The following is a 57,671-nucleotide window of genomic DNA, read 5'->3' as shown; positions in this document are numbered from 1 at the left end:
CTCCCGGTCGTCACCCACCAGGATCAGCAGGTCGGCGCCCGTCTCCTCCTGGCACACGGCGAGCGCGTCCGCGATCTCCGCCGCGTTGTGCTCCCAGGTGTTCTCCACCCGGAGCTGGAAGTGGCGCTCCGACCAGTCCGCGCTGCTGGTGCGGTGCACCGGCCACTGCCGCCCGGTCACGCCGCCCGCGTCGGAGCTGCCCAGCGCGCTGCGCAGCTCGAAGTCGGCGCCCTTGCGGTCGATGTACGCCACCACGCACACCGGGTCCTCGCCGGCCAGGTCGAGCAGCGGCGTGACGTGCGGCAGCGGGGCCCAGTCGGCGGTGGTCCCGCCGTACGGGGGCCGGGCGAGCGGCGGATCGAGGACCACCTGCCCGGCACACGCGAACAGGGCCCGCCCGTGCGGATCGGTGGCGTGCCGCAGCTCGTCCACCGCCTCCCGCACCGCCCGGCAGGTGGCGTCGTCCGCGCCCTGCTCCGCCAGCTCCCGGGCCACCGCGGCGGCCGTCAGCTCACGCTCGTGGGCGGTGTCCTCCGCGTTCCGGGACAGGTCGACGTAGACGGAGGCCCAGGGTCCCTGGTGTTCGTAGAGGGGGTGCAGAAACGCGAGATCCATGTGGCTGCCCTCCCGGGTGCCGCTCGGGGGTGGTAGTGCTCGGGGGCGGGTACCCGGGACGCATGAACGAACACGACACGCGGGACGACACGATGACCGGAGTGGACCCGGGCCGCCTGGACGACCAGCAGCTGATGAGAGAACTGGAGACCATCCACCGCACGCGCCACGACACCCTGCTCTACGGGTCGAACGACGCGCTGCGGGCCCACAACGACCGCATGGCCCGGCTGGAGGGCGAGTGGCTGCGCCGCAACCCCCGGCGCCCGGTGGCCCCGGGCCGCACCCGCGCGGGCGCCCGGGAGCGCGGCTGCGGCCAGGCCGCCGCCCCCGGTGGCTGAGCGTGGCGGCGGGCCACCCGCGATCCCTCGCCGGTGGCCCGTCCGCCCGTTGCTTGCCCCAGTCGGCCGTCTTGGCCCGTTGCCTCAGCCGGCCGCCTTGGCGAACTCCGCCAGGTAGGTCTCGCAGAACGCCTTGAGGTCGTCCGGCTTGCGGCTGGTGATCAGCACGTTGTCGCCCGCGTCGCAGACCTTGACCTGCTCGTCGACCCAGGTGGCGCCCGCGTTGCGCAGGTCGGTCCGCAGACTGGGCCACGAGGTCAGGGTGCGGCCGCGCACGACGTCCGCCTCGACGAGGGTCCACGGCGCGTGACAGATGGCGGCCACCGGCCGGCCCTGCGTGAAGAAGTCCTTGACGAAGGCCACGGCCTTCTCGTCCGTGCGCAGGAAGTCCGGGTTGGCCACCCCGCCGGGCAGCACCAGGCCGCCGAAGGAGTCGGCGGACGTGTCGCCCACCACCTCGTCCACCGGGAACGTGTCCGCCTTGTCGAGGTGGTTGAAGCCCTGGATTTCCCCGGACTGCGTGGAGACGAGCACGGGCTCGTGGCCCGCGTCCTTCGCCGCCCGCCACGGCTCGGTCAGTTCCACCTGCTCCACGCCCTCGGGCGCGGTGAGAAATGCGATGCGCATGAAGTTCGGTCTCCCTTCCGGCGCCTACGCGCCCTGCGAACCGGACCGGCCGCTCTCGGTGAGGGCCACCGCCAGTTCCTGGACGTTGTCGTAGCGCGCCTTGTGCGGCAGTCGGTCCAGCCCCTCGACGAGGGCGTCCGGCGCGTTGCCGCGGCGTAGTGCGCGGGTCAGTTCGCGCGGTCCCGCGGGGAAGCTGCCCCGGGTCAGATTGCGGGCCAGCTCGAGCCGCAGGGCCTCCAGGTACGTCGGTCCGCGGCCCGGTGTCACCGGCCCGTACATGACGTCCGGATCGTCCTCGGCGGCCGGTTCCGGGTCGTTCCACTCCTCGCTGCGGGTGGGGTGCCCGGACCTGAGCAGACCCTGCAGTTCGTGCTTCATCTCGTCGTCGCGGTGGACGCTCATCCGGTCGCTGCCTCGCTGCATGTCTCCCTCCAGCTCCTCAGGGGGTGCCGACCGCGTACCCGGACACCGCGGGCCGACACGGATTCGACCGGACGGGTCCGCTCCGATTTCCGCGGCCCGCAAGCGGATCAGTAATCGAGAAGCGCGGGTGGCGGTGCGCGCTCTAGCGTGTGACCACCGAGGCACCGAGGGCGTCACCTTCACCGAGCCCGCGACAGATGGAGACACGATGAGCAGCGCCAAGAGGCCGGGCACGCAGGGACCCGGGTCGCACGTCGCCGACAGCCACGACCTGATCCGTGTGCTCGGCGCCCGCGAGAACAACCTCAAGGACGTCAGCGTCGACCTTCCCAAGCGCCGGCTGACGGTGTTCACCGGCGTCTCCGGCTCGGGCAAGAGCTCGCTGGTGTTCAACACGATCGCCGCCGAGTCGCAGCGGCTGATCAACGAGACCTACAGCGCCTTCGTCCAGGGCTTCATGCCCAGCCTCGCCCGCCCCGAGGTGGACGTCCTGGACGGCCTCACCACCGCGATCATCGTGGACCAGCAGCGGATGGGCGCCGACCCCCGTTCCACCGTCGGCACCGCCACCGACGTCAACGCCATGCTGCGCATCCTCTTCAGTCGCCTCGGCGAGCCGCACATCGGCCCGCCCAGCGCGTACTCCTTCAACACCGCCTCGGTGCGGGCCAGTGGCGCGATCACCGTCGAGCGGGGCGACAAGAAGGCGGTGAAGGCGACCTTCCAGCGCACCGGCGGCATGTGCACGAACTGCGAGGGCCGCGGCACCGTCTCCGACATCGACCTCACCCAGCTCTACGACGACACCAAGTCGCTGGCCGAGGGCGCCTTCACCATCCCCGGCTGGAAGTCGGACAGCCAGTGGACCGTGCAGGTGTACGCCCAGTCCGGCTTCGTGGACCCGGACAAGCCGATCCGCGAGTACACCGAGAAGGAACTGCGGGACTTCCTGTACGGCGAGCCGGTCAAGGTGAAGGTCAACGGCGTCAACCTCACCTACGAGGGCCTGATCCCCAAGATCCAGAAGTCCTTCCTGTCCAAGGACAAGGAGGCGATGCAGCCGCACATCAGGGCCTTCGTGGAGCGGGCGGTCACCTTCACCACCTGCCCCGAGTGCGAGGGCACCCGGCTCAGCGAGGGCGCCCGCTCGTCGCGGATCGGCAAGATCAGCATCGCCGACGCCTGCGCGATGGAGATCCGGGACCTGGCCGAGTGGGTCCGCGAACTGGACGAACCGTCGGTGGCTCCGCTGCTCACCGCGCTGCGCGGCACCCTCGACTCCTTCGTCGAGATCGGCCTCGGCTACCTCTCCCTCGACCGGCCGGCGGGCACCCTGTCGGGCGGCGAGGCACAGCGCGTCAAGATGATCCGCCACCTCGGCTCCTCGCTCACCGACACCACGTACGTCTTCGACGAGCCCACCGTCGGACTGCACCCGCACGACATCCAGCGGATGAACGACCTGCTGCTGCGGCTGCGGGACAAGGGCAACACGGTCCTCGTCGTCGAGCACAAGCCGGAGACCATCGCGATCGCCGACCACGTGGTCGACCTCGGCCCCGGCGCCGGCACCGCGGGCGGCACCGTCTGCTTCGAGGGCACCGTGGCGGAACTGCGGGGCGCAGACACCGTCACCGGCCGCCACCTCGACGACCGGGCCACCCTCAAGGAGTCGGTCCGCAAGCCCACCGGAGCCCTGGAGATCCGCGACGCGCGGACGCACAACCTCCAGGGCGTCGACGTCGACGTCCCGCTCGGCGTGCTCTGCGTGGTCACCGGCGTGGCGGGCTCCGGCAAGAGCTCCCTGATCCACGGCTCCGTCCCGGCCGGCGCGGACGTCGTCTCGGTCGACCAGAGCCCCATCAAGGGCTCGCGGCGCAGCAACCCGGCGACGTACACCGGACTGCTCGAACCGATCCGCAAGGCCTTCGCCAAGGCCAACGGCGTGAAGCCCGCCCTGTTCAGCGCCAACTCCGAGGGCGCCTGCCCCACCTGCAACGGCGCCGGTGTGATCTACACCGACCTGGCGATGATGGCCGGTGTCGCCACCCCCTGCGAGGACTGCGAGGGCAAGCGGTTCCAGCCCGCCGTGCTGGAGTACCGATTCGGCGGCCGGGACATCAGCGAGGTGCTCGCGATGTCGGTGGACCAGGCCGAGGAGTTCTTCGGCGCCGGTCAGGCCCGCACCCCGGCCGCGCACAAGATCCTCCAGCGGCTCTCCGACGTCGGGCTCGGCTACCTCACCCTCGGCCAGCCGCTGACCACCCTCTCCGGCGGCGAGCGGCAGCGGCTCAAGCTGGCCACCCACATGGGCGAGAAGGGCGGCGTGTACGTCCTCGACGAGCCGACCACCGGACTGCACCTCGCCGACGTCGAGCAACTGCTCGGCCTGCTCGACCGCCTCGTCGACGCCGGCAAGTCGGTCATCGTCATCGAGCACCACCAGGCCGTCATGGCGCACGCCGACTGGATCATCGACCTCGGCCCCGGTGCCGGGCACGACGGCGGCCGGATCGTCTTCGAGGGCACCCCCGCCGACCTCGTCGCCGACCGCTCCACCCTCACCGGCGAGCACCTCGCCGCCTACGTCGGCGCCTGACCGTGCCGACCGCCCACGGCGCCGGTACGGCTACCGGCGCCGTCCGGCGCTGTGGGATCGTGGTCGGGTGACGACGCTGGAGGACCTGGCCCGGCTGCGCCGGGCCCGCGACCTGATGGACCGCGAGTACGCCGAGCCGCTCGACGTGCCGGCGCTGGCCCGCGTCGCCCTCATGTCGGCGGGCCACTTCTCCCGCAGCTTCCGCGCCGCCTACGGGGAGACGCCCTACAGCTACCTGATGACGCGCCGCATCGAGCGCGCCATGGCGCTGCTGCGGCGCGGCGACCTGAGCGTCACCGAGGTCTGCTTCGCGGTCGGCTGTACCTCGCTGGGGTCGTTCAGCTCGCGCTTCACCGAGCTGGTCGGCGAGAGCCCGAGCGCCTACCGCGAGCGCGACCACGCCGACGGCGCCGCCGTCCCCGCCTGCGTCGCCAAGGTCTACACCCGGCCGGTCAGAAACAGCGAGCCGGCCAGGAACGGCGAGCCCGTCCGGAACGGCAAGCCGGTCAGGAACGGAGAAGCGACGCCCGCGTCACCGCCCGTAGCGTGACGCGCATGGACATCAACCTCGCGCAGTGCTTCATAGCCGTCGACGACCACGACAAGGCGCTCGGCTTCTACCGGGACGTGCTCGGCCTGGAGGTCCGCAACGACGTCGGGTCCGGAGGAATGCGCTGGGTCACCGTCGGCTCCCCGGCGCAGCCCGGCGTGGACATCGTCCTCGAACCCCCGCTCGCCGACCCCAACGCGTCGGCCGCCGACCGGGAGGCGATGGCCGAACTCCTGGCCAAGGGGCACCTGCGCGGCGTCGTCCTCACCACCGACGACGTCGACGCCACCTTCGAGCACCTCCGCGCGGCGGGCGCCGAGGTCCTCCAGGAACCGGTCGACCAGCCCTACGGCGTCCGCGACTGCGCCTTCCGCGACCCGGCCGGCAACATGGTGCGCGTCAAGCAGCCGCGCAACGCCTGACCATCCGGGTGTTTGGGCCGGGGAACCGGGGGCAGGTGCAAGGTCAGTGCTTCGGACAGGAGGCACGTCCGTGGGAGCGGCGCGAGACCGCCACGGACGCGTCCGTGAGGGGCCCGGACGTCCTCCCACGGTGACCGCCCGACCTCAAGGGCCGTGTCGTCGTACGGCTCCGCCCGCCCCTTCCTTCGAGCCGGAGGTTCCCCCGCCTCCGGCCGCCCGGGGCGGGCCGTGCCGACCGGACAGCCGTCCGGCGCGACGACGGGACCCCGCACTCCGAGGGAGTTGCGACGCACCATGCCGATCCACGCCAGTGTGAAGCACCCGCACGACGACGCCCCCGACACGGCCGAGGACTTCCGCCGGCTCGCCACCCTCCCCGACGGCCCCGAGCGCGACGCGCTCCGCGACCGGATCGTCGAGGCGTGGCTGCCCATGGCCGAACGGCTGGCCGGACGGTTCCGCAGCCGCGGCGAGAGCTACGAGGACCTGCGCCAGGTCGCCGCCCTCGGTCTCGTCAAGGCCGTCGACCGCTACGACCCCGCACTCGGCAACGCCTTCGAGAGCTACGCCGTGCCGACCATCACCGGCGAGATCAAGCGCCACTTCCGCGACCACATGTGGACCCTGCACGTGCCGCGCCGGGTCCAGGAACTGCGCAACCGCGTCCGCTTCGCGGGCCAGGACCTGTCCCAGACCATCTCCGGCCGCAGGCCCACCGTCGCCGAGATCGCCGAGCGCGCCGAGCTGAGTGAGGAGGACGTCCGGATCGGGCTGGAGGCCCTGGAGAGCTTCACGGCCCTGTCCCTGGACGCCGAACTCCCCGGCAGCGAGGACGGCTACTCACTGAGCGACGTGCTCGGCGGCCCCGACCCGGCGCTCGACACGGTCGTCGACCGGGAGGCCGTCAAGGACCGGCTGGCCGCCCTGCCCCCGCGTGAGCGCGCCATCCTCTACATGCGCTTCTTCGACGACATGACCCAGAGCCGCATCGCCGAACAGCTCGGCATCTCCCAGATGCACGTCTCCCGCCTGATCACCCGCTGCTGCGACCGGGTGCGGGAGCAGGTGCTGCGGGACCCGGACCAGGGAGCGTGAAACCTCGGGCTCACCCGCCCGGGCGCTGCGTTCGCGCGAACGGAGCACGATGACGGGCGGCCCGGTGCCGGGCGGGCTCTGATGGCCGAGGGGCGCGAGTGCAGTGCCCCGCAAGCCGTCGCTCGAAGGAGCCCGTCCCATGCGCCGCACCGCCCGCGCCCTGTCCGTCGCCGTGCTGGCCAGTGCCGCCCTCGGTCTCTCCGCGGGGCTCGGCGCGGCCGACCCGGGCGTCCCGCCGCCCCCCACCGACCTGGGGGAACCCGTCGCCCCACCGTCCACCGACGACCCGGGAGCCGTACCCCCGCCGTCCGCGCAGGAGGCCGCCCCGCCGCCCGCCGGGCAGGCCGCCGCTCGGGTCAGCCCGGCAGACGCCGCCCCCGGCGACACCGTCACCGTCTCCGTCTCCTGCGGCCCGACCGGCGGGGACGCGCCCGCGAGTCTCGACGCCACCTCGGCGGCCTTCGAGAAGGGCACCGTCGAGCTGCGCAAGGTGGCGGACGACGCGGGCACGGCGTCCGGACCGGCCTACCGGGGCACCGCGCGGATAGCAGCCGCCGAGGACTTCGCGGCCGAGCGGAGCGCGGAGGGCACGGAGGACTCGACGGGCACGGAGGACTCGACAGGCACCGAGGACTCGACGGGCACCGGGGGCTTGGCGGAGACCGAGGACTGGGCGGAGACGGAGGACGCCGCCGGGGCCGAGGAGGACTGGACCGTCGACGGCGCCTGCCCGGACGCCTCGGGCGGCGAGGGCGGCGACCCCTGGAGCGCGACCATGAGCGTGCCGGAGGAGAGCGGCGCCGGCGCCGGCACCGGCCAGCAGGCGTGCCGGGAGAGCGCCGCCCCGCACGCGGGCACCCCCACCCACGGCACGCCCTGCGCGCCCACCAAGCCCGCGTGTCCCGTCCCCACCGCGCAGGGCACCTCCTGCGGCGGCGGGACGGCGGAGCACGGGGTGCGGGCCGGTACCGGCGGGACCTTCGGCGACTCGGTGCCCGCGCTGGTCGCCGGCGGTGTCCTGATCGCGGGCGCGTGCGGCGCGGCCGCGCACCGGCTGCGGTTGCGCCTGCGCGGGGAGGACGGCGAGCGCTGACCCCGCGCGGACGCCGGTCCGGCTGTGACACGCGCAACCGGAGCCGGAGCCATGGCGGGGCGGCACGATGGGTACGGGGATCAACGAACGGTGAGCGAACCCGGGCGGACGTCGACGGGGCCCGGCCCGGCAGGAAACCAGGCCCGGCCCAGACAGGGCCCGGCCCGGACAGGCGGCACGGACAGGGCACGGACAGGCGGCACGGACCGCGCGGAGGTACGCATGCGGCGCACGGACCCCGAGGGCCCGGCCACCGGACCCGCAGGCCCCGACCCCGTCGGCCGCACCCGCGCGGGCCACGACGCCGTGGGCCACGGCCCCGTCCGGTACGGCCCGCACTTCCCCGACGACGGGCTGCCCGTGCTGCCCGAGCTGTCCGCCGTACTGGCCGCCGCCGCGGGCCGCTCACGCGAGGAACCGGCCGGCGGCGCCCCCGCCCTCCTGGCCGCCGCCAGCGGTTACTGGGACCGGCGCGGCCTGGCCACCGAACCCGCTCACCTGGCCGCCGCCCCCGGCGCGGGCGCCCTCCTGCTCGCGCTGACCGCCGCGCTGGACGGCGACGTGCTGGTGCCCCGCCCCTGCGCGGCCTGGTGGGCACCGTACGCCCGGCTGCTGGGCAGACCCGTCTTCCACGTCCCGACACCGGCCGAGTCCGGCGGCGTGCCCGACCCGTACGCCCTGCTGGAAACCGTCCGCCGGGTCCGCGCCGAGGGCGGCGACCCCCGCCTGCTCGTGCTGTCCGTCGCCGACGACCCGACCGGCACCGTCGCGCCGCCCGAGCTGCTGCACGAGACCGTCGAGGCCGCCGCGGGCGAGGGGCTGCACCTGGTCAGCGACGAGACCTGGCGCGACACCCTGCACGACCCGCACGCCACCGTGCTCCTCAGCCCCGCCGAGATGCTGCCCGAGCGGGTCACCGTCCTCACCGACCTGGCGGGCGCGCTGCTCCCGTCGGCCTGGCCGGCCGCCGTCGCCCGCTTCCCCGCCTCCGCCGCCGGGAACGGCCTGCACGCGCGCGTGCTCGACGTGCTCACCGCGCTCGGCGCCCGCGTCGCGGCCCCCGTCGCCGCCGCGGCCGGGTACGCGCTCGACGAACCCGAACCGGTCACCGACCGCCGGGCCGCCGCCGTACGCCTGCACGCGCGCGTGGCCGCCGCCGTGCACGCCGCCGTCGTCGCCGCGGGCGCCACCGCCCGCCCCCCGCAGGCGGGCCGCCACCTGTACGCCGACCTGGGCCCGCTGCGCGACGCGCTCGGCGCCGAGGGCGTCGGCGACGCCCAGGAGCTGGAGGACTTCCTCAGCGCCCGGCTCGGCATGCCCGCCCCCGGCGGGCACCGCTTCGGGGACGACCTGCCCGCCCTGCGCGTCCGCCTCGCCACCGGGCCCCTGCTCGACGCGGGCCCCGACGAGTGGCGGACGGACCGCCTCACCTCGTCGGACCCGTTGGAACTGCCAGACGTGCAACGCGCGTTGACCGGTCTGAAGTCGGTCTTCGACGGTCTCCGCGACGCTCAGCGATGGGAGCGCCCTCGATGACGCAGCAGCCCCGGTCGACCACCAGCGGTCCCGCGTCCGCCGAGGACACCGGCGCGGCCGCCGCCCAGCCGCCGCTCGCCGAGCCCCGGCCGCCGGCCGAGCGCCGGGTGTGGCCGCGGACCTTCCACGACCGGCTGACCGCGCCGCTGCCCGGCCTGAAGGCCCTCGCCCGGTTCGCCCGCGAGGGCGCGGTCCGGCCCGGCCCCGCCGGACTCGCCGACATCCCCCGGCTGCCCTACGCCCCCGGCCCGCTGCCCCCCGTGGACGCCCGCACCGTCGCCGTCACCTGGGCCGGACACGCCAGCTGGGTGGTGCGGATCGGCGGTCTCACCGTGCTCACCGACCCGGTCTGGTCCCGCCGGATCCTCGGCACCCCGGCCCGGATCACCCCCGTCGGCGTCGCCTGGAGCGCGCTGCCCCGCGTCGACGCCGTCGTCATCAGCCACAACCACTACGACCACCTGGACGCGCCCACCCTGCGCAGGCTCCCGCGCGACACCCCGGTCCTGGTGCCCGCCGGTCTCGGCCGCTGGTTCCACCGCCGCCGCTTCACCCGGGTCACCGAGCTGGACTGGTGGGAGGCGACCGAGCTGAACGGGGTCCGGTTCGACTTCGTCCCGGCCCACCACTGGTCCAAGCGCTCCCTCACCGACACGTGCCGCACGCTGTGGGGCGGCTGGGTCCTCACCGACCCCGACGGGCGGCGCGTCTACTTCGCCGGCGACACGGGGTACGGCCACTGGTTCGCCCGTATCGGCCGCCGCTACCCCGGCATCGACCTCGCGCTGCTCCCCATCGGCGCCTACGACCCCCGCTGGTGGCTCAGTGACGTGCACTGCGACCCGGAGGAGGCGGTACGGGCCGCCCAGGACGTGGGCGCCCGCCACATGGCGCCGATGCACTGGGGCACGTTCGTCCTGTCCGCGGAACCGGTCCTGGAACCCCTGACCCGCGTACGCGCCGCCTGGCACCGGGCGGGCCTGCCCCGGGAGCGCCTGTGGGACCTGCCGGTCGGCGGCTCCCGCGTACTGGAGTGACGCGCCCCGCCCCCGCGCCGCGACCCGGGGGGCAATCGCCGCGGGCCTACGCCTTCGCCGGCCCCCGCAGGCGTCGCCATACGCCCGGGGCGGTGCTGACCAGTACGGTGAGGGCGATCGCCGCGGCGACGCCCTCCCACGGCTTGCTGAACAGGGCGCCGCTGAGGACCCCGATCAGCTGGTACGTCAGTGCCCAGGCCAGACAGGCCGGCAGGTTGCCGCGCGCGAAGCGGCGCAGCGGCCACTCGGCCAGCAGACAGGCCAGCATCACCGGTATCCGGCCGGCCGGCACCAGCCGGGAGAGGACCAGCACCGCGACGTCGTGCTCGGCGAGCTTCTCCTGCGCCTGCTCCAGCCGGTCCTCCGGCGCCCGGGACCGGATCGCCTCCAGCCAGCGGGAGCCGTTCTTCGAGCCCACCCCGCGCCGGCCCAGCCAGTACAGCGCCATGTCACCGCAGAACGCGGCCAGCGACGCCGTCGCGAACACCATCAGCATGGCGAACGGCAGCGTCTGGTGCATCGCCACCACCGCCGCCGAACTCACCAGCGCTCCCGTCGGCAGCACCGGCACCAGCGCCCCGATCAGCACCAGCAGGAACAGCGACGGATAGCCGAGCGCCTGCTGCGCCGGCTCCGTCGGTATGTTCAGCGTCGCGGCCCCCAGCCAGCTCACCGCGCGACCTCCACCCGCACACTCTCGCCGTGCCCCAGCCGGTGCACCGACACGCCCGGCGCGCGCAGCGCGGACAGGCGCACGAACTCCTCACCCGGCGTGTGGAACTCGTGGGGGCGCACGGCGTCCATCCCGATCGGCCAGTACGTGCCGTAGTGCACCGGCACCGCCGTGCGCGGCGCCAGCCGGGCCAGTGCCTCGGCCGCCCGCCCCGCGTCCAGGTGCTCCGCCCCCAGGTAGGGGCCCCAGCCACCCACCGGCAGCAGCGCCACGTCGACCGGCCCGACCTCCTTCTCCATGTCGTCGAACAGGCCCGTGTCCCCGGCGAAGTACGTCCGCGCCTCGCCCTCGACGACATAGCCGAGCGCCGGGGCGCGGTGCCGCCCGACCGGCAGCCGCCGCCCGTCGTGCCGCGCGGTGACCGCACGGACGCGCAGGTCACCGACGGTCGTCTCGTCGCCCGGCGCCACCTCGGTCAGCTCCAGGTGCCCGAGCCGGCGCAGCCCCGGCACCGCCCGGCGTGCGCCCCGGGGCACGAGCAGGCGCGTGCCCGGCGCGAGCCGCGCGAGCGACGGCACATGCAGGTGGTCGGCGTGCAGATGGGAGACCAGTGCCACGTCCGCGCGCCACGCCGCCGGCGGCGGCACCGCGCCCCGCCTGCGGCGCAGATGGGCCAGCCGACGGGCGAACAGGGGATCGGTGAGCACGCGGATGCCCGAATCCTCGACCGTGCAGGTGGCGTGACCCCACCAGGTGAGCTCCACCGGCACCTCTTTGCCTCCTTCGCGCGACTCCCCGAAGCCTACGTCCAGGAGTAGGGTCAGCGGCGAAAACGGGAGGTGACGGGAGGTGAGGGGGGACACCATGGCGGTGCGGGTGACGGCGATCGCGAGTCTGACGCCACTGGAACAGCTGGACGACGACCCCTTCCTGGTCGACTCCCGCAGCCAGCACGCCATGTGCGCCCGCTGGGCCGTGGAGCACGGCTACGTCGTCGCCCGGCAGTTGCTGGTGCGCGGTCTGCGGCACGACCACGACGCCCTGTGGGACGGAGTGCGCCCCGGCCTCGACCTGTTCGTGGCGCCCAGCCGCCGGGTGCTGGAGAGCGCGCTGTCCTCCGTCGAGGACTTCACCGCGGAGTGCGCGCGGCGCGGTGTCCGCGTCGAGACCGTCGGCCACGCCGAACCGTCGTACGACGCCCGGATGAAGGCGTGCGTGCACCGCAGGCTCTCGATGCCGACGGCCGGGTACGACGGCCGCTGACCGCCGCCCGGGCGGGTGTGAAGCGGACCCAGGGGGGACAAACGGGCACTCCGGGGCGTTGTGACAGGGTGGGGAAGGCCCGTACGGACGACGGGCCGGGACGTGAGGTGTGCGGAGCGTGGGTGGAGGGCGTTGGCGCCGGGTCGCCAGTCAGCTGGGGCGGAGTGTCACGGTGTGGGCCGTCTCCACCGTCACCATGCTCGTGCTCGCCGGGATCCTGCCCGACTTCCGGCTCCAGTCGCCCGACGGGGACAGCGCGACCGACATCGCCATGACCGCCGCGGTCGGCGCCGGAGCCTTCGGGCTGCTCTCGGCCCTGGTCTGGCCGCTCCTGGTCCGCCTGCTGCTCCTGGTGCCGACCCTCGTCCTCGGCCTGCTGGTCTTCTTCCTCAACGGCGGGCTGCTGCTCCTCGCCATCGACGCCAACCCGGCCGGACGCGGCGGCGTCGCCCCCGAGACGGCGGTCGTGGTGGCCGCCGTCATGTCCGCCGTCGCCTCCGCCACCGGCGGCGCCCTGGCCGTGCGCGACGACGACGCCTACCGGCGCCGCCTGTACCGCCTCGCCGACCGCCGCCGCAGATCCGGGCCGCCCTGCCCGGCGGGCCCCGGCACCGTCTTCCTCCAGCTGGACGGCGTCGGCCACGACGTCCTGCTCGACGCCGTCGACCGCGGCGCCATGCCCACCCTGGCCCGCTGGCTCGGCCGCGACGGCTCCTCCGCCACCCACCGGCTCGCCCCCTGGCGCACCGACTGGTCCAGCCAGACCGGCGCCAGCCAGCTGGGCATCCTGCACGGCAGCAACCACGACGTCCCCGCCTTCCGCTGGTACGAGAAGGACAGCGGCGAGGTCATGGTCTGCAACCGCCCGACCAGCGCCGCCGAACTCCAGTACCGCGCCGTCCGCCGCACCGGCGACGGCGGACTGCTCAGCCTCGACGGCGCCAGCCGGGGCAACCTGTTCGGCGGCGGCGCCGACGAGCAGGCCCTCGTGCTGTCCATAGCCACCCGCCGCCGCAGCCGCGAGACCCGCTCCAGATCCGGGTACTTCGCCTACTTCTCCGACCCCGCCAACGCCGTGCGCACCGCGCTCTCCTTCGTCGCCGAGGTGGGCCGGGAGATCGGCCAGTCCACCCGCGCCCGCGTCCACAAGGTCCGCCCGCGGGTCTCCCGCGGCGGCCTCTACCCGTTCGTGCGCGCCTTCGCGACCGTCGTCGAACGCGATGTCGTCGTCGCCGCGGTCATGGGCGACATGCTCGCCGGGCGCACCGCCGTCTACGCCGACCTGGTGGCCTATGACGAGGTCGCCCACCACTCCGGGCCGGGCGGCCGGGACGCCGCCCAGGTCCTCCAGCGGCTCGACCGGGCCGTGGCCCTGATCGAGAAGGTCGCCGAGCACGCCCCCCGCCCGTACCGGATCGTGGTCCTCTCCGACCACGGCCAGAGCCCTGGCGAGACCTTCCGCGCCCGCTACGGCCTGACCCTCGCCGACCTGGTGCGGGCCGGCTGTGGACTGCCCGTGCCGCGCAGTGCCCGGCGCACCCGCAGCGGCGCCGAGGCGCGCAACACCGTACGGGCCGCCCTGCACCGGCCGGTCGAGGAGGGCGCCGAGCAGCAGCGGCCCGCCGACACCCCCACCGGGCGCCGGTCCGAGCCGATCGTGCTGGCCTCCGGCAACCTGGGCCTGGTCTCCTTCCCGGACGTGCCGCACCGGATGACCCGGGAGGAGATCGACGCCCGCCACCCGGCCCTGCTGCCGACCCTCGCCAACCACCCCGGCATCGGCTTCCTGCTGGTGCGCAGCGAGGAACACGGCGGTGTCGTGCTCGGCGCGCGCGGCGCCGAGGTGCCCCTGGACCGGCTCGACGAGGACCCCGGCCCGCTGGCCCCCTTCGGCCCAGGCGCCGCCGACGCCGTACGCCGCACGCACTCCTTCCCGCACACGGCCGACATCATGGTCAACTCCTTCCACGACCCGGCCGACGGCGAGGTCCTCGCCTTCGAGGAGCAGATCGGCTCGCACGGCGGACTCGGCGGCGCCCAGTCGCACGCCTTCCTGCTGTCGCCGGTCGTCCTGTCCGCGCCGGCCGCCGAGGACGCGGAGATCGTCGGCGCCGAACACGTCCACCGGGTGCTGCGCCGCTGGCTGCGCGAGTCGAACGGCCCGCAGGTGCCCGTGGGCCCCGCGGACGATTCGCGGCCGAACGTCGTGGAGGACGCACCTTTTCCCGTCACAGAGGGGTTCGTACAGGACAAAAGCGCCTGATTTGGAACGATGCGGGACCGTGCCCGACCATGGGCGCGTCCGGCGATCCCGGACACCCGTTCCATGAGAGGCGCACCACCCCATGCACGTCACCGGGACCGTCCCCCCACCGGCTCCGGAACCGCAGGCGACCCCCGCGGCCCCCGACCACACCGCCCCCGCCGACCCCTCCTCCGGCAACGGCCGGCACGCCCGCCGCTTCGGGCTCCCCGTCGCCACCGCCCTGGTCATGGGCAACATCATCGGCGGCGGCATCTTCCTGCTCCCCGCCTCCGTCGCCCCCTTCGGCACCGTCAGCCTGCTCGCCTTCGGCGTCCTGACCGTCGGCGCCATCGCGCTCGCGCTGGTCTTCGGCCGCCTCGCCGCCCGCGACCCGCGCACCGGCGGCCCCTACGTCTACGCCCGCGAGGCCTTCGGCGACTTCGCCGGGTTCCTCGCCGCCTGGGCGTACTGGATCACCACCTGGGTGTCCAACGCGGCGCTCGCCGTCGCCGCCGTCGGCTACCTCGACGTCCTGATCCCGGTGAACGACCACCGCTGGACGGCCTGCCTGGCCGCCCTCGTCATCCAGTGGCTGCCCGCGCTCGCCAACTTCGCCGGCACCCGCTGGGTCGGCGCCGTCCAACTGGTCTCCACCGTGCTGAAGTTCGCCCCGCTGCTGCTCGTCGCGGTGGGCGGGCTGTTCTTCTTCGACCCGGACAACCTCGGCCCGTTCAACGCGAGCGGCTCCAGCGGCATCGGCGCGGTCTCCGCCGCCGCCGCGATCCTGCTCTTCTCCTACCTCGGCGTGGAGTCCGCCGCCGTCAGCGCCGGCGAGGTCGAGGACCCCCGCCGCACGGTCGGCCGGGCCACGGTCCTCGGCACCGCGGGCGCCGCCCTGGTCTACCTCCTCGGCACCCTCTCGGTCTTCGGCACCGTCGCCCACGACCGCCTGGTCACCTCCGACGCCCCCTTCTCGGACGCCGTGAACGCCATGTTCGGCGGCGCCTGGGGCGGCTGGGCCGTCGCACTGGCCGCCCTGGTCTCGATGACCGGCTGCCTCAACGGCTGGACCCTGCTCAGCGCCCAGACCCCGTACGCGGCGGCCAGGGACGGCCTCTTCCCGGCCGCGTTCGCGCGCAGACGGCGCGGCGTGCCCACGGTCGGCGTCGGCGTCACCGTCGTCCTCGCCTCGCTGCTCACCGTCTACAACTACACGTCCGGCTCGGCGAAGGTCTTCGAGGTCCTGGTCCTCGTCACCACCTTCACCGCCACCGTGCCGTACCTGCTGGCCACGGCCGCCCAGATCTTCCACCTGGTCTCCGGGCAGGGCGAGAAGGTCGACCGGGCGCGCCTGGTGCGGGACGGCGTGATCGCGGCCGTCGCGGCGGCCTTCTCCCTGTGGCTGGTCGCGGGCGCCGGGTACGCGGCGGTCTACCAGGGCGTGCTGTTCCTGTTCGCGGGCGTGCTCGTGTACGCGGTGATGGCGGCCCGCAGGCGCCGCGCGGAGGTGCCCACCGCGCCGTAATTCGGCTGCGCGGGGACGCAGGGGGCACGCACACTGGGCCGGTCACCTCCCGACCCGACCCCTCCCCAGGAGCCCCTGCGTGCAGGCAGCCGTCACCGTCACTCCCGCCCGTCTCCCGGAACTGCTGCTCGGCCTCGCCACCGTGCGGCCGGTCTTCCTGTGGGGCGCACCCGGCATCGGCAAGTCCTCCCTGGTGAGGAACTTCGCCGACTCGCTGGGCCTGGAGTGCGTGAGCCTGCTCGGCACGCAGCTGGCGCCCGAGGACCTGATCGGCGTCCCGCAGATCCGGGACGGCCGGTCGGTGTTCTGCCCGCCGGAGTCCATCGCCCGCGACGAGCCGTACTGCCTCTTCCTGGACGAGCTGAACGCGGCCGGCCCGGACGTGCAGAAGGCGTTCTACTCGCTCATCCTGGACCGCCGCGTCGGCAGCTACGAACTCCCCAAGGGCTCCATCGTCATCGGCGCCGGAAACCGCGCCACCGACAACGCCCTGGCCCGCCCCATCGCCTCCGCGCTGATCAACCGCCTCACCCACGTCCACCTGGACGCCTCCGCGAAGGACTGGCTCGGCTGGGCCGCCGAGCACGGCATCCACCCGTGGATCACCGACCACCTCACCGACCGCCCCGACCACCTGTGGTCCAAGCCGCCCAAGACCGAGGAGCCGTTCTCCACGCCGCGCTCGTGGCACATGCTCTCCGACGCCCTGCACTCCTTCGGCCAGGACCTCGACGAGGAGACCCTGAAGGTCCTCGCGCACGGCACCCTCACGCCGGCCCACGCGACCGCCTTCTGCGGCTACGTCAAGATCGTCCGCAGCCGGTTCGGCATCGAGGCCATCCTCAAGGGCGAGGCCCGCTGGCCCAGCCGCCTCCAGGACCGCGACCTGCTCTACTACCTCGCCGAGGCGTTCCGGGGCCGCCTGGTCAAGGAACTGCCCGCGAGCAAGGAGCACATGTCGGCGAACGGCCGCCAGACCGCGTACCGCGCCAAGTCGCTGCTCGTACAGCTCGCCGAGATCTCCGTCGAGGTCGCCCAGAGCGTCATCGCCTCCGACGCCGACGGCAATCCGGTGCTGCCCGCCTGGTTCCTGGTCGAGGCCGCCCGCGACATGCCCCGGCTGGTCGAGGCCCGCCGATGAGCCGCCCCCGCAAGCAGAAGCAGCAGCAGAAGAAGAAGGACCCGGCCGCCGAGGACTGCGCGAAGGGCGTCCAGTTGGTGTGGGCCAACCCGGCCCTCGCCGCCATGGAGGTCAAGCTGTGCCGGGAGGAGGAGTGCGAGGTCGCACCCCGGCAGGGCCTCGTCCGCGTCACCTCCAACGGCCGGGTCCACCTGCACCCCACCCGCCACGCCGAACCCGCCGAGTGGGCCTGGGCCATCGCCCACGCCCTCATCCACCTCGGCTTCGGCCACGTGCCCGCCGCCGACGGGGAGCGCGTCCAGCCCGACCGCTACGACCTCGCCGCCCGCTGCACCGTCGTCAACCGCTTCCTCCAGACCTTCCCGGTCGGCCGCACGCCCGACCACCTGCCGCCGACGTACCCGGACGGCGACGAGGAGCGGATCGCCGCCGCCTGGCGCCGCGAAGGCGGCATCCCGGCCGCCTACGAGCACTGCGGTACCGCCGACGGCGAACCCGACCAGTTGCTCGTCCCCTGGGACGGCTGGAACCTCCAGGTCCCCGACTGGCAACTGGCCTTCGCCCACGCCCTGACCCGCACCATGTCCACCGCCCTCGACCTCGCGGGCGGCCGCCGCGACGCCATGCTCGGCGGCCCCACCCGGCTGCAACCCTGGCAGCGGGCCCTGAGCTGGTTCGTCTCCTCCTACCCGCTGCTCGGCGGCATCGCCTCGGGCATCACCCTCGTCGCCGACGCCGAACTGGCCCGCGCCCACGGCATCTCCGTCGCCGCCGTCAACGCCGAGGCGGGGGAGATCTACGTCAACCCGCTGCGCCGGTACGAGGACGAGGAATGGCGCTTCGTCCTCGCCCACGAGATGCTGCACGCCGCCCTGCGCCACGGCGACCGCTGCGGCACCCGCGACCCGTATCTCTTCAACGTCGCCTGCGACTACGTCGTCAACGGCTGGCTCGTCGAGATGCAGGTCGGCACCATGCCCGAGGGCCTGCTGCACGACCCCGAGCTGGCCGGGCTGTCCGCCGAGGAGGTCTACGACCGCATCGCCGTCGACCTGCGCCGCATGCGCCGCCTGTCCACCCTGCGCGGCAAGGGCGTCGGCGACGTCCTCGGCGCCCCGCTCGGCTCGCCCCGCGACTACGTGGACCTCGACGGCTTCTACCGCCGGGGCCTCGCCCAAGGCTTCGACCTGCACCAGCAGCAGGAGCGCGGCTTCCTGCCCGGCTCACTGGTCGAGGAGATCCGCGCCCTCAGCCACCCGCCGCTGCCCTGGGACGCCCGACTCGCCCGCTGGTTCGACGAGTTCGTGCCCCGCCCCGAGCCGGTCCGGTCGTACGCGCGCCCCTCGCGGCGCCAGGCGGCCACCCCCGACATCCCGCGCGCCGGACGGTACTTCCCGCCCGAGGAGATCGCCCGGTGCACCTTCGGCGTCGTGCTGGACACCTCCGGCTCCATGGACCGCACCCTGCTCGGCAAGGCGCTCGGCGCCATCGCCTCCTACGCCGAGGCCCGCGACGTGCCCGCCGCCCGGGTCGTGTTCTGCGACGCGGCACCGCACGACGCCGGGTTCCTGCCCGTCACCGACATCGCCGGCCGGGTACGCGTGCACGGCCGGGGCGGCACCGTCCTCCAGCCCGGCATCGACCTGCTGCTGCGCGCCGACGACTTCCCGCCCACCGCGCCGGTCCTCGTCATCACCGACGGCTGGTGCGACGTCCTGCGGGTGCGGCGCGAGCATGCCTACCTGATTCCGCAGGGCGCGCGGCTGCCGTTCACGGCCCGGGGACCGGTCTTCCGGGTGAGCTGAGCCGGAGTGTGATCGGATGGGGGCGGGAACCCGGGCACGGGCTACCACCACCCCGGTACAGCAAGCGAATTCGAGAGGACCCCGCCGTGGCAACCACGCGCTCCGCACACACCGTCTGGGAAGGCAACCTGCTCGAGGGCAACGGTGTCGTCACCTTCGACTCGTCCGGCATCGGCGAGCAGCCGGTGTCGTGGCCGTCGCGCGCCGAGCAGGCGAACGGCAAGACCAGCCCCGAGGAGCTGATCGCCGCCGCCCACTCCAGCTGCTTCTCCATGGCGCTGTCGCACGGCCTGGCCGGCGCCGGCACCCCGCCCACCAAGCTCGTCACCTCGGCCGACGTCACCTTCCAGCCGGGTGAGGGCATCAAGGGCATCCACCTCACCGTGGAGGGCACCGTCCCCGGCCTCGACAACGACGCGTTCGTCGCCGCCGCCGAGGACGCCAAGAAGAACTGCCCGGTCAGCCAGGCCCTGACCGGCACGACCATCACCCTGTCGGCCAAGCTGGCCTAGCACCGGCTAGGAGCCCGCGCGCTCCCAGCCCCGCCGGTCCGGGCGCGGCCCCAGCTGCCTGGGGTCGCGCGACCGGTAGACCACGTACGGGCGGGTCAGGTACTGAAGCGGCGCGCTGAACATGTGCACCAGGCGGGTGTAGGGCACCAGGGCGATCAGCACCATCCCGACCACCGCGTGCACGTGGTACAGCACCGGCACGCCCGCCATCAGCTCCGTCCTGGGGTCCAGCGTGAACAGGCTGCGCGCCCACGGGGCGATGGTGCTCCGGTAGTCGTAGCCGTCGCCCGAGGTGTCGGACAGCTTGGCGATCATGCCCAGGAGCAGGGCGCCGAGCAGGACGGCGTACATGATCTTGTCGTTGGCCGTGGTGGCCCGGAAGACGGGCGCGTTGGTGCGGCGGCGGTAGATCAGGACGCCGATCCCGGCGACCGCGAGGACCCCGGCGAGGGTGCCGCCGTAGAGCGAGAACAGGTGGTACGCGTGCTCACCGACGCCGAGGGCGCCGGTCCACGACGCCGGGACGAACAGGCCGATCAGATGGCCGGCGAGCACGAAGAGGATGCCGTAGTGGAAGACAGGTGAGGCGATGTTGAGCAGCCTGGACTCGTAGACCTGCGAGGAGCGGGTCGTCCAGCCGAAGCGGTCGTAGCGGTGCCGCCAGACCAGGCCCGCGACCAGCAGCGCGAAGGCGGCGTAGGGCAGGACGCCCCACAGGAAGACGTTCATCGGCGGGCTCCGGTGGGTGCGGGCGGCAGGGTGGCGCACACGGCGTCCAGGACGCACGCGTAGGGCGTGCCGAAGGCGGTGAGCCGGGAGCGCAGCTGGTCCAGGGCCGCGCGGTGCTCGGTGAGCATCTCCATGGCCCCGGTGCGCGAGACGAACTCCAGGACCGCCGGCAGGAAGTCGGGCAGTTCCTCGCCGGTGAACTCCAGGCCGTGCGCGCGGTACAGCTCCTTGAAGCGGACCAGGGACATCCCGCGGTTGCGGGTGTCGCCGTCGGTCCACCAGCTCAGGTAGAGGCTGTGCCGGTTCCTGAAGTCGAAGACCTCCACGTAGTGCGCCTGGAGTTCGCCCTGCCCGGTCGCCGCCGCGTGGTCGGTGAAGTCGCGCAGCTGCGGCGCCGCCTCGCGCAGCAGGGGCAGCCGGGCGCGGAAGTCGTCGTCGGGATACGTCAGACAGAGCGCCGCCGCCTGGTACAGCACCTCGAAGCCGGGCATCGGATCAGACCTCCCTCTCGTCGTCCGCGGTCTGCCGTCTGCGCAGGATGTGGAAGTTCTCCACCGGCACCAGCGGCAGCCGCCGGCGCCCCGAGTCCTGGCCGAACGGCCCGTCGCCGCCCATGCCGGGGCCGCCGTCGGTGTCGAGACTGCACGTGTCCGGGAGCCCCTGAAGCGCCGACGCCTCCAGCCGGTGCGCGTCCCCGACGGCCGCCGTCGGGATCACGTACCGCTCCTCGTACTTGGCGATCGCCAGCAGCCGGTACATCTCCTCGACCTCCTCGGGACGCATGCCGACGCCCGCGCAGACGGCCGGGTCGGGGGCCTCGCCGAGGTTCACCGACCGCATGTGGGCGCGCATCGCCGCCAGTTTCTCCAGGGACGCCCGCACCGGACCGGTGTCACCGGCCGTGAACAGCTCGGCCAGGTACTCCAGCGGGATGCGCAGCGTGTCGATCGCGCCGAACAGGTTGTCCGCGTCCTCGCCGTCGTGCCCCGTCTCCGTCAGCGCGTCCACCACCGGGGACAGCGGCGGGATGTACCAGACCATCGGCATCGTCCGGTACTCCGGATGCAGCGGCAGCGCGACGCGGTACCTGCTGACCAGTGCGTGCACGGGGGAGCGCCGGGCCGCCTCGATCCAGTCGAAGGGGATGCCCGCCTCCTCGGCGGCCCGCCGCACCCCGGGGTCCTCCGGGTCGAGAAAGACGCCCAACTGAGCCTCGTACAGGTCGTGTTCGTCCGGCGTCTCGGCGGCCTCGGTCACCTTGTCGGCGTCGTACAGGACGACCCCGAGGTACCTGAGCCGGCCGACACAGGTCTCCGAGCAGACCGTGGGCTGGCCCGCCTCGATGCGCGGGTAGCAGAAGGTGCACTTCTCGGCCTTGCCGGTGCGGTGGTTGAAGTACACCTTCTTGTACGGGCACCCGGTCACGCACATCCGCCAGCCCCGGCAGCGGTCCTGGTCGACCAGGACGATGCCGTCCTCCGTACGCTTGTACATCGCCCCGGACGGGCACGACGCCACGCACGACGGGTTCAGGCAGTGCTCGCAGATGCGCGGCAGGTAGAACATGAACGTCTCTTCGTACGCGAACCGCACCTTCTCCGCAGCCTGTTGACGCGTGCGCTCCACCATCGGGTCCAGGTCGCCGTAGGCGGGGGCGCCGCCCAGGCTGTCGTCCCAGTTGGAGGACCAGCCGATCTTCATGGGCTTGCCGTCGAGCTGCGAGACCGGCCGCGCGACCGGGAAGTCGGTGCCGAGCGGGGCGTCGGTGAGGTTCTTGTAGTCGTACGTCCAGGGCTCGTAGTAGTCCTTGATCTCCGGAAGCCGCGGGTTGGAGAAGATCCCGGCGAGCTTCTTGAACCGGCCGCCCGCCTTGAGCCTCAGCGCGCCGCGCCGGTTCAGCTCCCAGCCGCCCCGCCACCTCTCCTGGTCCTCGTAGCGGCGCGGGTAGCCCTGTCCGGGGCGGGTCTCCACGTTGTTGAACCAGACGTACTCCATGCCGCGCCGGTTGGTCCACGCCTGCTTGCAGGTGACCGAACAGGTGTGGCAGCCGATGCACTTGTCGAGGTTCATGACCATCGCGACCTGGGCCATCGGGCGCATCAGTACTCGACCTCCTGGGAGCGGCGCCGGACGACCGTCACCTCGTCGCGCTGGTTGCCCGTCGGGCCCAGGTAGTTGAACGCCCAGGACAACTGGGCGTAGCCGCCGATGAGATGGGTCGGCTTGAGGAGCAGGCGGGTGAGCGAGTTGTGGACGCCGCCGCGCTTGCCGGTCGTCTCGGCGAGCGGCACGTTGACCGTGCGTTCCTGGGCGTGGTGCATGAAGACCGTGCCGGGCGGCATGCGGTGCGAGACGATCGCGCGGGCCACCACCACGCCGTTGCGGTTGACCGCCTCGATCCAGTCGTCGTCCGCGACCCCGATCGCCGCCGCGTCCTCGGCGGACATCCAGATGGTCTGGCCGCCCCGGGACAGCGCCAGCATGAACAGGTTGTCCTGGTACTCGGAGTGGATGGACCACTTGTTGTGCGGGGTCAGGTAGCGGACCGTCACCTCGCGGTCCCCGTCCGGACCGAGCCGGGGTTCGCCGAACAGCCGGTGCATGTCCAGCGGCGGCCGGTACACCGGCAGCGCCTCGCCCAGCTCGTGCATCCAGTCGTGGTCGACGAAGAAGTGCTGCCGGCCGGTGAGGGTGTGCCAGGGCTTGAGGTGCTCGGTGTTGAGCGTGAACGCCGTGTAGCGCCGCCCGCCCGCCTCGCTACCCGACCACTCCGGAGAGGTGATCACCGGCACGGGCGCCGCCTGGGTGTCGGCGTAGGTGATCCGCCGGCCCTCGTGCTCGGCGGCCAGGTGGGCCATCTGCTGCCCGGTCCTCGCCTCCAGGGTGTGGAAGCCCTGGGTGGCCAGCCGCCCGTTGGTGGTGCCGGACAGGGCGAGGATGGTGTTGGCCGCCTTCACCGCCGTGTCCAGCGCCGGACGCCCGTCGGCCGGGCCGCCGCGCACCGTGCCGTTCAGCTCCCGCAGCCGCGCCACCTCCTCGTCCGGCTTCAGGGTGATGCCCTTGGCGGGCAGGCCCTTGGCCTCGACCAGCGGGCCCAGCGCGGCGAACTTGGCCCCGACCGCCGTGTAGTCGCGCTCCACGACGACGAGGTCCGGCATGGTCCTCCCGGGCTCCGGATCGCACTCCCCGCGCCGCCAGTCCCGTACGACACCGCCCGGCTGGGCGATCTCGCCCGGGGTGTCGTGCTGGAGGGGCGCGGCCACCAGGTCCCTGCGCACGCCGAGGTGGTCCCGGGCCAGCTCGCTCAGCTTCTCGGCCAGCAGCTTGAAGGTGTCGAAGTCGGTGCGCGCCTGCCACGGCGGGTCCACCGCCGGGGAGAAGGCGTGCACGTAGGGGTGCATGTCCGTGCTGGACAGGTCGTGCTTCTCGTACCAGGTCGCGGCGGGCAGCACCACGTCGGACAGAAGGGTCGACGAGGTGTGCCGGAAGTCCAGCGAAAGCAGCAGGTCGAGCTTCCCCTCGGGCGCCTCCTCGTGCCAGACGACGTCCCGGGGCCGCTCGCCGGGCGCCGCCTCCTCGGCGCGCAGCGAGGACTGGGTGCCCAGCAGGTGCTTGGTGAAGTACTCGGCGCCCTTGCCGGAGGAACCGAGCAGGTTGGCCCGCCACAGGGTGACGATCCGCGGCCAGTTCTCCGGCGCGTCCGGGTCCTCGCCCGCGAACTTCAGCGTGCCCGCCCGCAGTTCGGCCACCGCGTTGGCCACCGGATCGCCGGAGGTCTCGCCCAGCTCCAGCGGATTGCGGTCGAAGGTCGGGTACGAGGGCATCCAGCCCGTGCGCGCCGACAGCGCGAGGCAGTCCGCGCCCGCCATCCCGGCCAGCCGCCCCTCGCCCAGCGGCGAGGCGAGCACGTCGGCGCGGAACCGGTCGTAGCGCCACTGGTCGGTGTGCAGGTACCAGTACCCGGTGCCGATCGCCTGGCGCGGCGGGCGCGACCAGTCCGACGCGGCGGCCAGCGACGCCCAGCCGGTCACCGGACGGCACTTCTCCTGGCCGACGTAGTGCGCCCAGCCGCCGCCGTTGCGGCCCTGGCAGCCGGTGAGCTGGAGCAGGGCGAGGAAGCCCCGGTAGATCGTCTCGGAGTGGAACCAGTGGTTGGTGCCCGCGCCCATCAGGATCATGCAGCGGCCCTTGGAGCGCTCGGCCGTCCGCGCGAACTCGCGGGCGATGCGTACACAGGCCGCCGCCGGGACCGAGGTGTGCGTCTCCTGCCAGGCGGGGGTCGCGGGCGCGTCGGCGTCCTCGTACGACGCCGGCCAGTCGCCCGGCAGGTCCTGCCGCCCCACGCCGTACTGGGCGAGGAGCAGGTCGAAGACCGTCGTCACCAGCGGTCCGGTCGCGCCGCCCAGCCGCGTCGCCGGGACGCCCCGGCGCAGCACCTCGCCGCGCCCCTGCCCGTGCGGGCCGCCCTCGGTGTCGAACCGGGGGAGCAGCACCTCCACGCCGGACGCCATCTCGTGGCCGTGCAGGCTCAGCCGGGGCCGTACGTCGCCCAGGTCCAGGTTCCACTTCCCCCGGTCGGCTTCGTTCCAGCGGAAGCCCAGCGAGCCGTTCGGGACCACCGCGCGGCCCGTCGCCCCGTCCAGGACGACCGTCTTCCACCGGGCGTCGTCACCGCCCTGCCCGAGATCGGCGGCGCGCAGGAACTTGCCCGGGACGTACGCCCCGTCCCGCTCGGTCAGCGTCACCAGGAACGGCAGGTCGGTGAAGCGCCGCACGTAGTCGTCGAAGAAGGGGGTCGTGCGGTCGACGAAGAACTCCTTGAGCACCACGTGCCCCATCGCCATCGCCAGCGCCGCGTCCGTCCCGGGGTGCGGGTGCAGCCACTGGTCGGCGAACTTGGTGTTGTCCGCGTAGTCCGGCGAGACCACGACCACCTTCTGGCCCCGGTAGCGGGCCTCCGCCATCCAGTGCGCGTCCGGCGTGCGGGTCACCGGCACGTTGGTGCCCCACATGATCAGGTACGCGGCGTCCCACCAGTCGCCCGACTCCGGCACGTCCGTCTGGTCGCCGAAGACCTGCGGGGAGGCCACCGGCAGGTCGGCGTACCAGTCGTAGAACGACAGCATCGGGGCGCCGATCAGCGAGTGGAAGCGGGCCCCCGCCGCGTGCGACACCATCGACATCGCGGGGATGGGGGAGAAGCCCGCGATGCGGTCGGGGCCGTGGGCGCGGAGGGTGTGCACATGGGCGGCGGCGATCATCTCCACCGCCTCGTCCCAGCTCGCCCGGACCAGACCGCCCTTGCCGCGCGCCCGCTGGTAGCGCCCGCGGCGCTCCGGGTCGCCCTGGAGGTCGGCCCACGCCAGCACCGGGTCCGCCAGCCGGGCCTTCGCCTCCCGGTACATCTCCAGGAGCACCCCGCGCACGTACGGGTAGCGCACCCGGGTCGGCGAGTAGGTGTACCAGGAGAACGCCGCGCCCCGGGGGCAGCCGCGCGGCTCGTACTCGGGACGGTCGGGGCCGACCGACGGGTAGTCCGTGGCCTGGGTCTCCCAGGTGATGATGCCGTCCTTGACGTACACGTTCCACCGGCACGAACCCGTGCAGTTCACGCCGTGCGTGGACGTCACGACCTTGTCGTGGCTCCAGCGGTCCCGGTAGAAGGCGTCCGACTCCCGCCCGCCGACCAGCCCGATGCTGTGCAGGTCGGGTGCCGCGGTGCCCGGCCGGAAGAACCGGCCCGCGCGCAGCAGCGCCGCGCCCGGCTCGGTGGGCGGTGTCCGCGTGTCGGTCACGTGCGCTCCCTTGCTCGCCCTGGTTCCCGAACCTAGGGCCGGGCGCGGGAGCGCACCCGTTCGCGGCGCCCGTACGGGTCAGGCCGGGGCGCCGGACGTCCTCCGGGTCAGGGCTTGCGCGCCACCCCCGCGTACACCGGCACGATGCCCTCCGCCTGGACCGCCACGTCCTCCGGGTCCGGCCGCCAGCCGGTGACCGGGATGATGCCGGGGCCCAGCAGCTCCAGGCCGTCGAAGAAGCGCGCGAACTCGGGGAGGGAGCGCGGGTGGAACGGCGTGCCGCTGCGGGCGAACAGCTCCGCGGCCCTGCCCACCGCCTCGGGATTCAGGTCCGGCGTGACCTGCGAGAGGACCAGGAAGCTGCCCGGCGCCAGCACGTCGGCGTACCGCTTGAGCAGGCCGTACACGTCGTCGCCCGCGGCCGCGTCGCCGAGGTAGTGGGTGAGGGCCACCAGCGACAGGGCGACCGGCCGGTCGAAGTCCAGGGACTCGCCCGCCAGCCGCAGGATCAGGTCCGGGTCCCGGACGTCCGCGTGGACGTAGTCGGTGCTGCCCCGGGCCGATCCGTGCAGTAGCGCCTCGGCGTGCCGGAGGACGATCGGGTCGTTGTCGGCGTAGACGATCCGCGACTCGGGCGCCACCGCCTGGGCCACCTGGTGCAGGTTCGGCTCGGTGGGGATGCCGGTGCCTATGTCCAGGAACTGGCGGATCCCGGCCTCGGCGAGGGTACGCACCGCCCGGTGCATGAACCGCCGGTTCGCGCGCGCCCCGCGCACCGCCGTGCCGTCCGCCGCGAGGATCCTGCGGGCCAGCTCCTCGTCCACCGGGTAGTTGTCCTTGCCGCCCAGCCACCAGTCGTAGACCCGGGCCGGGTGCGGGCGGCTGGTGTCGAGGGGCGCGGGCTCGGAACCGGTCATGCGGTGTCGTCTCCTCGGGGGCCGCTGCGTGGACTCGTGGGCTGCGTGCGGGTCGTCGCCGGTCAGAACGTCTCGCGGTACGCGCGCAGGATCTTCTCGGTGCGCTGGGTCGAGGCGGCGCGCGCCGTCATGTGGTCCAGGACCTCCAGGTGCGCCGAGACCTCGGTGCGGGAGTCCAGGTACAGGGCGCCCGTCAGGTACTCGGTGAAGACCATGTCCGGCAGCTCCGGCTCCGCGAACCGGAACAGGGTGAACGGCGCGTACGTCCCCGGGTGCGGCCCGTCCTCGAACTCGGCGACCTGGAGCGTCACCCGGTCCCGGCCGGCGAACTCCAGCAGCTTGTCGAGCTGCTCGCGCATCACCCGGCCGTGGATGCTCACCGGCCGCCTGAGCACCGTCTCGTCCATCACCACCCACAGGTGGGGCGGGTCCGGGCGCTCCAGCAGCCGCTGCCGCTCCATGCGCAGGGACACATGGCGCTCCACCGCGTCCCCGCCCGCGTTGCCGATGGTCCCGGCCTCCAGGACCGAGCGCGCGTAGTCCTCGGTCTGCAACAGCCCCGGGACGAAGTGCGGCTCGTAGGAGCGGACGATCCGCGCGGCGCCCTCCAGGCTCACGTACAGGCTGAACCAGTCCGGCAGCACGTCGTGGTACCGCTGCCACCAGCCCGGCTGGTTCGCCTCCTCGGCGAGCGCGACGAACGCCGCGACCTCGTCACCGGCGACCCCGTACGCCGTCAGCAGTATCTGGACATACGGTATTTTCAGCGAGACCTCGGCCATCTCCATGCGCCGCACCGTCGCCGGGGCCACCCGGAGCACCTTGGCGGCCTCCTCGCGCTTGAGGCCCGCCGTCTCCCGCAGTTCCTGAAGCCGTCTGCCGAGGACCACCTGGCCCACGGTGGGTGCGGCCCGCCGCTCGCTCACGCCACGCCTCCCCAACGCGCCCAAGTCACACCGCAGTCTGTCATGTTCCTCTGTCAGTCTCACAGGGGTGTTCGTGGATCATTCCCGGGACCGGACGCATTACCCGCCGGGTAATCGACCGCGCCCGCGCCGGGCGGGATCGTGGAGTCAACGGGCTCCGGACCGGCGCACTCCGGCCCGGGGCCCGGCCCCACCCCAGCATGTCCGACCCGACGGAGAGTGACTCATCATGTCCACACACCAGCTTGCCGCAGTCGCCCGTACGGCCGAGCCGCGGCTGATGCTGCGCCGCTTCCTCGCCCTCGACGCGGCGGTGACCGGGGCCAACGCGCTCGCCTACCTCGCGCTCTCCGGCCCGCTCGGCCGCCTTCTCGGCGCCGGCTCCGGCCTGCTCCTCGCCCTCGGCGCCTTCCTCGCGGTCTTCGCCGGGTGCGTGGGCCTGCTGGCCACCCGCCCCCGGCCGCCGGTGCTCGCCGTCCGGGCCGTCGTCGAGGCCAACCTGGCCTGGGCGGCCGTGAGTTTGGTGGCGCTCGTCCTCTGGCTCACGCCCACCACGGCCGGAGCGGTGTGGGCGGTGCTCCAGGCCGCCGTCGTCGCCGGGTTCGCCCTGCTCCAGTACGGCGCCCTGAGGCAGCGTCAGGGCAGCAGCGAGTGAAGGTAGTCGACCGTCGCCGGGTCGGCCGGGAGCAGCGTCTCGATGGCCAGCTCGGCGACCGTCACGTCCATCGGGGTGTTGAAGGTGGAGATGGACGAGATGAACGACAGGACGTGGCCCTGGTGCTCGATCTGCATCGGCAGCGCGAAGTACGGCACCGGCTCGTCCGGCGCGGCGCCCGGCGCGGACTGCGGCACCGGATACGCCGCCACCTCGTCGTACAGCTCCCGCAGCGGCCGCGAGCGGTGCAGGGCGATCTGCCGCTCCATCTGCTCCAGCAGGTGCCCGCGCCACTCGCGCAGATTGCGGATGCGCGGCGCCAGGCCCTCCGGGTGCAGCGTCAGCCGGATCGCGTTCAGCGGCGGCGCGAGCAGGTGCTCCGCGACGCCGTCCATCAGCATCGTGATCCCCCGGTTGGCCGCCAGCACCTGGTACGTCGCGTCGACTACCAGCGCCGGATACGGTTCGTAGCCCCGGATCAGCCGCTCCATGCCCTCGCGCAGGGCGCCGAGCGCCGGGTCGTCCAGGGGGGTCTCCGGGTAGCGCGGGGCGTAACCGGCCGCGAGCAGCAGCGCGTTGCGCTCCCGCACCGGGACGTCCAAATGCTCGGCGAGGCGCAGCACCATCTCCTCGCTGGGCCTCGAACGGCCCGTCTCGACGAAGCTGATGTGGCGGGCGGAGGAGTCGGCGCGCAGTGCCAGCTCCAGCTGGCTGACCCGCCGCCGCTCCCGCCAGGCCCGCAGCAGCGGGCCCACGCCCCGGTCGGTGGTGGGCGCGGTGGCGGACATGAGTGCGGTCATACGCAGCACGGTAGTCGACCGCGGGCCGCGCCGGAGCGGCGGTGCTGTGGCACGCTGAAGCGGACCCGACCGTCGAGCACCACCAGCGAAGGAGCGCAGCACATGCCCGTCGAACCGCTGTCGCCGCAGGAGATCGAGGAGCACCTGGCCGCCCTGCCCGGCTGGTCCCTCGACGCCGGCCGCCTCACCCGCTCCTACCGGCTCGGCTCCCACTTCGCGGCGACCGCGATGGTCGTCCACATCGCCCAGGTGCAGGAGGAGCTCGACCACCACTCCGACCTGACCCTCGGCTACGACACGGTCGCGCTCGCCGTGCACACCCACAGCGCGGGCGGCGCCGTCACCGCGAAGGACGTCGAGCTCGCCCGCAGGGTGGAGGACCTGGCCGCCGGTCACGGGGCACACTGACGGTGTGCTCGACTACGACAAGGAAGCGGAGCGGTACGACGACTCCCGCGGCGGCGAGCCCCGGGCCGCGGCGGCCGCCCGGGCGGTGCTGAACCTGGTGCCGCGGCAGGCCCGCCGGCTGCTCGACGTGGCCTGCGGCACCGGCATCGTCACCCGGCGGATCGCGGCCGGACGCGACGGCCTGCGGGTGACCGGCGTGGACCTGGCCCCCGCCATGGCCCGCCGCGCCGCCGCCCGGCTGCCCGGCGCCGTCGTCCTCGCCGACAGCCGCCGACTGCCCTTCGCCGGGGCGGAGTTCGACGCCGTCACCAGCGTGTGGCTGCTGCACCTGGCCGGCGGCGCGGAGAACGTGCGGGCGATCGTCGCCGAGTGCGCCCGGGTGCTGCGGCCCGGCGGGACGTACGTGACCACGGTCGACAAGGGCGCCTCGCACAACGTGGGCAGCGACATCGACGCCGTGCTCGCCGCCCGCCCGCCCAGCATCGCGCACGACGCCGCCCACCTCGTCGAAAAGTACGCCCGCGAGCACGGCCTGACCCCGGCGGGCCGGGCCCGCTTCACCGGCCACGGCCAGGGCCGCAGCCCCCGCCGGACGGTCGCGGACCTGCGGCGCGGCTGGTTCGTCACGCTGCCGCCGGGCGAGCCGCTCGCCGAGGAGTTCGCCGCGCGGCTGGCCGCCCTGCCGGACCAGGACCGGCCCCGGCCCGACCCGGTCTTCACCCTCGCGGCGTTCAGGAAGTCGTAGCCGAGGGGCGGCAACCCGGCTGCCCCGGGCGGCGACTGAGAGGCGGAATCCGTCCGTCCTCCAGGAGGTTCGTCCCGTGAGGCACCCCCGCACCGGCTCCCGCGTTCCCCGCACCCCCCGCAGACGCCCCCACGTCCTGGCCGCGGCCCTCGCCGCCGCCGGGCTCGTGGGCGCGGGCCTGACGACACTGGCCCCCGACACCGCCGAGGCCGCCACCGCGCGCCAGGTCGAGGCCCTGGACCGGGGCGTCGTCAGCGTCCACACCGGCGACGGCAACCTGGTCGGCTGGCGCTGGCTGGGCACCGACCCGGACACCGTCTCCTTCAACGTCTACCGGGCCGGCACCAAGGTCAACTCCAGCCCGGTGACCGGCTCCACCACCTATTTCCACGCCGGCGCCCCCGCCCAGGCCGACTACACCGTCCGCGCGGTCGTGAACGGTACCGAGCAGGGCGACTCCGTCCACGCCATCCAGTTCCGCGCCGGCTACAAAGACGTACCGATCAGCCCGCCGTCCGGCGGCACCACCCCCGACGGCGTCTCCTACGGCTACGAGGCCAACGACGCGTCGGTCGGCGACCTCGACGGCGACGGCGCGCTCGACCTCGTCCTCAAGTGGCAGCCGACCAACGCCAAGGACAACTCCCAGTCCGGGTACACCGGCAACACGATCGTCGACGGCATCCGGCTCGACGGCACCCGCCTGTGGCGCGTCGACCTGGGCCGCAACATCCGCTCCGGCGCCCACTACACCCAGTTCCAGGTGTACGACTACGACGGCGACGGCCGGGCCGAGGTCGCCATGAAGACCGCCGACGGCACCAGGGACGGTACCGGCGCGGTCATCGGCAGTTCCTCGGCCGACCACCGCAACTCCTCCGGCTACGTGCTGTCCGGCCCCGAGTACCTGACGATGTTCGACGGGCGGACCGGCAAGGCCATGGGCACCGTCGACTACGTCCCCGCGCGGGGCTCGGTCTCCTCCTGGGGCGACTCCTACGGCAACCGCGTCGACCGCTTCCTCGCGGGCACCGCGTACCTGGACGGCTCCCGGCCCTCCGTGATCATGGCGCGCGGCTACTACACGCGCACGGTGATCGCGGCCTGGGACTGGCGGGGCGGGCAGTTCACCCGCCGCTGGACCTTCGACACCAACTCCTCCACCAACAGCGGCAAGGGCTACGACGGCCAGGGCAACCACCAGCTCTCCGTCGCGGACGTCGACGGCGACGGCCGGGACGAGATCGTGTACGGCGCGATGGCCGTCGACGACAACGGCAACGCCCTGTGGACCACGAGGAACGGCCACGGCGACGCCCTGCACGTCGGCGACCTCGACCCGTCCCGCGCGGGCCTGGAGGAGTTCAAGGTCGACGAGGACGCCTCGAAGCCCTCGTCGTGGATGGCGGACGCGCGCACGGGCCAGATCCTGTGGTCCACCGGCGCGAGCGGCGACAACGGCCGCGGCGTCTCCGGCGACATCTGGTCGGGCAGCGCGGGCGCCGAGTCCTGGTCGTCCGCCGAGAGCGGCATCCGCAACCCCAAGGGCACCGTCGTGAACAGCCGCAAGCCCTCCAGCGCCAACTTCCTGTCCTGGTGGGACGGCGACACCGTCCGCGAACTCCTCGACGGTACCCACGTCGACAAGTACGGCAGCTCCGGCGACACCCGCCTGCTCACCGGCTCCGGTGTCGCCTCCAACAACGGCACCAAGGCCACCCCGGTCCTCGCCGGGGACCTCCTGGGCGACTGGCGCGAGGAGGTCGTCTGGCGCACGTCGGACAACACCGCCCTGCGCATCTACTCCACCCCGTACGACACGGACACCCGCGTCACGACCCTCCTCCACGACACCCAGTACCGCACCGCCCTGGCCTGGCAAAATACCGCTTACAACCAGCCCCCGCACCCGAGCTTCTTCCTCGGCGCGGGCATGCCCACGGCGCCGAGGCCGTCGGTCTACACGCCCTGATCCGCACGCGCCCGCGCCAGGCGGTGCGGGCGCACCGGTCGCGGAGGCGGGAGGGCGCGTCGCCGGCACGCGCCCTCCCGGTCGGTCATCTCCGAGCGCAGACCCGGTCGCCCAGCTCGAACGACGCGGGTTTCGCGTTCGTCCCCGACCCGCTGCCGGTGAAGCCGAAGCCCACCGACGCGCCGGGCGCCACCACGGCGTTCCAGCCGAGGTTCCTCGCCGTCTCCGTCGTGCCGGTCCGGGAGTGTTCGGCGTTCCACATCTGCGTCACCTTCTGGTCACCCGGGAACGTCCAGTCGAGGGACCAGCCCTTCCACGCCGACGTGCCGGTGTTGGTGAGCCGGACGTCCGCCTGGAAGCCGCCCGGCCACTGGTTGGTGACCGTGTACGTCACCTCGCAGGCGCCGGGCCCGGGGTCCGGTCCCGGATCGTCTCCTCCCGCCGGGTCGCCGTAGACGACCCCCCGGCCGTTGGTCGACACGTACACCCGGCCGTAGACCCGCGGGTCGCCGGTGATGGCCGCGCCGGTCCAGCCCCACTGGTGGGCGTCGTCGTTGACCCGGGTCCAGGTCGCGCCCTTGTCGGTGGAGCGGAAGATGCCGCGCACCCCGCCGATCTCCGCGCTGGTGAAGAGGGTCTGGTAGGAGGCGCCCGGTGCCGCCTTGCCGAAGCCGACGGTGTCGGCCGCGTCGACACCCGGCAGCTTGGCGAAGGTCTTGCCGCCGTCCGTCGAGTGCCACAGGCCGTACGGGCCGCCCGCCGCACCGCCCGCCAGCCAGACGTCGCCCTTCCCGCCCGGCAGCGCCTTGAAGCGGACGCTGTCGCCGGCGGGCAACCCGGTCGCCGCCGAGGCGGTGAAGGTCGCGCCGCCGTCCGTACTGACGTAGAACGTCCCGGACTTGAAGCCGTAGAAGGTCGCCGGATCCACGCGGTCGGACTCGACGACCGCGCCCGCCGGGATACCGGACGACGCCTGCCACGAGGTGCCGGGGCCGGTCGTGTAGTGCACGCCCGTGCCCTCCGGGCTCCACACGAAGCGGCTGCCGTCCGCTCCCGCCGCGACCGTGCCGCCGCCGCTGACCCCCGCCGGGTCGGTGCCGCCGGTCCAGGTGGCGCCGTTGTCCGTGGAGAACGCGATGTGCGGGCCCGAGTCGAGGTGGCCGGCCCGGACCACCGTGTCCGGGTTCTTCTCCGCGAAGTCCAGACTCGTCGTGGTGGTGAAGTTCGGCGAGGTGTACATCATCGGCGGGACCTCGGTCAGGCTGGTGTGCCGGAAGCCGCCGATGTCACCGAGCGCGCTGAGCAGCGGGGCACCCGACGGAGGCGAGGCCAGGTCGTTGACCGCCGTCTCCTCCAGGCCGCGCACCATCGGCTCGATCCTGAAGGTGCCGCCCGCGTCGTCCCAGGCGGTGAGATCCTCCGTGCCGTAGATCGTGGCGCCCGTGCCGTACATCATCCGGTCCGAGTCGAACGGGTCGATCTCCAGCGCCTCCGTCATCCAGCCCAGCTTCGGCGTCTGCTCGGGCGGCGCGGGGTTCGCGCCCCAGGTGAGCCACGGAGAGGAGGACACGTCCATCGTGTAGCGGTTCTCGCGCTCCGGGTACGACGTGTAGCGCCACGCCTGGGTCCAGCTCGCGCCGCTGTCCCTCGAGCGGAAGATCTGCGTGTCCGGCCACCACGAGCTGTACGCGGTCGCCATCACCGTCCCCGGGTGCTGCCGGTCGACGGTCAGGCCGCTGAAGCCGTAGGAGGTGTCCGCCTCCGCGACCGGGCTGATGTCCGTCCAGGTGCCGGTCGCCGTCGCGTACCGGTACAGCCGGCCCTTGCCGCCGTCGTACGGGCCGCCGGTGTCGCTGTAGGCCAGGTAGAGGTAGCCGTTCTCGGCGTCCAGCACGCCCTTGTGGGCCAGGTAGCCCGTCGGCTGCCCGGCGAGCCGCTCCCAGCTCGCGCCCGCGTCCGTCGAGCGGTAGACCGCGTTCTCCTTGTCGGCGACCCCGACGTAGACCGTCTTCGTCGGCGTGCCCGCGCCGCCGGTCGACTCGTCGAAGGTGACCCAGGTGATGCCCTGGTTGTCGGAGGCGTAGCCGGACGTGTCGCCCGGGTCCTGCGCGTAGTCGCCGGGGTTCGGGAAGGCCGTCACCTCGGACCAGGTGACGCCCGCGTCGGTGGACCGCCACAGGCCGTGTCCGCTGGGCGCGCCCAGGTACAGCACGTCGTTGTCGTGCGGGTCGACGGCCAGGCGCTCGCCCATGCCGCGGCCCGGCATGTTGCCGCCCAGCTTGAACGGCAGGTCCGTCTTCTCCCAGCTCGCGCCCCGGTCGGCGGAGCGCAGCACCGCGCCGTTCGCCGGGTCCCAGTCGTTGGTGTACGTGCCGACCGCCGCGTACACCCGGTCCGGGTCGACGGAGTCGGAGGCGACGCTGACCACGCCCGTGTGGCCCCAGTCGTCCCAGCCGACGTGGTCGAGCAGCGGCGTCCAGGTGTGGGACGCCTCCTGCCAGCGGTAGGCGCCGCCGATGTCGGTGCGGGCGTAGGCCAGGTCCTTCTCGGTGCGGTTGAAGACGATGCCGGGGACGAAGCCGCCCCCGTCGATGCGGGCGTTCTTCCAGGTGTAACCGTCGGCGGCGACCGCCGCCTTCGGTGTCTGAGCGGCCGACGCGGTGGGCGCGCCGCCCACCAGCAGCCCGGCCGCGAGGGCCAGCACAAGGGTGAGGGTCCGGGTTCTTCGCACGGTGGGGAACCGTCCTTCCGTCAGGAACAGAACACATGCGAGGACCGGGCGGCCCCGGCGTGGTCGGGGCCGCCCGGTCAGGTGGTCTCGTCGTCCGGTGACAAGACCGTGTACACGGAGCCGTCAGGCGCACCGAGGAGGAGGCGGTGCCCACCGCGCCCCTGCAAGGGGCGCGGGGAACTGCGCGGCCAGCCACACACGGCCGGCAGCCGTAAACGAACCGCCCAACCCGCGGAGCGCCTCGCGGGGGCTATTCCAGTAGCTCCGCGTACGAACCCATGGCGAGGGCTATGTCCGCCTGGGCCCAGAACCGGTGGTACGTGAACGTGGGCGCGGCACCGCCCTGGAGGTAGCTCTCGATCTTCGACCAGGCCGGGTCGTCCTGGTAGAAGGAGCGGATCGAGGCGAAGGTCGACGAGTTGTCGATCTTGTCGCCGTTCGGCATGGTGCCGCTCCAGCCGTTCGGGACGTAGACGCCGTCGTCGAAGCGGTTGTAGTCGGCGCGGGTCTCCGGGACGGCGATGCCGAGCGCGTCCTGGTTGTTCTCCCACATGCCGTCGAGCAGCGCCTTGGCGGTCGAGGCCGCCGCGGTGTCGCCCGAGCGGTCGGCGTAGTACGTCAGGGTCTTGGCGTAGGCCGCCGCCACACCGACGTCGTTGGTGTAGTCCGCGACCGTGACGTGCAGGTCGCCGTTGTCACCCGGGGACGAGGCGTTCCAGGTGTCGGGCTTGCCCGACCACTGGAGCGTCGACGGGATCCGGAAGGTGCCGTCCGGGTTGACGGTCGTCTCCGAGAGCGCCCAGTCGACCCACTTGTCCAGGACCGCCTTGGCATCGGCGTCACCGCTCTGCTGGTAGTACTCGGCGACCCGCTCCATGGACCACGCCTGGAAGCCGAACCACTGGTTGGACGGCGGGTCGTGGTACACCGGCTTCTCGTCGTAGTACATGCCGTAGAAGGTCGGCGTACCGGCCGGCGGCGTCGCGTAGCGGCCCGCCCAGCTGTTGGTCGCGCCGCCCGCGATGCCGCCCTCGTCGGACTGGAGCCAGCGGTAGAACTCCACCTGCCGGTCGAGGGACTTGGCCCAGTCCGACTGGCCCGTCGCCGACTTCGGCTTCAGGTCGGCGTCGGTGCTCAGCGCGTAGGCGGCCAGCGGGTTCTGGTAGCCGCCGTGGGTGTGGCTGGAGCCGATGCGCCAGGCCCAGCCCGCCGAGGTGTCCACCGCGCCGCCCCAGGCGTAGTACCAGGACAGCAGGTAGTGGGAGGAGTCCTTGCCGCTGCCGGCCGGGCAGCTCGACGGACCGACGCAGTTGCCGATCTTCTTGAAGTACTTGTCGAACATGGCGTAGCGCAGGTAGTCGCCCATCTTCGCGGCCTTGCCCAGGGTCGCGGAGATCTCGCCGCTCTTGCCCTGCTCACCGGCCCAGATGTCGGCCCAGTACGCGGCCTGCACGGCGCGGGCGTCGGCGTCCGGGGCGTTGGTGAACTTCCACTGCTTGGCGTAGGAGGCGTCACCGGTGAACAGGTCCAGGTAGCCGTTCTTCCCGCCGTACTTGAACGCGTCGCAGGTCGGCTGCGGCACCGTCTCCCACACCGACTCCTGCGCGCCGCGCTGGAAGGTGTTGATGTAGGACGGACCGGTGTCGGAGGGACCGGCCTCGCACTTGCCGGGCGAGTTGCCGTAGCCGTAGGTGTTGTCGACGTCCTGGAGCCAGTGCATGCCGTACACGTCGTCGGTGCCGTACGCCGACTTCAGCTCACCGGCGATCGGGTCCGAGCCCACCGACACGGTGCCGTCCAGCGGCGCCGGGTACTCGTTCGGCGTGTCCAGCTCGGGCGCGTAGGTCGCCGGCTTCGAGGCGTTGTAGGAGGAGTTGGTCGGCTGGTCGGCGTGGGTGGGGATCATGTACTTCTCCATGATCTCCCAGGCGTTGTTGAACTTCGTCCAGTCGCCGGTCACCTTGCCGTACATGGCCTGGAGCCACAGCAGGTAGCTGTACGTCTCCGACGTGGACTCGTGGCCGTGGTCCGGCGCCTCCACGATGAGGGTCTCCACCGAGTGGTACGGGATGCCCTCGGGCGAGAAGTAGCCGTTCGCCGGGTCGGTGATCTTGCCGTACAGCTCCAGGAAGCGGGCGTCGTAGTCCTTCGCCGCCGCCAGCTGGGTCACGGTGACCGCGGCCTTGCCGTGGCCGGGGGCCGTGGACTCGAAGACCGCCGAGCCGCTGCCGGAGGCGTCCGCCGCGACGGTCACCCGCTGGGCGGTGTCCCAGTTCGACGGAGTGAAGGTGAGGCTCGCGCCACCGGTCAGCGTCAGGCCCGTGTTGCCGCTCGCGCGGGAGGTCGTGACGGTCACGTTCGCCGTCGGCTGCTTGGACAGCTTGACCTCGTAGGTCCCCGACTCGCCCTGCTGGACGCCGAGTTGACTCGGCGAGGCGACCACGGTCGGTCCGGCGGCCACCGTGACGCCGACCGGGGTCGAGTCCGCGGAGGCCCCCATGCTGTCGTAGGCCTTCGCCACCAGGGAGTGACTGCCCACGGTCAACCCGGAGGCCGAGTAGGTGTAGGGCGAGCTGGTGTCGGTGCCCAGCAGCCTGGTGTCGTCGTAGAACTCCACCTTGCTGATCGTGGCCCCGTCGGCGGCGGCCGCCGTGGCCGCCAGGGGCACCGCCTCGCCCTGGGAGTAGACGGCGCCCGCCTGGGGGCTGGTCAGCACGGTGATCGGCGGTTGGTGCGCGCCGGTGCAGGAGGTACCGTTGACCGCGAAGCCGGTCGGCGCGGCGTTGCTGCCGCTGTACGTGAACTGCCCGCCGGTGGAGACGGCGGCCCCGGCGGCGATCCGCGCGTTGTACGAGGCGTTCTTCACGGTGACGTTGCGGCCGGACTGGGACCAGGTGCCGTTCCAGCCGTTCGTGAGCTTCTGGTTGCCCGCGTAGGAGTACGTCAGCGTCCAGCCGTCGATGGCGTCCGTGCCGTGGTTGGTCAGCGTCAGCTGTGCGGTGAAGCCGCTGCCCCAGTCGTTGGTCTTGTAGTCCACGCTGCACTGGAGTGCGGCCGCCTGGGCCGGAGTCGAACCGGTGCCCAGCATCGTGAGGGGAAGTGCGAGCGCCGCGAGCGCGGCGGTCCACCAGCGCCGCGCGGTGCGGCGTCCGGGTCTGTGTCCTGGGTGCATGGTGCTGGTTCCTCCTTGCGGCTCGGGGAGGGGAGTGGGGGAGGAGCAACAAGCCTTGAACCAGTGGGAGCGCTCCCATAGTGGGGAGGGTGCCTGGTGCGGTCAAGATGTGTGGAGAGTCGAAAAGATTCGACGGGTCCGGCGGGGAGAAAGTCGGTAACTCCTCTGTTCTTTGCCGTCACTTGGCGCTACCTTCGCTGCACCAGTGGGAGCGGTTCCACCAGTCGACGCGTCCGTCACGGCGCGTCCGAACTGCAAGGAGTCGCTCATGCGCCACCCCCCGTTCCACCCCTCGCGTTCAGGACTTTTAGCCGTTTCCGTAGCTGTGGCCGGTACCTGTCCGACGCCCTGCCGGCCGGTGCGCCGGCTCGCTCATCCCTCGGGCCGCTCCGCCGTGCCCGCGGGCCGTTCCTGACCTCCGATCACCACGGCACCCCCATGCCGATCGGCAGCGGGCCGCGCCGACGCGAGCGCGTCCCGGGACGACAGCAGCACCCCCACGAAAGAAGGAACCCGCACTCATGACCCGTACCAGAACCGCGATGCTCGCCGCCCTGACGCTGGTCGCCGGCGCCTCCGGCACGGCACTGGCCGCCCATTCCGCGAGCGCCGGAGCCGCGGCCGCCGCCTGCACCGTCGACTACAAGGTGCAGAACGACTGGGGAAGCGGATTCACCGCTGCCGTGACCGTCACCAACAACGGTGCCGCCACGTCCAACTGGTCGCTGGGATGGAGCTACGCCGGCAGCCAGAAGGTCACCAACAGCTGGAACGCGAAGGTCAGTCAGAGCGGTGCCGCCGTCACCGCGGCCAACGAGTCCTACAACGGCACGCTGTCCACCGGCGGTTCGGCGAGCTTCGGCTTCCAGGGCACCTACAGCGGCAGCAACGCGATCCCGGCCACCTTCACCCTCAACGGCGTGACCTGCAACGTGGACGGCGGGACCGACCCCACGGATCCGCCCACCGACCCGACCGACCCGCCGACCGACCCGTCCGACCGGGTGGACAACCCCTACGCCGGCGCCAAGGGGTACGTGAACCCGGAGTGGTCCGAGAAGGCGGCGGCCGAACCCGGCGGCAGCCGGGTGGCCAACCAGCCCACCGGCGTCTGGCTGGACCGGATCGCCGCCATCGAGGGTGCCAACGGCGGTATGGGCCTGCGCGACCACCTCGACGAGGCGCTGAAGCAGAAGGGCTCCGGCGAGCTGTACGTCCAGCTCGTCATCTACAACCTGCCGGGACGTGACTGCTCCGCCCTCGCCTCCAACGGCGAACTGGGCCCGACCGAGATCGACCGGTACAAGACCGAGTACATCGACCCGATCGCGGAGATCCTCTCGGACTCGAAGTACGCGGGCCTGCGGATCGTCACCACGGTCGAGATCGACTCGCTGCCCAACCTCGTCACCAACGTCTCGGGCCGGCCGACCGCCGTGCCCAACTGCGACGTGATGAAGGCCAACGGCAACTACCAGAAGGGCGTCGGCTACGCCCTGAACAAGCTCGGCGACATCGGCAACGTCTACAACTACATCGACGCCGGCCACCACGGCTGGCTCGGCTGGGACGACAACTTCGGCGCCTCGGCCGACATGTTCAAGACGGCGGCCACCACCGAGGGCGCGACCGTCAACGACGTCCACGGCTTCATCGTCAACACCGCCAACTACAGCGCGCTGAAGGAGGACAACTTCAAGATCACGGACAGTGTGAACGGCACGTCCGTGCGCCAGTCCAAGTGGGTGGACTGGAACCGCTACACCGACGAGCTGTCCTACGCCCAGGCCATGCGGGAGAAGCTGGTCTCGATCGGCTTCGACTCGAAGATCGGCATGCTCATCGACACCTCCCGCAACGGCTGGGGCGGCACCCAGCGGCCCACCGGCCCCGGCGCCACGACGAACGTCGACACGTACGTCAACGGAGGCAAGTACGACCGCCGCATCCACCTCGGCAACTGGTGCAACCAGTCCGGGGCGGGCCTCGGCGAACGGCCGAAGGCCAACCCCGAGCCGGGCATCGACGCCTACGTGTGGATGAAGCCGCCGGGTGAGTCGGACGGCGCGAGCAAGGAGATCCCGAACGACGAGGGCAAGGGATTCGACCGGATGTGCGACCCGACGTACACCGGTAACGCGCGCAACGGCAACAACATGTCCGGTGCCCTCCCGGACGCCCCGCTCTCCGGGAAGTGGTTCTCCGCGCAGTTCCAGGAGCTCATGAAGAACGCCTACCCGCCCCTGTCGTGAGCGGATTCCCGCGCGCGCGGCGCGGGTGAGCCGTCGGGGTCCGGTCCTTGCGGGCCGGGCCCCGGTGGCCGCTCCATTTTTGCGGGAGCGGCAACACCGGTTGCACCCCGTCGGTGAGTCGTCGCACGCTGGCGGCACCGCGAACGGGAGGCTGACCGGCATGGCGCACGACCACCATCACCACGACACCCACGGCCCCGCCCACGGACAGGGACACGGGCACGGGCAGGGACACGAGCACGGGCAGGGACACGGGCACACGCACGACCACGCCGACATCGACTGGGCCGAGATGGCCCCGCACCTGGAGGCGCAGGCCGAGCTGTACACGCCGTTGTACCGGCAGGCCCTGGACTGGCTGGCCCGGGAGGTGACCGAGCCCGGCCTGGTCGTCGACGTCGGCAGCGGACCCGGCGTCGTCTCCTGCCTGTTCGCCGAGACCTTCCCCGGCGCCCGCGTCGTCGCCGCCGACGGCGCCGGACCGCTGCTCGACCGGGCCCGTGCCCGTGCCGGACGCCTGGGGTTCGCCGACCGCTTCGGCACCCTCGCCGGGGACCTGCCCGGCGCACTGTCCGAGCTGGAGTACCCCGCCGACCTGATGTGGGCCAGCCAGAGCCTGCACCACCTGCCCGACCAGCGCGCGGCCCTCGCCGCTCTGGGCGGGCACCTCGCACCCGGCGGCACCCTGGCGATCCTGGAGGGCGGACTGCCCGCCCGGTTCCTGCCCCGCGACATCGGGATCGGGCGCCCCGGGCTCCAGGCCAGGATCCGCGCCGTGGAGGAGGACGCGTTCGCCGAGATGCGCGCGGACCTGCCGGACTCCGTGGCCGAGACCGAGGACTGGCCCGCGATGCTGACCGCCGCCGGACTGAAGCACACCGGCACCCGCAGCTTCCTCCTCGACCTGCCCGCGCCCCTGTCCGACGCCGCCCGCGACTACGTCACCACGTCGCTGTCCCGGCTGCGTGAGCGGATCGGCGAGCGTCTCGACGCCGAGGACCGCGCCACCCTGGACCGGCTGCTCGACCCCGCCGGCGAGGCGGGCGTGCACCGGCGTCGGGACGTGTGCGTGCTGGTGGCGCACACCGTGTACACGGCGGTCCGGACGGTCTGACGCCGGGGCTTGACTTCGAGAGCGCTCCAAGTGATGGACTCCCCGCTGTCCGTGAGGGAAGCAGTACCAGACACAGGGGGACCCATGACCGACACACCGGTCACGCTCATCACCGGTGGCGGCAGTGGCATCGGAGCCGCCGTCGCCCGGCGGCTGCTGGACGCGGGGCAGCGGGTGGCCGTCACGGGACGCGGGGAGGCGAGGCTGCGGGCGTTCAGCGCGGAACTCGGTGACCCGGAGGGCCTGCTGACGATCCGGGGCAGCGCCGCCGAGCACGCCCAGGTGGTGTCCGCGGTCGAGGCCACGCTGAAGGAGTTCGGCCGACTCGACACGGTCGTCGCCAACGCCGGTTTCGCCACCCACGACTCGGTCGCCGAGGGCGACCCGGCGGGCTGGACCGAGATGGTGCTGACCAATGTGCTGGGCCCGGCCCTGCTGATCAGGGCGTCCATCGACGCGCTCAAGGAGACCGCGGGCGGATCGTGCTGGTGGGCAGCGTCGCCGGCTTCGTGAACACGCCGGGAAACATCTACGGCGCCACCAAGTGGGCGGTGACCGGCCTCGCCGAGAACACCCGGCGCGAGGTGACGCAGTGGGGCGTGGGCGTCACCCTGATCGCGCCCGGCCGGGTGGAGACCCCGTTCTGGGAGGCCACCGGCGGACTGCCGCCCGGCGAGCTGCTCACCGCCGATCAGATCGCCGACTCGGTCGTCTGGGCCATGACCCAGCCCGCCGGGGTCGACGTCAACACCGTGGTCGTACGGCCGCTGGGGCAGCCCAACTGACACACGCGGGACACAAGGGGGAGGGGCCCGGCCGCGCTCGCGGCCGGGCCCCTCCCGCAGGACGCGGTTGTGGAACCACTTAGGAGTTGACGTCCGCCGGGTCCGAGCCGAGACGCCGGTCCTCGTTCAGCGCGCTGATCGCCGCGAGGTCCTCGGTGTCCAGGGTGAAGTCGAACACGTCGATGTTCTCCTTGATCCGGGACGGCGTCACGGACTTCGGGATCACCACGTTGCCCAGCTGGAGGTGCCAGCGCAGCACGACCTGGGCCGGGGTGCGCCCGTGCTTCCGGGCGATCGCGACGATCGCCGGGATGTCCAGGATGCCCTTGCCGGAGCCGAGCGGCGACCAGGCCTCGGTGGCGATGCCCTGCTCCGCGTGCACCTCGCGGGCGGCGTGCTGCTGGAGGTGGGGGTGCAGCTCGATCTGGTTGACGGCCGGGATCACCGACGTCTCGGCGGTCAGCCGCTCCAGGTGCTCCGGCAGGAAGTTGGACACGCCGATGGCGCGGACCCGCCCGTCGGCCAGGAGCTTCTCGAACGCCTTGTAGGTGTCGACGTACGTCCCCTTGGCCGGCATGGGCCAGTGGATCAGGTAGAGGTCGAGGTACTCCAGACCGAGCTTCGCCATCGAGGTGTCGAAGGCGCGGAGGGTGGAGTCGTACCCCTGGTCGCTGTTCCAGAGCTTGGTGGTGACGAAGAGGTCCTCGCGGGCCAGCCCGGAGGCGGCGATCGCCCGGCCGGTGCCCTCCTCATTGCCGTAGACCGCCGCTGTGTCGATGCTGCGGTACCCGGCCTCCAGCGCCTGGGCGACCGCCGTCTCGGCCTCGTCGTCCGGCACCTGCCAGACGCCGAAGCCCAGCTGGGGCATCTCGACGCCGTTGTTCAGGATGATCGGGGGGACCTTGCTGCTCACGAGCTCTTGATCCTTCGGTTGTGGTCAGGTCGTACTCGTATGGTCAACGATCACGAGCCCCGACGCATTCCTGACCGTGGAACTCACGCGGTGTACAGCGCCTCGACCTCGGTGCCGTAGGCGTTCTCGATGGCCTTGCGCTTCAGCTTCAGCGAGGGGGTCAGCAGCCCGTGCTCCTCGGTGAACGGCTGGGCGAGGATGCGGAAGGTGCGGATCGACTCGGCCTGCGACACCAGCGTGTTGGCCGCGACCACCGCGCGCCGCACCTCCGTCTCCAGGTCGGCGTCGTGCACCAGGTCGGCCGGGGACATCCGCGGCTTGTTGCGCATCGTCAGCCAGTGCTCGACCGCCTCCTGGTCGAGGGTGATGAGGGCGGCCACGTAGGGGCGGTCGTTGCCGACGACGATGCACTGGTTGACCAGCGGATGGTCGCGCACCCGCTCCTCCAGCAGCCCGGGGGAGACGCTCTTGCCGCCGGAGGTCACCAGGATCTCCTTCTTGCGGCCGGTGATGGTGAGGTAGCCGTCCTCGTCCAGGGCGCCCAGGTCGCCGGTGGCCAGCCAGCCGTCGTGCAGGCTCTCGTCGGTGGCCTTGGGGTTGTTCAGATAGCCCTCGAAGACGTTGTCGCCGTTGAGCCAGATCTCGCCGTCGTCCGCGATGTGCACGGTGACGCCCGGCACGGGCTGCCCGACGGTGCCGTAGCGGGTGCGCTCGGGCGGGTTGGCGGTGGCGGCGGCCGTGGACTCGGTCAGGCCGTAGCCCTCGTAGATCTGCACGCCCGCGCCCGCGAAGAACAGCCCGAGGCGCCGGTCCATCGCCGAGCCGCCCGACATGGCGTTGCGGATGCGTCCGCCCATCGCGGCGCGCACCTTGGCGTAGACGAGCTTGTCGAAGAGCTGGTGCTGCATCCGCAGCCCCGCCGACGGTCCCGGCCCGATGCCCCAGGCCTTCGCCTCCACGGCCTCCGCGTACTTCACGGCCACGTCGACGGCCTTCTCGAATGCACCGGCCTTCCCCTCCTTCTCGGCCTTGCGCCGCGCCGCGTGGAACACCTTCTCGAAGATGTACGGCACCGCCAGGATGAAGGTCGGCCGGAAGGCGGCCAGGTCGGGCAGGAGGGCCGCGGCGTTGAGCTGCGGCTGGTGGCCGAAGCGGACCCGGCCGCGGATCGCCGCGACCTCCACCATCCGCCCGAAGACGTGCGCCAGCGGCAGGAACAGCAGGGTCGCCGCCTCGTCGCCCCGCTTGGAGTGGAACACCGGCTCCCAGCGCGCGATGACGGTGTCCGCCTCGTACATGAAGTTGCCGTGGGTCAGCACGCAGCCCTTGGGGCGGCCGGTGGTGCCCGAGGTGTAGATGACGGTGGCCACCGACTCCGGGGTGACCGCCTTGCGGTGCCGGTGGACCACCTCGTCGTCGAGGTGCGCGCCCGCGTCGTACAGCTCCTGCACGGCCCCGGAGTCCAGCTGCCACAGGCCGCGCAGGTGGGGCAGCCGGTCGATGACGGTGGCGATGGTCATCGCGTGGTCCTCGTGCTCCACGACCGCGGCCGTCACCTCGGCGTCGTAGAGCATCCACATGCACTGCTCGGCCGAGGAGGTCGGGTAGACGGGCACCACCTGGGCGCCGATCGTCCACAGGGCGAAGTCGAAGAGGGTCCACTCGTAGCGGGTGCGGGACATGATGGCGACCCGGTCGCCGAAGCGGATGCCCTGGGCCAGCAGCCCCTTGGCGAGGGCCAGCACCTCGTCGCGGAAGGCGGCGGCGGTGACGTCCCGCCACTGCCCGGTCTCGTCCTTGCGGCCGAGCGAGATGTGCCGCGGGTCCTCCTGGGCATGCTCGAAGACGACGTCGGCCAGACCCCCCACCGGGGGCGCCAACGTCAACGGAGGACTGCTGAACTCGCGCAAACCCCGCTCCCCGCTTTTCGACGACCCCCGCACGGCGCGGTGAAAGCTACCCCACCCGACGCGGGGACGGGAGGGGTGCCAAAATCGAACAGGGCTCATGTTCGCGCTGGTCAGCGAGAGAAAATGCGCTCACATGGGGAAGGGTCGGACAGATTACTGACGGATGAGTAAGTTTCGGTGCCGTAATCTCCACCGAATCTGTACGAGCTGCTTACCGCCGGTACGGGGGTGCCGGAACGGCCTCCTCCTCTTTCAGCGCGGGCGTCGCGGAATGTGTCACACCGGCGTCCCGGCCGCCGCGGTCGGCCCTGACCAGGACGAGCACCAGCACCCCGGCGACCGCAGCGACCGCACCCGCGACCGCCGCCGCCGCGTTCAGTCCGGAGGCGAACGCGGCCCGCAGCGCGTGCTCCTCGAACGCGCCCCGCAGGGCTCCCGCCGCACCGCCCGCCAGGCCGTGCGCCGCGTCGTGCGGCAGCGTGTCCTCCATCCGCGAGGTCAGCACCGTGCCGAACACGGCGATGCCGAGCGCGTACCCGAGCTGCCGGAAGGTGTTGACCGCGCCCCCGGCCATGCCGGACCGCTCCGCCGGGACCGCCGCCAGCGCCGCGCCCGCGATGCCGGGCGAGACAAGACCCGTGCCGACACCCACCAGGAGCAGCCCCGGCACCAGGGCGGACGCGGTGGACCCCGCGTCCAGGAACGCCATGCAGAACTGGCCCGCCGCGATCAGCAGCAGCCCGCCCCCGATGGTCAGCCGCGCCGGCACCCCGTGCAGCAGCCGCCCGCCCGCCGCGGCCACCAGGAACGACGCCAGCGACAGCCACACGAACACCAGCCCGCCCCGCACCGGGCTCATCCCCAGCAGCGTCTGGAGCCATATGGAGGTGTACGCCATCACGCCGAACGCCGCCGCGTTGAAGGCCAGCCCGCCCAGCATCACGCCCGAGAACGCGGGCCGCAGGAACAGCCGCGGGTCGAGCAGCGGATCGGCGACCCGGCGCTCCACGGCGACGAACACGCCCAGCGCGAGCGCCGCGAGCCCGAAGGAGGCGAGCGTGCCGCCCTCCGTCCAGCCGTGCGACCCGGCCCGCACCGCCCCGTACGTCAGCGCCCCGGCGAAGGCGGCGAACAGCACCGTCCCCGCCCAGTCCACACGGCGCCCGGCCGCCCCGCGGGACTCCGGCACCACGCGCAGCGTCAGCCAGACCGCCGCCACGCTCACCGGCAGGTTCACCCAGAAGATCCAGCGCCAGCCCGGGCCGTCGGTGAGCAGTCCGCCCAGCACCGGGCCCACGGCCGCCGCCGCGCCGCTGACCGCGCCCCACACCCCGAGCGCCATCGACCGCCGGCGCCCCTGGTAGACCGAGCCGAGCAGCGGCAGCGTGGTGGCGAACATCGCCGCCGCGCCCACCCCTTGCAGCCCGCGCGCGGCGACCAGCATCCCCGGCCCGGTGGCCAGCCCGCACAGCAGCGACGCCACCGCGAACAGCACCACGCCCGCCACGTGCACCCGGCGCCGTCCCAGGACGTCGGCCGCGGCACCCATCCCCAGCAGCAGTGCGGCCAGCGCCAGCGCGTAGCCGTCCATCACCCACTGCAGATCGCTCAGCGACGCGTGCAGCCCCCTGGCCATGTCCGGCAGCGCGACCACCGCGATCGTCACGTCAAGGAGCAGCATGAACGTCCCCAGGCACACCGCCGTGAGCGGCCCCCATGTACGCATGTTCCGTCTTCTTCCTGTGTGCTACGAGTGTCTCTGCCTCCGTACGATGGATCGGCACCGGCAGATTGACCCCGTTCATGGCGCTCCCGTGACGGAATTCGATGGGAGAACCCGTGCTGCGGATGGAATCCGACACCTTCGACGAACTCGACCTGAGGGTGCTCGCCGCGCTGGAAGTCAACGGCCGGGCCTCCTTCAGCCGCATCGGCGCGGTGCTCGGCGTCTCCGACCAGACCGTCGCCCGCCGCTACCGCAGGCTGTGCGCGGAGGGCGGGCTGCGGGTGGTGGCCGTCCGGGACGCCGAGCGGCTCGGCCAGGACCACTGGACGCTGCGGCTGCGCTGCGTCCCCGACAGCGCGCTCGCCATCGCGGACGCCCTCGCCAAGCGGCCCGACACCAACTGGATCGGGCTGGCCGCGGGCGGCACCGAGGTCGTCTTCGGCACCCGGCCGCGCAATCCCGGCGACCGGGACGACCTGCTCCTCGGCAAGCTGCCGCGCACCCCGCGCGTCCTGGAGATCCACGCCCACCAGATCCTGCACCGCTTCTACGGCGGCCCGAGCGGCTGGCTCGGCAAGTTCGGCGTCCTCGGCGACGACGAGGTCGCGGCGCTGCGCCCGGACGCCGGATCGCGCCCGCCGGGGCCGGCCCGCATCGACCCCGAGGACGAGCCGCTGCTCGCCGTCCTGGAGCGCGACGGGCGCGCCGGACTCCCCGAACTCCAGCGCGCCACCGGCCGCTCCGAGTCCGCGGTCAAACGCCGTCTGGCCGCACTGCTCGGCTCCGGCGCCGTGTACATCGACGTGGAGTACCACGTGGAGATCCTCGGACATCCCACCGCGGCCGTGCTGTGGCTCACCACCAGCCCGGCCGCGCTGCACCGGGTCGGCGAGGCCCTCGCCGCGCACGACGAGATCGCCCACGCCGCCGCCACCGCGGGCCCGTCCAACATCGTCGCCACCGCGGTCTTCCGCGACACCGCCGCCCTCTACGCCTACCTCAGCGGCCCGCTCGGCCGCCTGGAGGGCGTCCAGCACGTGGAGGCCTCGCCGTTCCTGCGCCGGATCAAGCAGCTCATCTATCCGAGCCCCGTGCGCTGAGGCCGGTGCAGCCGGTCGCCGCCCGCCAGGATCGCCGCCGCCAGCGCGTCCGCGGCGCCCTGTGCGGACGGGCGGCGCCGGCCGTGCACCAGCACGAAGTCGACGCCGCCCAGCTCGGGCAGCCCGGCCCGGTCCGGCACCCGCACGAGACCGGGCGGGACCAGACCGCGCGAGTGCGCCATCACGCCCAGGCCCGCGCGGGCGGCCGCGATCAGGCCGTTGAGGCTGCCGCTGGTGCACGCGACGTGCCAGGCCCTGCCCTGGCGTTGCAGGGCGTCCAGGGCCAGCGCGCGGGTGATGCCGGGCGGCGGATAGACGATGAGCGGCACCGGCCGGTCCGGGTCCAGGCGCAGCCGCGGCGCTCCGATCCACACCAGCCGGTCGCTCCACACCGGCTCGCCGCGCGGGTCCTCGGGCCGCCGCTTGGCCAGCACCAGGTCCAGCTTCCCGGCCGCCAGGTGCTCGTGCAGCGTGCCCGACAGCTCCACCGTCAGCTCCAGGTCGACCTCGGGGTGGTCGTGCCGGAAGGTCTCCAGGATCTCTGGCAGCCGGGTCAGCACGAAGTCCTCGGACGCGCCGAACCGCAGCCGTCCGCGCAGCCGGGTGCCCGTGAAGAAGGCCGTCGCCTGCTCGTGCACCTCCAGGAGCCGGCGCGCGAACCCGAGCATCGCCTCCCCGTCCTCCGTCAGCTCCACCGCGTGCGTGTCCCGGTCGAAAAGCTGCCGCCCGGTGGCGTCCTCCAGGCGCCGCACGTGCTGGCTCACCGTCGACTGGCGCAGCCCGAGCCGCCGGGCGGCCTGCGTGAAGCTCAGCGTCTGGGCCACCGCCAGGAAGCTGCGCAGGTGGGAGGGGTCGTACATGCCGCCAGACTAGCGTGGTCATCGAGAGTCGTGATGACAGTCAGAGCGGTATACCGGATTCCCGATCGCCGGGCGGGGGAGCACGATGGAGCGGGGACCCGTGACCCCGTCGAACCAGCGGAACGAGTGAGCAGCGAGCAAGTGGAGCACCGTGAAACACCTGCGTTGGCCGCGCCGGATGCCCATCGATCCGTACGTCCTGCTGCTGCTCGGCACGGTGGGCCTGGCGGCGCTGCTGCCGGCCCGCGGCACGGGCGCGGACGTCGCCTCCGGCGCCTCGACCGGCGCGATCGCGTTCCTCTTCTTCCTCTACGGCGCCCGGCTGTCCACCCGTGAGGCGATGGACGGCGTACGGCACTGGCGGCTCCACGTCACCGTGCTGGCCTGCACCTTCGTTCTCTTCCCGCTGCTCGGCCTGGCGTCGCGCGCGCTGGTGCCGGTCTTCCTGACCGACCCCCTCCACCAGGGCCTGCTCTTCCTCACCCTGGTCCCGTCGACCATCCAGTCGTCGATCGCCTTCACCTCCCTCGCCCGCGGCAACGTGCCCGCCGCCATCTGCGCCGGGTCCTTCTCCTCGCTGGTCGGCATCGTCGTCACCCCGCTGCTGGCCGCCGCCCTGCTGGGCGGCGGGGGCGGGTTCTCCGCCGACTCGCTGGTGGAGATCGTGCTGCACCTGCTGGTGCCGTTCGTCGCCGGGCAGCTGCTGCGCCGCTGGATCGGGGGCTTCGTCGCCCGGCACAAGAAGGTGCTCGGGCTCGTCGACCGCGGCTCGATCCTCCTGGTCGTCTACACGGCGTTCAGCGAGGGCATGGTCCAGGGCATCTGGCACCAGGTGAGCCCGGTGCGGCTGGGCGGGCTGCTGGTCGTCGAGGCGGTCCTGCTGGCCGTGATGCTGCTCGTGACCTGGTACGGGGCGAAGGGCCTCGGCTTCGGGCGCCAGGACCGGATCGCGATCCAGTTCGCCGGGTCCAAGAAGTCGCTCGCCGCGGGACTGCCCATGGCGAGCGTCCTGTTCGGCGCCCATGCCTCGCTGGCGGTCCTGCCGCTGATGCTCTTCCACCAGATGCAGCTGATGGTGTGCGCGGTGATCGCCAAGCGGCGGTCGCGCGACCCGGAGGCGGCTGCGTCCGAGGAGCCGGCCGCCCCGGCGCGCACCGCGGTCGGCACCGGCGGCCGTCCCGGCTGAGGCCCGCCCACCCGCGCGGTGCCGGTCAGCCGCCCGTGCCCGCCCCGTCCACCCGGTCCAGGGGCAGGTGCAGGACGGTGTCCCCGGTGCCGGCGGGCGGGTCGCCCGCGGCGATCTCCGCGTCCGTCAGGGCCCGGTCCCACACGTGTACGTCGTCGACGGCGCCGGTGAAGCGGGCCCGGCCGTCCATCCGTTCGCCGATGTGCACCCCGAAGGGCGAGTTCCGGCTGACCGAACCCGGCACGTCCGCCGTGTCCGCCGTCGCCGCACCGTCGACGAACAGCGTGAGCCGGCCCCCGCCGCGCCGCAGTGCCAGACGGTGCCACCGCCCGTCGTCGAGGGCCCGGTCGGTGCGCACCCACGCCGAGCGCGGGGCCGCCGCGCCGTCGCGCGCGGTGATCAGGCCCTGCACTCGCCCGTTGTCGGGCTCGGCGCGCAGCCACACCTGGGGCTGGGTCGTGCCGATCCCGCCCATCCACAGCAGCGGCTGCTCCCCGCCGGCCGCCGAGTACCGGAACCGCAGCGCCGCCGTGAAGTCCCCCTCGCCGAGCGCCAGCCGCCCGTCGTAGGGCAGTCGGACGGCGTCGTCGGTGCCGTCGAACGCGAGCGCGTCGCCCACCGCGCCGTCCGTCGTCCCGGCGCCGCCGAGCACGGCCGCGGGCGCCGCGCCGGGCGCGAGGTCGGGGGTGGTGGGGTCGGCGGGCCGGCGCGGCGCGAGCCAGTCCTCGGTGAAGCGGGCGAAGCGGATCTCGTCGCGGGCGTCGGACGTCCCGCCCTCGTACAGCAGGCCCACGGTGCCGTCGTCGACGGCCACCAGGTCCGAGTAGCCCGCCCAGTCCCGGGTGACGACCGTGCCGCGGTCCACGCCGTCCCAGGTCGCGCCGCCGTCCCAGGAGGAGCGGACCGTCATGGTCCGGCGGCGGTCGGGGTCGGCCGGTGCGGACAGCAGGGTGCGGTCGCCCAGGCGCAGCACCGCGCCCTGCACCTGCGGGGCGTACAGGTCGGGCAGGGCCCGGAAGGGGGCCGCGAAACTGTCGCCGCCGTCGTGGCTGAGGGCCTGGGTGCGGTGGCCGAGGTCGGTGCCGTTCTCCTCCCGGCCGCTGACCAGGAGGGCGCCGTCGGCGCGTTCGGTGAGGGTCAGTTCGGAGGGCTTCTGCCGGAAGGTGCCGTCGGCGGCGACGGGCCAGGTGTCGGTGGCGGCGGTGCGCCAGTGCTCGCCGCCGTCGTCGCTGACCACGAGGGCGGCGTGGTTGGCGGTGAGGCGTGCGCCGTCCCAGGTCTCGGCGTTGACCCCGACGACGAGCCGGCCGGGGTGGGCGCCGCCGGTGAGCTGGACACCGTGCCCGGGGCCGGTGGCGTACCAGGAGTTCCAGTCGGGCGGCAGGATCTCGGGGCCCAGGTCGCGGGGCGCGGACCAGGTGCGGCCGTCGTCGTCACTGTGCTGGAGGTGCGGTGTGCGGGCGCAGGGCACCGCGCAGTTGGCGCCGTCCGCGCGGCCCGCGTTGTACGTCTCCAGCAGGAGGACGCGGCCGGTGGCACGGTCGACGACCGGGGCCGGGTTGCCGTGGGTGTCGCCGCCGCCGTCGTTGACGACCTGGAGCGGGCCCCAGGTGCGTCCGCCGTCGGTCGAGCGTTTGAGGACGACGTCGATGTCGCCGGCGTCCCCGCAGTCGAGGAGGCGGCCCTCGGCGAAGGCGAGCAGGGTGCCGTCCGTGGTGCGCACGATCGCCGGGATGCGGAAGCAGGCGTACCCGCCGGGATCGCGGGCCGCGTCGAAGAGCACCCGCTCCTCGAACCCGGCCGCGCGGTCGCCGGGTCGCGCGTGCGCCGGGGGAGGGGACAGGGCCAGCGCGCACGACGCGGCCAGGGCGAGCCAGAGGGGGTGGAGAGGTCGGGGCGGCATGGCGCGGTCTGCCCTTCGGGCGGCTGGCGGGAGGGGGTTCCTTCGTCCGGACATGAGTACAAGAGGCGTCCCGTGTCCGCGGGGACCGCGCCGGTTCCCGCGTGTCGGGCTCCGGCCGGGACACACCGGGGCCGCGTCCGCGTACGGCCGCCCGGCGCGGTCGAGGCGGGGCCCCCGGGGCGCAGGGGGCGCTCCCCGCCGGCAGGGGCCCCGCCGCCGTGTCGCGGGGAGGGTGGTCAGCCCTGGGCGGCCGCGGCCCGCAGGGCGACCCGGTCCTCACCCGCGTACACGTTCATGGAGGTGCCGCGCAGGAAGCCCACCAGGGTCAGTCCGGTCTCGGCGGCCAGGTCCACCGCGAGCGAGGACGGCGCCGACACCGCGGCCAGCACCGGGATGCCCGCCATCACGGCCTTCTGCGCCAGCTCGAAGGAGGCCCGGCCCGACACCAGCAGCACGGACCGGGACAACGGCAGGTCCCCGTTCCGCAGGGCGCGCCCGACCAGCTTGTCCACCGCGTTGTGCCGGCCCACGTCCTCCCGTACGTCCACCAGCTCGCCGCCCTCGGTGAACAGGGCCGCCGCGTGCAGCCCGCCGGTCCGGTCGAAGACCCGCTGGGACGCGCGCAGCCGGTCGGGCAGGTGCGCCAGCAGTTCCGGGGTGACGCGGACCGGGGGAGTGTCGGCGATGGGCCAGCGGGCCGTGGTGCGCACCGCGTCCAGGCTCGCCTTGCCGCACAGCCCGCAGGACGAGGTGGTGTAGACGTTCCGCTCCAGCGTGATGTCCGGGACGCGTACGCCGGGGGCGGTCCGCACGTCGACCACGTTGTAGGTGTTGGACCCGTCGACGGTGGCGCCCGCGCAGTACACGATGTTCTGGAGGTCGCCCTGCTCGGCGAGGACACCCTCGCTCACCAGGAAACCCGCCGCCAGCGCGAAGTCGTCGCCGGGGGTGCGCATCGTGATGGCGAGCGGCTTGCCGTTCAGCCGGATCTCCAGCGGTTCCTCGGCGACGAGCGTGTCCGGGCGGGAGGAGACCGCCCCGTCCCTGATGCGGATGACCTTGCGTCGTTCCGTGACGCGTCCCATGTCGTGCCCCTTGTGCCGGTCAGTCCCGGTTCTGTACGTGCTGGTAGCCGAAGCGGCCCTTGATGCAGAGGTTGCCGTGGGTCACCGGGTTGTCGTGCGGTGAGGTGACCTTCACGATCTCATTGTCCTGCACATGGAGCGTGAGATTGCAGCCCACTCCGCAGTACGCGCACACCGTCGTCGTCTCGGTCTGCCGCTCCTCGTCCCAGGTGCCCGCCGCCCGCATGTCGAACTCCGACTTGAAGGACAGCGCCCCCGTGGGGCACACCTCGATGCAGTTGCCGCAGTAGACGCAAGCCGAGTCGGTCAGCGGGCCGTCGTGCTCGACCGAGATCCGGGCGTCGAAGCCGCGGCCGGAGACGGAGATGGCGAAGCTGTTCTGCCACTGCTCGCCGCACGCGTCCACGCACTTGTAGCAGAGGATGCATTTGCCGTAGTCGCGCACGTAGAGGTCGTTGTCGACGCGGGGTTCCTCGTCGACGCGGGCCGCGTCCGGGCCGAAGCGCTCGGGCTTCGCCTCGTACTCCTTGATCCACTGAGCGACCGAGGGGGTGGTGGAGAGGTCGACCGAGGAGGCGAGCAGTTCGAGGACGACCTTGCGGCTGTGCCGGGCGCGCTCGGTGTCCGTGCGCACCACCATGCCGGGTTCCGCCCTGCGCGAGCAGGCCGGCGCGAGGGTCCTGGCGCCCTCCACGTCCACCACGCAGACCCGGCAGGCGTTCTTCGGGGTGAGCGTGTCGCCCTCGCACAGCGTCGGCACGTCCTTCCCGGCCGCCCGGCAGGCGTCGAGGATCGTCGACCCCTCGGGGACCCTGGCCTCCTGCCCGTCGAGGGTGAACTCCACCAGGCGGCGCGGCACTCCGAGCGGTATAGCGGTCATTCGTACGCCCCCAGACGGTCGATGGCGGATTCCACGGCGTTCCACGCGGTCTGCCCCAGACCGCAGATCGAGGCGTCCCGCATCGCGCGGCCGACCTCGCGCAGCAGGGCGATGTCGTCGGCCGCCGCGCCGCCCGTGCGGTCGGCGATCCGGCGCAGCGCCTCCTCCTGGCGGACGGTGCCGACCCGGCACGGCACGCACTGACCGCACGACTCGTCGCGGAAGAACTCGGCGATGCGGAGCAGGAGGCGGGGGAGCGGGACCGTGTCGTCGAAGGCCATGACGACGCCGGAGCCCAGGGTCGTACCCGCCTCGCGGGTGCCTTCGAAGGTGAGCGGGAGGTCCAGTTCGTCGGGGCGGACGAAGCCCCCGGCGGCGCCGCCGAGCAGGACCGCGCGGAGGTTGTCGCGGACCCCGGCGAGGGTGAGCAGTTCGCCGAGCGTGGCGCCGAAGGGAAGCTCGTAGACACCGGGGCGGGCCACGCTGCCCGACACGCAGAACAGCTTCGGGCCGGTGGACGTCGGGGTGCCGATCGCGGCGTACGCCTCGGCGCCCCTCGTCAGGATGGGGAGGACGTTGACCAGGGTCTCCACGTTGTTCTCCACCGTGGGCTTGCCGAACAGGCCCTTCTCGACGGGGAACGGGGGCTTGGACCGGGGCTCGCCGCGGTGGCCCTCGATGGAGTTGAACAGCGCCGTCTCCTCGCCGCAGATGTACGCCCCGGCGCCGCGCCGGATCTCGATGTCGAAGGCGTAGCCCTGGCCGAGGACGTCGTCGCCGAGCAGGCCGCGGGTGCGGGCCTGTTCGACGGCGTGGGTGAGGCGGGCGAGGGCGCGGGGGTACTCGCCGCGGAGGTAGAGGTAGCCCCGGTGGGCGCCGGTCGCGTAGCCCGCGATCGTCATGGCCTCGACCAGGGCGTACGGGTCGCCCTCCATGAGGACGCGGTCCTTGAAGGTGCCGGGTTCGGATTCGTCGGCGTTGCAGACCAGGTAGTGCGGGTGGTCGGGCTGGGCGGCCGTCGCCTGCCACTTGCGGCCGGTGGGGAAGGCGGCGCCGCCACGGCCGACCAGGCCGGCGTCGGTGACCTCGCGGATGACGGCGGCGGGGCCGAGGGCGAAGGCGCGGCGGAGGGCGGTGTAGCCGCCGTGGGCGCGGTAGTCGTCGAGGGAGGTGGGGTCGGTGGTGCCGATGCGGTGGAGGAGGGTGAGGGTGGGGTCGCCGGACTGGGGGACGGCGGCTTCGGGGGCGGGTTCGGCGGGGGCCGATTCGGGGGTGGTGGCGGCTTGGATCGTGGTGTCCGGGGTTGCGGGGGCGCATACCGCCGTCGCGTGGAGGGTGTTTCGCCCCCGCCTCCGCTTTCCGTTCCCGTCCCCGGGGGCTGCGCCCCCGGCCCCCCCTTCGGCCTGGACGGCCTCGTCCTCAAACGCCGGACGGGCTGGAATGTCACCCTGCGCCGGACGGGCGGGAGTGTCACCCTGCGTCGAACGGGCTGGTTTGCCCGCTCGGATCACCAAAGCCGCCGGGGCGCGTTCGCACAGGCCCAGGCATGGGCTGCGGTCGACCGTTACTCCGCGCTCCTCCACGGCCGCGCAGAGTTCACTCGCTCCCGCCGCCGTGCACGCCAGGTCCGTGCAGAGGTGCAGGACGGTCGCCGGGCGGGGGCGGACCGAGAACATGGCGTAGAAGGTGGCCACCCCGTACGCCTCGGCCGGGGGGACGGTCAGGCGGCGGCACACGTAGTCCAGGGCGCCCTCGCTGATCCAGCCGACCCGGTCGTTGAGCGCGTGCAGGGCCGGGAGCAGCTGGTCGCGGCGATCCCGGGCCGCTCGGCCGCCCCGGGCCCATCTGAGGTCGGCGGTGTCCGTCCCGTCGCGCGCCGCGCCCTCCCAGGACGACTCGGGCGGGCCGAGCAGGGTGTCCACGGCCTCGCGTTCCTCGTCCGTGGGTTTGCCGTCACCGAAGTGCAGGTCCACCGGTGCTCACCTTCTCGATCCGGATCGCCGAGGCCTTGAACTCCGCCGTCCCGGCGATCGGGCAGTTGGCCTCGATGGTCAGCTGGTTGGTGTCCACCTCGTCGGGAAAGTGGAAGCTCATGAAGGCCAGGCCGGGGCGCAGGGCCGGGTCGACCCAGACGGGGGCCAGCAGCGAGCCGCGGCGCGAGGTCACCCGGACCTCCTCGCCGACCACGACCCCGTAGCGTTCGGCGTCCTCGGGGCAGAGTTCGACGGACTCGCCGCGACGCAACGGGGAGGCGTAACTTCCGCTCTGCACCCCCGTGTTGTAGGAGTCGAGGCGGCGTCCCGTGGTCAGCCGGATCGGGTACCGCTCGTCGGTGAGGTCCACGGGCGGGTCGTGCCGGACGATGCCGAAGGGGGCGGGGCGGCCACGGGCGGCCGGGTCCCGGGCCCACAGCCTGCCGTGCAGGTACGGCGGTTCCAGCTCCTCCGTGCTCGGGCACGGCCACTGGATGCCCTGGTGCTCCTCCAAGCGGGTGTACGTCATCCCGTGGTGGTCCGGCGAGAGGGCGCGCAGCTCGTTCCAGACCGCCTCGGCGTCGGCGTACTTCCAGTCGTGGCCGAGGCGGGCGGCGAGGTCGCAGAGGATGTCGATGTCCTCGCGGGCCTCTCCGGGCGGGGTCACGGCCCTGCGCACGCGTTGGACGCGCCGTTCGCTGTTGGTGGTGGTGCCCTCGGTCTCCGCCCAGCCGGCCGTCGCCGGGAGGACCACGTCGGCCAGTTCGGCGGTCTTCGTGAGGAAGATGTCCTGGACCACCAGGAAGTCCAGTGCGCGCAGGCGGCGTACCGCCTGTTCGGCGTCCGCCTCCGACTGGGCCGGGTTCTCGCCGATGCAGTAGACGGCGCGGAGCGTGCCCTCGTCCATCGCCTCGAACATCTCCGTCAGGGTGAGGCCGTGGCGCGGCTCGACCACCGTGTCCCACGCCGTCTCGAACTTCCGCCTGACCTCCGGGTCGAGCACGTCCTGGAAACCGGGGAGGCGGTTGGGGATCGCGCCCATGTCGCCGCCGCCCTGCACGTTGTTCTGGCCGCGCAGGGGCTGGAGACCGGAGCCGTAGCGGCCGACATGACCGGTGAGCAGGGAGAGGTTGATCAGGGCGCGGACGTTGTCCGTGCCGTTGTGGTGCTCGGTGATGCCCAGGGTCCAGCACAACTGGGCGCGTTCGGCGCGGGCGTAGGCGTGCGCCAGCTCGCGGATGGCGGCCCGCGGTACGCCCGTCACCTTCTCGGCGAGGGAGAGGGTCCAGGGTTCGACCAGGGCCCGGTAGTCGTCGTAGCCCGTCGTCGCGCGCTCGATGAACGCCTCGTTGGCCAGGCCCGCGTGGATGATCTCGCGGCCGACCGCGTGGGCCAGCGCGATGTCCGTGCCGACGTTCGGGCCGAGCCAGCTCTCCGCCCACTCGGCGGTGGAGGTGCGGCGCGGGTCGACGGCGTACAGGCGGGCGCCGTTGCGGAGGCCCTTCAGGACGTGCTGGAAGAAGATCGGGTGCGCGAAACGGGCGTTGGAGCCCCACATCACGATGACGTCGGTGTGCTCGATCTCCTCGTAGGAGGAGGTGCCGCCGCCCGAGCCGAAGGCGGCCGACAGGC

Annotated in this window: 45 protein-coding genes and 1 pseudogene (2 of these 46 cut by a window edge); 23 read left to right on the top strand and 23 right to left on the bottom strand. The window is 73.0% G+C overall.

Annotation, left to right across the window (positions count from 1 at the left end; genetic code table 11):
- A protein-coding gene (locus tag ACIRGB_RS07170) for a Vms1/Ankzf1 family peptidyl-tRNA hydrolase (RefSeq protein ID WP_403859505.1) crosses the window boundary here: on the bottom strand, positions 1-615 show its 5' portion. The gene continues 507 nt to the left of window position 1, outside the view; 615 of the gene's 1,122 nt are visible here — the first part of the coding sequence; the start codon lies at positions 613-615; its stop codon lies off the left edge, out of view.
- Between the two features lie 62 nt (positions 616-677).
- On the opposite strand from ACIRGB_RS07170, the gene ACIRGB_RS07165 reads away from it, so the two are divergent.
- Positions 678-956 (top strand): DUF6158 family protein, encoded by a 279-nt coding sequence (locus ACIRGB_RS07165; RefSeq protein ID WP_403859502.1) that lies wholly within the window; start codon positions 678-680, stop codon positions 954-956.
- A gap of 84 nt (positions 957-1,040) precedes the next feature.
- Here the strand turns inward: ACIRGB_RS07165 and ACIRGB_RS07160 are convergent, their stop codons facing one another.
- Together ACIRGB_RS07160 and ACIRGB_RS07155 are read right to left on the bottom strand one after the other, a co-directional pair.
- On the bottom strand, positions 1,041-1,583 hold the full coding sequence (locus ACIRGB_RS07160) for a type 1 glutamine amidotransferase domain-containing protein (protein WP_403859500.1): 543 nt from the start codon (positions 1,581-1,583) through the stop codon (positions 1,041-1,043).
- A gap of 24 nt (positions 1,584-1,607) precedes the next feature.
- A complete protein-coding gene (locus tag ACIRGB_RS07155; RefSeq protein WP_052840523.1) occupies positions 1,608-2,006 on the bottom strand; it encodes a DUF2795 domain-containing protein in 399 nt (132 codons plus the stop codon).
- Between the two features lie 208 nt (positions 2,007-2,214).
- Here ACIRGB_RS07155 and ACIRGB_RS07150 point away from each other — a divergent pair, with 208 nt between their 5' ends.
- From ACIRGB_RS07150 to ACIRGB_RS07120, 7 genes are all read left to right on the top strand, one after another.
- Positions 2,215-4,605 (top strand): ATP-binding cassette domain-containing protein, encoded by a 2,391-nt coding sequence (locus ACIRGB_RS07150; RefSeq protein ID WP_403859497.1) that lies wholly within the window; start codon positions 2,215-2,217, stop codon positions 4,603-4,605.
- A gap of 67 nt (positions 4,606-4,672) precedes the next feature.
- On the top strand, positions 4,673-5,155 hold the full coding sequence (locus ACIRGB_RS07145; protein WP_403859495.1) for a helix-turn-helix transcriptional regulator: 483 nt from the start codon (positions 4,673-4,675) through the stop codon (positions 5,153-5,155).
- A 5-nt stretch (positions 5,156-5,160) separates the two neighbouring features.
- Positions 5,161-5,577 (top strand): VOC family protein, encoded by a 417-nt coding sequence (locus ACIRGB_RS07140; protein WP_403859493.1) that lies wholly within the window; start codon positions 5,161-5,163, stop codon positions 5,575-5,577.
- Between the two features lie 294 nt (positions 5,578-5,871).
- Positions 5,872-6,672, top strand: coding sequence for an RNA polymerase sigma factor SigF (locus tag ACIRGB_RS07135; protein WP_403859491.1), 801 nt, complete (start codon positions 5,872-5,874; stop codon positions 6,670-6,672).
- Between the two features lie 139 nt (positions 6,673-6,811).
- Positions 6,812-7,765 carry a hypothetical protein gene (locus ACIRGB_RS07130; protein WP_403859489.1) on the top strand — a complete coding sequence of 318 codons (954 nt, stop codon included), beginning with the start codon at positions 6,812-6,814 and terminating at the stop codon, positions 7,763-7,765.
- Positions 7,766-7,987: 222 nt separating this feature from the next.
- The gene (locus ACIRGB_RS07125; RefSeq protein WP_403859487.1) at positions 7,988-9,301 is read left to right on the top strand and encodes an aminotransferase class I/II-fold pyridoxal phosphate-dependent enzyme; all 1,314 of its coding nucleotides are present in this window, start codon (positions 7,988-7,990) and stop codon (positions 9,299-9,301) included.
- Entirely contained in the window at positions 9,298-10,338 is a 1,041-nt protein-coding gene (locus tag ACIRGB_RS07120; protein ID WP_403859485.1) for an MBL fold metallo-hydrolase, read from the top strand. Before ACIRGB_RS07125 ends, ACIRGB_RS07120 begins: the two co-directional genes overlap by 4 nt.
- Before the next feature lie 46 nt (positions 10,339-10,384).
- Here ACIRGB_RS07120 and ACIRGB_RS07115 read toward each other — a convergent pair whose 3' ends face one another.
- Together ACIRGB_RS07115 and ACIRGB_RS07110 are read right to left on the bottom strand one after the other, a co-directional pair.
- Positions 10,385-11,011 carry a DedA family protein gene (locus ACIRGB_RS07115; protein WP_403859483.1) on the bottom strand — a complete coding sequence of 209 codons (627 nt, stop codon included), beginning with the start codon at positions 11,009-11,011 and terminating at the stop codon, positions 10,385-10,387.
- Positions 11,008-11,781 carry an MBL fold metallo-hydrolase gene (locus ACIRGB_RS07110; RefSeq protein WP_403859481.1) on the bottom strand — a complete coding sequence of 258 codons (774 nt, stop codon included), beginning with the start codon at positions 11,779-11,781 and terminating at the stop codon, positions 11,008-11,010. Before ACIRGB_RS07110 ends, ACIRGB_RS07115 begins: the two co-directional genes overlap by 4 nt.
- A 94-nt stretch (positions 11,782-11,875) precedes the next feature.
- Here ACIRGB_RS07110 and ACIRGB_RS07105 point away from each other — a divergent pair, with 94 nt between their 5' ends.
- The 6 genes from ACIRGB_RS07105 to ACIRGB_RS07080 all read left to right on the top strand — a co-directional run bounded on the left by ACIRGB_RS07105 (position 11,876) and on the right by ACIRGB_RS07080 (position 19,502).
- Positions 11,876-12,274, top strand: coding sequence for a hypothetical protein (locus tag ACIRGB_RS07105; protein ID WP_403860607.1), 399 nt, complete (start codon positions 11,876-11,878; stop codon positions 12,272-12,274).
- A gap of 109 nt (positions 12,275-12,383) precedes the next feature.
- Positions 12,384-14,537, top strand: coding sequence for a phage holin family protein (locus ACIRGB_RS07100; protein WP_403859480.1), 2,154 nt, complete (start codon positions 12,384-12,386; stop codon positions 14,535-14,537).
- Between the two features lie 82 nt (positions 14,538-14,619).
- Positions 14,620-16,044, top strand: a complete 1,425-nt coding sequence (locus ACIRGB_RS07095; protein ID WP_403859478.1) for an amino acid permease — start codon at positions 14,620-14,622, stop codon at positions 16,042-16,044.
- Between the two features lie 79 nt (positions 16,045-16,123).
- Positions 16,124-17,185 (top strand): ATP-binding protein, encoded by a 1,062-nt coding sequence (locus ACIRGB_RS07090; RefSeq protein WP_403859476.1) that lies wholly within the window; start codon positions 16,124-16,126, stop codon positions 17,183-17,185.
- Positions 17,182-18,990 carry a hypothetical protein gene (locus ACIRGB_RS07085; protein WP_403859474.1) on the top strand — a complete coding sequence of 603 codons (1,809 nt, stop codon included), beginning with the start codon at positions 17,182-17,184 and terminating at the stop codon, positions 18,988-18,990. The genes ACIRGB_RS07090 and ACIRGB_RS07085 overlap by 4 nt, the downstream gene beginning before the upstream one ends.
- Before the next feature lie 86 nt (positions 18,991-19,076).
- The gene (locus ACIRGB_RS07080; protein WP_104634090.1) at positions 19,077-19,502 is read left to right on the top strand and encodes an OsmC family protein; all 426 of its coding nucleotides are present in this window, start codon (positions 19,077-19,079) and stop codon (positions 19,500-19,502) included.
- 6 nt (positions 19,503-19,508) lie between these two features.
- Here the strand turns inward: ACIRGB_RS07080 and narI are convergent, their stop codons facing one another.
- The 6 genes from narI to ACIRGB_RS07050 all read right to left on the bottom strand — a co-directional run bounded on the left by narI (position 19,509) and on the right by ACIRGB_RS07050 (position 27,869).
- Entirely contained in the window at positions 19,509-20,231 is a 723-nt protein-coding gene (narI, locus tag ACIRGB_RS07075) for a respiratory nitrate reductase subunit gamma (RefSeq protein ID WP_403859472.1), read from the bottom strand.
- A complete protein-coding gene (gene narJ / locus ACIRGB_RS07070) occupies positions 20,228-20,722 on the bottom strand; it encodes a nitrate reductase molybdenum cofactor assembly chaperone (protein ID WP_403859470.1) in 495 nt (164 codons plus the stop codon). Before narJ ends, narI begins: the two co-directional genes overlap by 4 nt.
- Before the next feature lie 4 nt (positions 20,723-20,726).
- A complete protein-coding gene (gene narH / locus ACIRGB_RS07065) occupies positions 20,727-22,331 on the bottom strand; it encodes a nitrate reductase subunit beta (protein ID WP_403859468.1) in 1,605 nt (534 codons plus the stop codon).
- Positions 22,331-26,026, bottom strand: coding sequence for a nitrate reductase subunit alpha (locus tag ACIRGB_RS07060; RefSeq protein ID WP_403859466.1), 3,696 nt, complete (start codon positions 26,024-26,026; stop codon positions 22,331-22,333). Before ACIRGB_RS07060 ends, narH begins: the two co-directional genes overlap by 1 nt.
- A 107-nt stretch (positions 26,027-26,133) precedes the next feature.
- On the bottom strand, positions 26,134-26,943 hold the full coding sequence (locus ACIRGB_RS07055; protein WP_403859464.1) for an SAM-dependent methyltransferase: 810 nt from the start codon (positions 26,941-26,943) through the stop codon (positions 26,134-26,136).
- Positions 26,944-27,005: 62 nt separating this feature from the next.
- On the bottom strand, positions 27,006-27,869 hold the full coding sequence (locus ACIRGB_RS07050; RefSeq protein ID WP_403859462.1) for a helix-turn-helix domain-containing protein: 864 nt from the start codon (positions 27,867-27,869) through the stop codon (positions 27,006-27,008).
- A gap of 229 nt (positions 27,870-28,098) precedes the next feature.
- Here ACIRGB_RS07050 and ACIRGB_RS07045 point away from each other — a divergent pair, with 229 nt between their 5' ends.
- Positions 28,099-28,524 carry a hypothetical protein gene (locus tag ACIRGB_RS07045; protein ID WP_403859460.1) on the top strand — a complete coding sequence of 142 codons (426 nt, stop codon included), beginning with the start codon at positions 28,099-28,101 and terminating at the stop codon, positions 28,522-28,524.
- Here ACIRGB_RS07045 and ACIRGB_RS07040 read toward each other — a convergent pair.
- Positions 28,506-29,324, bottom strand: coding sequence for a helix-turn-helix domain-containing protein (locus ACIRGB_RS07040; RefSeq protein ID WP_403859458.1), 819 nt, complete (start codon positions 29,322-29,324; stop codon positions 28,506-28,508). The two genes, ACIRGB_RS07045 and ACIRGB_RS07040, sit on opposite strands and share 19 nt — an antisense overlap.
- A 102-nt stretch (positions 29,325-29,426) precedes the next feature.
- Between ACIRGB_RS07040 and ACIRGB_RS07035 the strand changes: the two genes are divergently transcribed.
- The 3 genes from ACIRGB_RS07035 to ACIRGB_RS07025 all read left to right on the top strand — a co-directional run bounded on the left by ACIRGB_RS07035 (position 29,427) and on the right by ACIRGB_RS07025 (position 32,449).
- Complete coding sequence (locus ACIRGB_RS07035; protein WP_030178335.1) at positions 29,427-29,732, top strand: 4a-hydroxytetrahydrobiopterin dehydratase; 306 nt, start codon at positions 29,427-29,429, stop codon at positions 29,730-29,732.
- Positions 29,733-29,736: 4 nt separating this feature from the next.
- On the top strand, positions 29,737-30,477 hold the full coding sequence (locus ACIRGB_RS07030; protein ID WP_403859455.1) for a class I SAM-dependent methyltransferase: 741 nt from the start codon (positions 29,737-29,739) through the stop codon (positions 30,475-30,477).
- Positions 30,478-30,553: 76 nt separating this feature from the next.
- The gene (locus ACIRGB_RS07025; protein WP_403859453.1) at positions 30,554-32,449 is read left to right on the top strand and encodes a rhamnogalacturonan lyase; all 1,896 of its coding nucleotides are present in this window, start codon (positions 30,554-30,556) and stop codon (positions 32,447-32,449) included.
- Between the two features lie 85 nt (positions 32,450-32,534).
- Here ACIRGB_RS07025 and ACIRGB_RS07020 read toward each other — a convergent pair whose 3' ends face one another.
- Together ACIRGB_RS07020 and ACIRGB_RS07015 are read right to left on the bottom strand one after the other, a co-directional pair.
- Positions 32,535-35,180, bottom strand: a complete 2,646-nt coding sequence (locus ACIRGB_RS07020; RefSeq protein WP_403859451.1) for a cellulose binding domain-containing protein — start codon at positions 35,178-35,180, stop codon at positions 32,535-32,537.
- 250 nt (positions 35,181-35,430) lie between these two features.
- On the bottom strand, positions 35,431-38,352 hold the full coding sequence (locus ACIRGB_RS07015) for a glycoside hydrolase family 48 protein (RefSeq protein ID WP_403859449.1): 2,922 nt from the start codon (positions 38,350-38,352) through the stop codon (positions 35,431-35,433).
- A gap of 521 nt (positions 38,353-38,873) precedes the next feature.
- Between ACIRGB_RS07015 and ACIRGB_RS07010 the strand changes: the two genes are divergently transcribed.
- The 3 genes and pseudogenes from ACIRGB_RS07010 (at position 38,874) to ACIRGB_RS07000 (ending at position 42,503) form a co-directional block, all read left to right on the top strand.
- On the top strand, positions 38,874-40,604 hold the full coding sequence (locus ACIRGB_RS07010; protein ID WP_403859447.1) for a glycoside hydrolase family 6 protein: 1,731 nt from the start codon (positions 38,874-38,876) through the stop codon (positions 40,602-40,604).
- A gap of 160 nt (positions 40,605-40,764) precedes the next feature.
- The gene (locus ACIRGB_RS07005; protein ID WP_403859445.1) at positions 40,765-41,718 is read left to right on the top strand and encodes a class I SAM-dependent methyltransferase; all 954 of its coding nucleotides are present in this window, start codon (positions 40,765-40,767) and stop codon (positions 41,716-41,718) included.
- An 84-nt stretch (positions 41,719-41,802) separates the two neighbouring features.
- Positions 41,803-42,503, top strand: a pseudogene (locus ACIRGB_RS07000) (SDR family oxidoreductase).
- 79 nt (positions 42,504-42,582) lie between these two features.
- Here ACIRGB_RS07000 and ACIRGB_RS06995 read toward each other — a convergent pair.
- The 3 genes from ACIRGB_RS06995 to ACIRGB_RS06985 form a co-directional block, all read right to left on the bottom strand.
- Positions 42,583-43,416, bottom strand: a complete 834-nt coding sequence (locus ACIRGB_RS06995) for an aldo/keto reductase (RefSeq protein ID WP_403859443.1) — start codon at positions 43,414-43,416, stop codon at positions 42,583-42,585.
- 83 nt (positions 43,417-43,499) lie between these two features.
- Positions 43,500-45,326, bottom strand: a complete 1,827-nt coding sequence (locus tag ACIRGB_RS06990) for an AMP-dependent synthetase/ligase (protein WP_403859441.1) — start codon at positions 45,324-45,326, stop codon at positions 43,500-43,502.
- Positions 45,327-45,537: 211 nt separating this feature from the next.
- On the bottom strand, positions 45,538-47,052 hold the full coding sequence (locus ACIRGB_RS06985; protein WP_403859439.1) for an MFS transporter: 1,515 nt from the start codon (positions 47,050-47,052) through the stop codon (positions 45,538-45,540).
- A 101-nt stretch (positions 47,053-47,153) separates the two neighbouring features.
- On the opposite strand from ACIRGB_RS06985, the gene ACIRGB_RS06980 reads away from it, so the two are divergent.
- Positions 47,154-48,152, top strand: coding sequence for an Lrp/AsnC family transcriptional regulator (locus tag ACIRGB_RS06980; protein ID WP_403859437.1), 999 nt, complete (start codon positions 47,154-47,156; stop codon positions 48,150-48,152).
- Here ACIRGB_RS06980 and ACIRGB_RS06975 read toward each other — a convergent pair.
- Positions 48,131-49,012 carry a LysR substrate-binding domain-containing protein gene (locus tag ACIRGB_RS06975; RefSeq protein ID WP_403859435.1) on the bottom strand — a complete coding sequence of 294 codons (882 nt, stop codon included), beginning with the start codon at positions 49,010-49,012 and terminating at the stop codon, positions 48,131-48,133. The genes ACIRGB_RS06980 and ACIRGB_RS06975 overlap by 22 nt on opposite strands.
- Before the next feature lie 151 nt (positions 49,013-49,163).
- Between ACIRGB_RS06975 and ACIRGB_RS06970 the strand changes: the two genes are divergently transcribed.
- Positions 49,164-50,198: a bile acid:sodium symporter family protein gene (locus ACIRGB_RS06970; protein WP_403859433.1), complete on the top strand. Its 1,035-nt coding sequence runs from the start codon at positions 49,164-49,166 to the stop codon at positions 50,196-50,198.
- Positions 50,199-50,223: 25 nt separating this feature from the next.
- Here the strand turns inward: ACIRGB_RS06970 and ACIRGB_RS06965 are convergent, their stop codons facing one another.
- From ACIRGB_RS06965 to ACIRGB_RS06945, 5 genes are all read right to left on the bottom strand, one after another.
- A complete protein-coding gene (locus ACIRGB_RS06965; protein ID WP_403859431.1) occupies positions 50,224-52,101 on the bottom strand; it encodes an exo-alpha-sialidase in 1,878 nt (625 codons plus the stop codon).
- A 236-nt stretch (positions 52,102-52,337) separates the two neighbouring features.
- Positions 52,338-53,186, bottom strand: a complete 849-nt coding sequence (fdhD, locus tag ACIRGB_RS06960; protein ID WP_403859429.1) for a formate dehydrogenase accessory sulfurtransferase FdhD — start codon at positions 53,184-53,186, stop codon at positions 52,338-52,340.
- A 19-nt stretch (positions 53,187-53,205) separates the two neighbouring features.
- A complete protein-coding gene (locus ACIRGB_RS06955) occupies positions 53,206-54,066 on the bottom strand; it encodes a 2Fe-2S iron-sulfur cluster-binding protein (RefSeq protein WP_403859427.1) in 861 nt (286 codons plus the stop codon).
- Positions 54,063-56,039 (bottom strand): NADH-ubiquinone oxidoreductase-F iron-sulfur binding region domain-containing protein, encoded by a 1,977-nt coding sequence (locus ACIRGB_RS06950; protein ID WP_403859425.1) that lies wholly within the window; start codon positions 56,037-56,039, stop codon positions 54,063-54,065. The genes ACIRGB_RS06955 and ACIRGB_RS06950 overlap by 4 nt, the downstream gene beginning before the upstream one ends.
- Positions 56,020-57,671 carry the 3' portion of a molybdopterin oxidoreductase family protein gene (locus ACIRGB_RS06945; RefSeq protein ID WP_403859423.1) on the bottom strand. 277 nt of this gene lie beyond the right edge of the window, so only the last 1,652 of its 1,929 coding nucleotides appear in the window; its start codon lies off the right edge, out of view — the gene reads right to left on this strand; it ends in the stop codon at positions 56,020-56,022. The genes ACIRGB_RS06950 and ACIRGB_RS06945 overlap by 20 nt, the downstream gene beginning before the upstream one ends.

The organism is Streptomyces sp. NPDC102490 (assembly GCF_044765285.1).
Lineage (GTDB): Bacteria > Actinomycetota > Actinomycetes > Streptomycetales > Streptomycetaceae > Streptomyces.
This window is presented reverse-complemented; position numbering and strand designations above follow the sequence as displayed.

Bases quoted from the DNA above. Each gene is read 5' to 3' on its own strand.
- ACIRGB_RS06980 (WP_403859437.1), top strand. From the start codon at position 47,154: ATGGGAGAACCCGTGCTGCGGATGGAATCCGACACCTTCGACGAACTC.
- ACIRGB_RS07010 (WP_403859447.1), top strand. From the start codon at position 38,874: ATGACCCGTACCAGAACCGCGATGCTCGCCGCCCTGACGCTGGTCGCC.
- ACIRGB_RS07055 (WP_403859464.1), bottom strand. From the start codon at position 26,943: ATGACCGGTTCCGAGCCCGCGCCCCTCGACACCAGCCGCCCGCACCCG.
- ACIRGB_RS07005 (WP_403859445.1), top strand. From the start codon at position 40,765: ATGGCGCACGACCACCATCACCACGACACCCACGGCCCCGCCCACGGA.
- fdhD (WP_403859429.1), bottom strand. From the start codon at position 53,186: ATGGGACGCGTCACGGAACGACGCAAGGTCATCCGCATCAGGGACGGG.
- ACIRGB_RS07125 (WP_403859487.1), top strand. From the start codon at position 7,988: ATGCGGCGCACGGACCCCGAGGGCCCGGCCACCGGACCCGCAGGCCCC.
- ACIRGB_RS07035 (WP_030178335.1), top strand. From the start codon at position 29,427: ATGCCCGTCGAACCGCTGTCGCCGCAGGAGATCGAGGAGCACCTGGCC.
- ACIRGB_RS07165 (WP_403859502.1), top strand. From the start codon at position 678: ATGAACGAACACGACACGCGGGACGACACGATGACCGGAGTGGACCCG.
- ACIRGB_RS07155 (WP_052840523.1), bottom strand. From the start codon at position 2,006: ATGCAGCGAGGCAGCGACCGGATGAGCGTCCACCGCGACGACGAGATG.
- ACIRGB_RS07135 (WP_403859491.1), top strand. From the start codon at position 5,872: ATGCCGATCCACGCCAGTGTGAAGCACCCGCACGACGACGCCCCCGAC.
- ACIRGB_RS07095 (WP_403859478.1), top strand. From the start codon at position 14,620: ATGCACGTCACCGGGACCGTCCCCCCACCGGCTCCGGAACCGCAGGCG.
- ACIRGB_RS07040 (WP_403859458.1), bottom strand. From the start codon at position 29,324: ATGACCGCACTCATGTCCGCCACCGCGCCCACCACCGACCGGGGCGTG.
- ACIRGB_RS06965 (WP_403859431.1), bottom strand. From the start codon at position 52,101: ATGCCGCCCCGACCTCTCCACCCCCTCTGGCTCGCCCTGGCCGCGTCG.
- ACIRGB_RS07140 (WP_403859493.1), top strand. From the start codon at position 5,161: ATGGACATCAACCTCGCGCAGTGCTTCATAGCCGTCGACGACCACGAC.
- ACIRGB_RS06955 (WP_403859427.1), bottom strand. From the start codon at position 54,066: ATGACCGCTATACCGCTCGGAGTGCCGCGCCGCCTGGTGGAGTTCACC.
- ACIRGB_RS07105 (WP_403860607.1), top strand. From the start codon at position 11,876: ATGGCGGTGCGGGTGACGGCGATCGCGAGTCTGACGCCACTGGAACAG.
- ACIRGB_RS07045 (WP_403859460.1), top strand. From the start codon at position 28,099: ATGTCCACACACCAGCTTGCCGCAGTCGCCCGTACGGCCGAGCCGCGG.
- narI (WP_403859472.1), bottom strand. From the start codon at position 20,231: ATGAACGTCTTCCTGTGGGGCGTCCTGCCCTACGCCGCCTTCGCGCTG.
- ACIRGB_RS07120 (WP_403859485.1), top strand. From the start codon at position 9,298: ATGACGCAGCAGCCCCGGTCGACCACCAGCGGTCCCGCGTCCGCCGAG.
- narH (WP_403859468.1), bottom strand. From the start codon at position 22,331: ATGCGCCCGATGGCCCAGGTCGCGATGGTCATGAACCTCGACAAGTGC.
- ACIRGB_RS07130 (WP_403859489.1), top strand. From the start codon at position 6,812: ATGCGCCGCACCGCCCGCGCCCTGTCCGTCGCCGTGCTGGCCAGTGCC.
- ACIRGB_RS06975 (WP_403859435.1), bottom strand. From the start codon at position 49,012: ATGTACGACCCCTCCCACCTGCGCAGCTTCCTGGCGGTGGCCCAGACG.
- ACIRGB_RS07150 (WP_403859497.1), top strand. From the start codon at position 2,215: ATGAGCAGCGCCAAGAGGCCGGGCACGCAGGGACCCGGGTCGCACGTC.
- ACIRGB_RS07015 (WP_403859449.1), bottom strand. From the start codon at position 38,352: ATGCACCCAGGACACAGACCCGGACGCCGCACCGCGCGGCGCTGGTGG.
- ACIRGB_RS06985 (WP_403859439.1), bottom strand. From the start codon at position 47,052: ATGCGTACATGGGGGCCGCTCACGGCGGTGTGCCTGGGGACGTTCATG.
- ACIRGB_RS07085 (WP_403859474.1), top strand. From the start codon at position 17,182: ATGAGCCGCCCCCGCAAGCAGAAGCAGCAGCAGAAGAAGAAGGACCCG.
- ACIRGB_RS07160 (WP_403859500.1), bottom strand. From the start codon at position 1,583: ATGCGCATCGCATTTCTCACCGCGCCCGAGGGCGTGGAGCAGGTGGAA.
- narJ (WP_403859470.1), bottom strand. From the start codon at position 20,722: ATGCCCGGCTTCGAGGTGCTGTACCAGGCGGCGGCGCTCTGTCTGACG.